The sequence below is a fragment of the Microbacterium sp. M1A1_1b genome (genome assembly GCF_053345565.1).
Genome location: NZ_JBKFAJ010000005.1, coordinates 57672 through 115342, shown reverse-complemented (window position 1 = coordinate 115342; position 57671 = coordinate 57672). Strand labels below are relative to the sequence as shown.

47 protein-coding genes and 1 tRNA gene (2 of these 48 cut by a window edge) are annotated in these 57671 nt (G+C 71.2%); 28 read left to right on the top strand and 20 right to left on the bottom strand.

All coding sequences use genetic code 11. The annotated features are described in order from the left end of the window. The 3 genes in view from ACLBWP_RS12895 to ACLBWP_RS12885 are tightly spaced (at most 3 nt apart) and all read right to left on the bottom strand, a layout consistent with a single transcriptional unit that may run on beyond the window. A protein-coding gene (locus tag ACLBWP_RS12895) for an ABC transporter ATP-binding protein (protein WP_447655464.1) crosses the window boundary here: on the bottom strand, nucleotides 1-1510 show its 5' portion. It extends 641 nt beyond the left edge of the window; 1510 of the gene's 2151 nt are visible here — the first part of the coding sequence; its start codon is at nucleotides 1508-1510; its stop codon lies off the left edge, out of view. Beyond that, on the bottom strand, nucleotides 1503-2441 hold the full coding sequence (locus tag ACLBWP_RS12890) for an ABC transporter permease (RefSeq protein WP_243561336.1): 939 nt from the start codon (nucleotides 2439-2441) through the stop codon (nucleotides 1503-1505). Before ACLBWP_RS12890 ends, ACLBWP_RS12895 begins: the two co-directional genes overlap by 8 nt. A gap of 3 nt (nucleotides 2442-2444) precedes the next feature. Next, a complete protein-coding gene (locus tag ACLBWP_RS12885) occupies nucleotides 2445-3428 on the bottom strand; it encodes an ABC transporter permease (protein WP_447655463.1) in 984 nt (327 codons plus the stop codon). A gap of 259 nt (nucleotides 3429-3687) precedes the next feature. On the opposite strand from ACLBWP_RS12885, the gene ACLBWP_RS12880 reads away from it, so the two are divergent. Further along, nucleotides 3688-5403 (top strand): ABC transporter family substrate-binding protein, encoded by a 1716-nt coding sequence (locus ACLBWP_RS12880; RefSeq protein WP_447655462.1) that lies wholly within the window; start codon nucleotides 3688-3690, stop codon nucleotides 5401-5403. Nucleotides 5404-5531: 128 nt separating this feature from the next. Here ACLBWP_RS12880 and ACLBWP_RS12875 read toward each other — a convergent pair whose 3' ends face one another. Together ACLBWP_RS12875 and ACLBWP_RS12870 are read right to left on the bottom strand one after the other, a co-directional pair. Beyond that, entirely contained in the window at nucleotides 5532-6101 is a 570-nt protein-coding gene (locus ACLBWP_RS12875) for a PH domain-containing protein (RefSeq protein ID WP_447655461.1), read from the bottom strand. A gap of 239 nt (nucleotides 6102-6340) precedes the next feature. Beyond that, complete coding sequence (locus ACLBWP_RS12870; RefSeq protein ID WP_447655460.1) at nucleotides 6341-7090, bottom strand: CPBP family intramembrane glutamic endopeptidase; 750 nt, start codon at nucleotides 7088-7090, stop codon at nucleotides 6341-6343. 138 nt (nucleotides 7091-7228) lie between these two features. Between ACLBWP_RS12870 and typA the strand changes: the two genes are divergently transcribed. The 7 genes from typA (at nucleotide 7229) to ACLBWP_RS12835 (ending at nucleotide 15257) form a co-directional block, all read left to right on the top strand. Beyond that, nucleotides 7229-9151 carry a translational GTPase TypA gene (typA, locus tag ACLBWP_RS12865; protein ID WP_243561331.1) on the top strand — a complete coding sequence of 641 codons (1923 nt, stop codon included), beginning with the start codon at nucleotides 7229-7231 and terminating at the stop codon, nucleotides 9149-9151. 46 nt (nucleotides 9152-9197) lie between these two features. Beyond that, the gene (locus ACLBWP_RS12860) at nucleotides 9198-10388 is read left to right on the top strand and encodes an amidohydrolase (protein ID WP_447655459.1); all 1191 of its coding nucleotides are present in this window, start codon (nucleotides 9198-9200) and stop codon (nucleotides 10386-10388) included. A 115-nt stretch (nucleotides 10389-10503) separates the two neighbouring features. Continuing rightward, nucleotides 10504-11049, top strand: a complete 546-nt coding sequence (locus ACLBWP_RS12855) for a hypothetical protein (protein WP_243561329.1) — start codon at nucleotides 10504-10506, stop codon at nucleotides 11047-11049. A gap of 19 nt (nucleotides 11050-11068) precedes the next feature. Beyond that, nucleotides 11069-12313: a PIG-L family deacetylase gene (locus ACLBWP_RS12850; protein WP_447655458.1), complete on the top strand. Its 1245-nt coding sequence runs from the start codon at nucleotides 11069-11071 to the stop codon at nucleotides 12311-12313. A 37-nt stretch (nucleotides 12314-12350) separates the two neighbouring features. Further along, nucleotides 12351-12668, top strand: a complete 318-nt coding sequence (gene fdxA / locus ACLBWP_RS12845; protein WP_243561327.1) for a ferredoxin — start codon at nucleotides 12351-12353, stop codon at nucleotides 12666-12668. Between the two features lie 13 nt (nucleotides 12669-12681). Continuing rightward, nucleotides 12682-13800: a succinyldiaminopimelate transaminase gene (gene dapC / locus ACLBWP_RS12840; protein WP_447655457.1), complete on the top strand. Its 1119-nt coding sequence runs from the start codon at nucleotides 12682-12684 to the stop codon at nucleotides 13798-13800. 158 nt (nucleotides 13801-13958) lie between these two features. Continuing rightward, entirely contained in the window at nucleotides 13959-15257 is a 1299-nt protein-coding gene (locus ACLBWP_RS12835; RefSeq protein ID WP_243561448.1) for a citrate synthase, read from the top strand. Between the two features lie 149 nt (nucleotides 15258-15406). On the opposite strand, the gene dapD is transcribed toward ACLBWP_RS12835, so the two are convergent. Then, nucleotides 15407-16375 carry a 2,3,4,5-tetrahydropyridine-2,6-dicarboxylate N-succinyltransferase gene (gene dapD, locus ACLBWP_RS12830; RefSeq protein WP_447655456.1) on the bottom strand — a complete coding sequence of 323 codons (969 nt, stop codon included), beginning with the start codon at nucleotides 16373-16375 and terminating at the stop codon, nucleotides 15407-15409. A 120-nt stretch (nucleotides 16376-16495) separates the two neighbouring features. Between dapD and dapE the strand changes: the two genes are divergently transcribed. Next, nucleotides 16496-17578: a succinyl-diaminopimelate desuccinylase gene (gene dapE / locus ACLBWP_RS12825; RefSeq protein ID WP_447655455.1), complete on the top strand. Its 1083-nt coding sequence runs from the start codon at nucleotides 16496-16498 to the stop codon at nucleotides 17576-17578. After that, nucleotides 17563-18813 carry a hypothetical protein gene (locus ACLBWP_RS12820; protein ID WP_447655454.1) on the top strand — a complete coding sequence of 417 codons (1251 nt, stop codon included), beginning with the start codon at nucleotides 17563-17565 and terminating at the stop codon, nucleotides 18811-18813. The genes dapE and ACLBWP_RS12820 overlap by 16 nt, the downstream gene beginning before the upstream one ends. Here ACLBWP_RS12820 and ACLBWP_RS12815 read toward each other — a convergent pair. Then, nucleotides 18792-19970, bottom strand: a complete 1179-nt coding sequence (locus ACLBWP_RS12815) for an AI-2E family transporter (protein ID WP_447655453.1) — start codon at nucleotides 19968-19970, stop codon at nucleotides 18792-18794. The genes ACLBWP_RS12820 and ACLBWP_RS12815 overlap by 22 nt on opposite strands. A 127-nt stretch (nucleotides 19971-20097) precedes the next feature. Here ACLBWP_RS12815 and ACLBWP_RS12810 point away from each other — a divergent pair, with 127 nt between their 5' ends. Then, the gene (locus tag ACLBWP_RS12810; RefSeq protein WP_243561321.1) at nucleotides 20098-20268 is read left to right on the top strand and encodes a DUF3117 domain-containing protein; all 171 of its coding nucleotides are present in this window, start codon (nucleotides 20098-20100) and stop codon (nucleotides 20266-20268) included. A gap of 134 nt (nucleotides 20269-20402) precedes the next feature. Then, nucleotides 20403-21125: an AAA family ATPase gene (locus ACLBWP_RS12805; RefSeq protein ID WP_447655452.1), complete on the top strand. Its 723-nt coding sequence runs from the start codon at nucleotides 20403-20405 to the stop codon at nucleotides 21123-21125. An 18-nt stretch (nucleotides 21126-21143) separates the two neighbouring features. Here ACLBWP_RS12805 and ACLBWP_RS12800 read toward each other — a convergent pair whose 3' ends face one another. Continuing rightward, the gene (locus ACLBWP_RS12800) at nucleotides 21144-21776 is read right to left on the bottom strand and encodes an O-methyltransferase (protein ID WP_243561319.1); all 633 of its coding nucleotides are present in this window, start codon (nucleotides 21774-21776) and stop codon (nucleotides 21144-21146) included. Between the two features lie 60 nt (nucleotides 21777-21836). On the opposite strand from ACLBWP_RS12800, the gene ACLBWP_RS12795 reads away from it, so the two are divergent. After that, entirely contained in the window at nucleotides 21837-22208 is a 372-nt protein-coding gene (locus ACLBWP_RS12795; protein WP_243561318.1) for a twin-arginine translocase TatA/TatE family subunit, read from the top strand. Between the two features lie 96 nt (nucleotides 22209-22304). Here the strand turns inward: ACLBWP_RS12795 and ACLBWP_RS12790 are convergent, their stop codons facing one another. Genes ACLBWP_RS12790 through ACLBWP_RS12780 form a run of 3 tightly spaced genes read right to left on the bottom strand, consistent with a single transcriptional unit; the run spans nucleotide 22305 to nucleotide 25303 of the window. Further along, the gene (locus ACLBWP_RS12790; protein ID WP_447655451.1) at nucleotides 22305-23468 is read right to left on the bottom strand and encodes an Mrp/NBP35 family ATP-binding protein; all 1164 of its coding nucleotides are present in this window, start codon (nucleotides 23466-23468) and stop codon (nucleotides 22305-22307) included. Next, nucleotides 23461-24003: a DUF1003 domain-containing protein gene (locus ACLBWP_RS12785; protein ID WP_447655450.1), complete on the bottom strand. Its 543-nt coding sequence runs from the start codon at nucleotides 24001-24003 to the stop codon at nucleotides 23461-23463. The genes ACLBWP_RS12790 and ACLBWP_RS12785 overlap by 8 nt, the downstream gene beginning before the upstream one ends. Then, nucleotides 23987-25303 carry a magnesium transporter MgtE N-terminal domain-containing protein gene (locus ACLBWP_RS12780; protein ID WP_243561315.1) on the bottom strand — a complete coding sequence of 439 codons (1317 nt, stop codon included), beginning with the start codon at nucleotides 25301-25303 and terminating at the stop codon, nucleotides 23987-23989. Before ACLBWP_RS12780 ends, ACLBWP_RS12785 begins: the two co-directional genes overlap by 17 nt. 80 nt (nucleotides 25304-25383) lie before the next feature. Between ACLBWP_RS12780 and ACLBWP_RS12775 the strand changes: the two genes are divergently transcribed. Beyond that, nucleotides 25384-26424: a general stress protein gene (locus ACLBWP_RS12775; protein WP_447655449.1), complete on the top strand. Its 1041-nt coding sequence runs from the start codon at nucleotides 25384-25386 to the stop codon at nucleotides 26422-26424. 144 nt (nucleotides 26425-26568) lie between these two features. Here the strand turns inward: ACLBWP_RS12775 and ACLBWP_RS12770 are convergent, their stop codons facing one another. Both ACLBWP_RS12770 and ACLBWP_RS12765 read right to left on the bottom strand, forming a co-directional pair. Further along, entirely contained in the window at nucleotides 26569-27060 is a 492-nt protein-coding gene (locus ACLBWP_RS12770) for a GNAT family N-acetyltransferase (RefSeq protein ID WP_308221868.1), read from the bottom strand. A 9-nt stretch (nucleotides 27061-27069) separates the two neighbouring features. Further along, nucleotides 27070-28554 (bottom strand): aminopeptidase P family protein, encoded by a 1485-nt coding sequence (locus ACLBWP_RS12765; protein ID WP_447655448.1) that lies wholly within the window; start codon nucleotides 28552-28554, stop codon nucleotides 27070-27072. Nucleotides 28555-28622: 68 nt separating this feature from the next. Between ACLBWP_RS12765 and ACLBWP_RS12760 the strand changes: the two genes are divergently transcribed. Continuing rightward, the gene (locus ACLBWP_RS12760; protein ID WP_243561312.1) at nucleotides 28623-29495 is read left to right on the top strand and encodes a PHP domain-containing protein; all 873 of its coding nucleotides are present in this window, start codon (nucleotides 28623-28625) and stop codon (nucleotides 29493-29495) included. A 185-nt stretch (nucleotides 29496-29680) separates the two neighbouring features. Here ACLBWP_RS12760 and ACLBWP_RS12755 read toward each other — a convergent pair whose 3' ends face one another. Further along, a complete protein-coding gene (locus tag ACLBWP_RS12755; RefSeq protein ID WP_243561311.1) occupies nucleotides 29681-31153 on the bottom strand; it encodes a DEAD/DEAH box helicase in 1473 nt (490 codons plus the stop codon). Nucleotides 31154-31236: 83 nt separating this feature from the next. On the opposite strand from ACLBWP_RS12755, the gene ACLBWP_RS12750 reads away from it, so the two are divergent. Beyond that, entirely contained in the window at nucleotides 31237-31953 is a 717-nt protein-coding gene (locus tag ACLBWP_RS12750) for a ferritin-like fold-containing protein (RefSeq protein WP_243561310.1), read from the top strand. Between the two features lie 73 nt (nucleotides 31954-32026). Here ACLBWP_RS12750 and ACLBWP_RS12745 read toward each other — a convergent pair whose 3' ends face one another. Both ACLBWP_RS12745 and ACLBWP_RS12740 read right to left on the bottom strand, forming a co-directional pair. Next, nucleotides 32027-32332, bottom strand: coding sequence for a hypothetical protein (locus tag ACLBWP_RS12745; RefSeq protein ID WP_243561309.1), 306 nt, complete (start codon nucleotides 32330-32332; stop codon nucleotides 32027-32029). A gap of 7 nt (nucleotides 32333-32339) precedes the next feature. Continuing rightward, nucleotides 32340-32561, bottom strand: a complete 222-nt coding sequence (locus ACLBWP_RS12740) for a DUF3107 domain-containing protein (RefSeq protein WP_243561308.1) — start codon at nucleotides 32559-32561, stop codon at nucleotides 32340-32342. 102 nt (nucleotides 32562-32663) lie between these two features. Here ACLBWP_RS12740 and ACLBWP_RS12735 point away from each other — a divergent pair, with 102 nt between their 5' ends. Then, nucleotides 32664-35819 (top strand): PD-(D/E)XK nuclease family protein, encoded by a 3156-nt coding sequence (locus ACLBWP_RS12735; protein WP_447655447.1) that lies wholly within the window; start codon nucleotides 32664-32666, stop codon nucleotides 35817-35819. Continuing rightward, nucleotides 35816-39064, top strand: coding sequence for an ATP-dependent DNA helicase (locus ACLBWP_RS12730; RefSeq protein ID WP_447655446.1), 3249 nt, complete (start codon nucleotides 35816-35818; stop codon nucleotides 39062-39064). The genes ACLBWP_RS12735 and ACLBWP_RS12730 overlap by 4 nt, the downstream gene beginning before the upstream one ends. A gap of 105 nt (nucleotides 39065-39169) precedes the next feature. Here the strand turns inward: ACLBWP_RS12730 and ACLBWP_RS12725 are convergent, their stop codons facing one another. Next, the gene (locus ACLBWP_RS12725) at nucleotides 39170-40168 is read right to left on the bottom strand and encodes a phosphotransferase (RefSeq protein WP_243561305.1); all 999 of its coding nucleotides are present in this window, start codon (nucleotides 40166-40168) and stop codon (nucleotides 39170-39172) included. Nucleotides 40169-40299: 131 nt separating this feature from the next. Between ACLBWP_RS12725 and nudC the strand changes: the two genes are divergently transcribed. Beyond that, the gene (gene nudC / locus ACLBWP_RS12720; RefSeq protein WP_243561304.1) at nucleotides 40300-41235 is read left to right on the top strand and encodes an NAD(+) diphosphatase; all 936 of its coding nucleotides are present in this window, start codon (nucleotides 40300-40302) and stop codon (nucleotides 41233-41235) included. 14 nt (nucleotides 41236-41249) lie between these two features. Then, nucleotides 41250-43007, top strand: coding sequence for an ATP-dependent helicase (locus ACLBWP_RS12715; RefSeq protein WP_447655631.1), 1758 nt, complete (start codon nucleotides 41250-41252; stop codon nucleotides 43005-43007). Here ACLBWP_RS12715 and ACLBWP_RS12710 read toward each other — a convergent pair. After that, complete coding sequence (locus ACLBWP_RS12710; protein ID WP_447655445.1) at nucleotides 42898-43755, bottom strand: TOMM precursor leader peptide-binding protein; 858 nt, start codon at nucleotides 43753-43755, stop codon at nucleotides 42898-42900. The genes ACLBWP_RS12715 and ACLBWP_RS12710 overlap by 110 nt on opposite strands. Nucleotides 43756-43865: 110 nt before the next feature. Next, nucleotides 43866-45263, bottom strand: a complete 1398-nt coding sequence (locus tag ACLBWP_RS12705) for a zinc-dependent metalloprotease (protein ID WP_447655444.1) — start codon at nucleotides 45261-45263, stop codon at nucleotides 43866-43868. A 126-nt stretch (nucleotides 45264-45389) separates the two neighbouring features. Between ACLBWP_RS12705 and ACLBWP_RS12700 the strand changes: the two genes are divergently transcribed. The 4 genes from ACLBWP_RS12700 (at nucleotide 45390) to ACLBWP_RS12685 (ending at nucleotide 51510) form a co-directional block, all read left to right on the top strand. Further along, nucleotides 45390-46499 carry a YlbL family protein gene (locus ACLBWP_RS12700; protein WP_447655443.1) on the top strand — a complete coding sequence of 370 codons (1110 nt, stop codon included), beginning with the start codon at nucleotides 45390-45392 and terminating at the stop codon, nucleotides 46497-46499. A 195-nt stretch (nucleotides 46500-46694) separates the two neighbouring features. After that, nucleotides 46695-49742, top strand: coding sequence for a UPF0182 family membrane protein (locus ACLBWP_RS12695; RefSeq protein WP_374202496.1), 3048 nt, complete (start codon nucleotides 46695-46697; stop codon nucleotides 49740-49742). Between the two features lie 61 nt (nucleotides 49743-49803). Beyond that, nucleotides 49804-49880 (top strand) — tRNA-Met (locus ACLBWP_RS12690). Between the two features lie 793 nt (nucleotides 49881-50673). Continuing rightward, entirely contained in the window at nucleotides 50674-51510 is an 837-nt protein-coding gene (locus ACLBWP_RS12685) for a carbon-nitrogen hydrolase family protein (RefSeq protein WP_447655442.1), read from the top strand. A gap of 8 nt (nucleotides 51511-51518) precedes the next feature. Here ACLBWP_RS12685 and ACLBWP_RS12680 read toward each other — a convergent pair whose 3' ends face one another. Beyond that, complete coding sequence (locus ACLBWP_RS12680; RefSeq protein WP_447655441.1) at nucleotides 51519-52742, bottom strand: aminotransferase class I/II-fold pyridoxal phosphate-dependent enzyme; 1224 nt, start codon at nucleotides 52740-52742, stop codon at nucleotides 51519-51521. A 180-nt stretch (nucleotides 52743-52922) separates the two neighbouring features. Here ACLBWP_RS12680 and ACLBWP_RS12675 point away from each other — a divergent pair, with 180 nt between their 5' ends. The 4 genes from ACLBWP_RS12675 to ACLBWP_RS12660 form a co-directional block, all read left to right on the top strand. Next, a complete protein-coding gene (locus ACLBWP_RS12675) occupies nucleotides 52923-55007 on the top strand; it encodes a trypsin-like peptidase domain-containing protein (RefSeq protein WP_447655440.1) in 2085 nt (694 codons plus the stop codon). 155 nt (nucleotides 55008-55162) lie between these two features. Then, nucleotides 55163-56206, top strand: a complete 1044-nt coding sequence (locus ACLBWP_RS12670; protein ID WP_243561296.1) for a glycosyltransferase family 2 protein — start codon at nucleotides 55163-55165, stop codon at nucleotides 56204-56206. Nucleotides 56207-56211: 5 nt separating this feature from the next. After that, the gene (locus ACLBWP_RS12665) at nucleotides 56212-57045 is read left to right on the top strand and encodes a CDP-alcohol phosphatidyltransferase family protein (protein ID WP_243561295.1); all 834 of its coding nucleotides are present in this window, start codon (nucleotides 56212-56214) and stop codon (nucleotides 57043-57045) included. 56 nt (nucleotides 57046-57101) lie between these two features. Continuing rightward, nucleotides 57102-57671, top strand: the 5' portion of a protein-coding gene (locus tag ACLBWP_RS12660; RefSeq protein WP_374202498.1) for a glycosyltransferase family 2 protein. The gene runs 279 nt beyond the window's last position; 570 of the gene's 849 nt are visible here — the first part of the coding sequence; it begins with the start codon at nucleotides 57102-57104; its stop codon lies beyond the right edge, outside the window.

Below are 57671 nucleotides of genomic sequence, written 5' to 3'. Positions count from 1 at the left end.
GGATCTCGTCCTTCGCCACGCCCTGCACGGTGAGCGGTTCGCCGATCACGGACCCGATGTCCAGGCGTGGGTCGAGCGATGCCATCGGGTCCTGGAAGACCACCTGGATGTCGCTGCGGAGCGCCAGCCGGTCGCGCTTGCTGAGCGACGCCGTGTCGACGCCGTTCACCGCGATGGTGCCCTGCTGGGCGCCGGCGAGTTCGAGGATCTCCATGATGGTGGTCGTCTTGCCGCAGCCGGACTCGCCGACCAGGCCGAGGACCCGGCCGCGCTTGAGCTCGAGCGAGATCCCGTCCACCGCGTGCACCTCGCCGATCCGGCGTCGGAACACCGAGCCCTTGGTCAGGGGGAACGTCTTCACGACCCCCTCGAGTCGCAGGACGACGTCGTCGCCGTGATCGGTCGCGGCTTCCTCGATCTCCTCCGGTCGGGGGAAGATCTCGGACCGTTCGAGGGTGCCGGCCGCGATCTCGTCGCGGCGGATGCACGCGGCGGTGTGGTCGACGAGCGTGGCAGGAGCGGAGACCATCGCGCCCGTCGCGACGTCGGCGGTGCTGCCGGCGCCCGCGTTCGTGATGGTCGGTGCCTGGAGCGCCGGCTCACCGTCGCGGCAGGCGTCGATCGCCGCTGGGCACCGGTCGGCGAACGGGCAGCCGGTCGGCCGCTGGGTGAGCAGCGGTGGCCGACCCTCGAGCGGGACCAGGCGCTCGGTCCGCGGCGCCGTCATGTTCGGCATCGACCGGAGCAGACCGATCGTGTACGGCATGACGGGTTCGCGGAACAGGGTCTGCACCGGGGCGTTCTCGACGATGCGTCCCGCGTACATGACGGCGACACGGTCGACGTTGCCGGCGACCACGCCCAGGTCGTGGGTGATGAGCACCACGGCTGCGCCGGTCATCTCCTTCGCCGTCTGCAGGACGTCCAGGATCTGCGCCTGGATCGTCACGTCGAGTGCCGTCGTCGGTTCGTCGGCGATGATGAGCTTCGGGTCGTTCGCGATGGCGATCGCGATCATCGCGCGCTGCCGCATGCCGCCGGAGAACTCGTGGGGGAAGGCGTCGAGGCGCCGGGCGGGGTTCGGGATGCCGACGACCCGCAGGAGTTCCTCGGCGCGGGTCCGGGCGGCGTGCGTGCTGAGCGAACGGTCGTGCAGCCGGAGCCCCTCGACGATCTGCTGCCCGATCGTGTACACGGGCGTCAGGGCCGACAACGGGTCCTGGAAGACCATCGCGATGTCCCGGCCACGCAGGCGGGACATCTCACGGTCGTTCATGCCCACGAGTTCCTGGCCGGCGTACGTGATGCTGCCACTGACCTTGGCGGACGACGGGAGCAGTCCCATCACCGCCATCGAGGACACCGACTTGCCGGACCCGGACTCACCGACGATCCCGAGGAACTCGCCCTCGTGGACCTGGTAGTCGACGCCACGGACGGCGTACACGGGCCGGGAGTTCGCGTTGAACGTGACCGAGAGGTCCGAGACGGAGAGCAGGGGGTCAGTCACGGTTGGCTCCGGAGGTCGGGTCGATGGCGTCGCGCAGGGCGTCGCCGAGCAGGCTCGTGGACAGAACGGTGGCGACGAGGGTCGCGGCGGGCAGCACGAACAACCACGGGCGGGTGACCGCGGACTGGCTGCCCGCGGCGAGCAGGGTGCCGAGGGACACGTCCGGCACCTGGATGCCGAAGCCGAAGAAGCTCAGCGTGCTCTCCGCCAGGATCATCGCCCCGACGCCGAGCGTGGCGTCGATGATGAGCAGCGACGCGACGTTCGGCAGGATGTGGCGGCGGATGATCGTGCGCGACGGGACGCCCATGAAGCGCGCGGCCTTGACGTAGTCGCGCTCACGCAGGGACATCGTCTGCCCGCGGATCACGCGCGCCATGATCATCCAGTTGAAGATGGCCAGACCGATGATCAGGGCCACCCACGTCAGGTTCTTGAACACCGGGCTGAGCAGCACCAGGGCGTAGAACGACGGGATCACGAGCAGCAGGTCGATCGCCCAGACGATCGCGCGGTCGGCGAAGCCGCCGAAGTACCCGGCGATCGCGCCGATGATCCCGGCGATGAGCGTCGACCCGGGGCCCGCGATCAGGCCGATCAGCAGGGACTTCTGCAGGCCCACGAGCGTCTGCGCGTAGATGTCCTGGCCGATGTCGTTGGTGCCGAACCAGTGCGATGCGCTCGGGCCCATGCCGAAGGCCAACCCGTCGGAGTCGACGGAGTTCCAGTGGTAGAGCAGCGGGCCGACGAAGGCCCACAGGATGATGAGCAGCAGCGCGGTCGCACCGATGCGCGCGCGCCAGGTGCCGAGGACCTTCTTCCAGAAGGGGGTGCGGCGACTGGTGGCGTCGACGACGTGGGCGGGGACGCCGGCGTTGCCGTCGCCCGGGTCGCCGGCCGTCGTCGTGGTCGTGGGGTTCAGTACGGACACGGGTCACACCCTCACTCGCGGGTCGAGCGCCGCGTACAGGAGATCGGCCAGCGTCCCGGCGATGAGCACCAGGATCGCCGTGAACAGGATCGTCCCGGCCGCTGCGTTGACGTCGTTGTTGGTGATGCTCGTCACGAAGTACTCACCCATGCCGTGCCAGCTGAACACGAGCTCGGTGACGCTGGCGCCGGTCAGGATCAGCCCGAACGAGTACGCGAAGAACGTCGACATCGGGATGAGCGCGACCCGGACGCCGTGCCGCATGATCGCTGAGCCGCGCGTGCGGCCCTTGGACCGGGCGGTGCGGATGAAGTCGTTCGACAGGACGTCGAGCATCGCGGAGCGCTGGTAGCGCGAGTAGCTGGCGACGGCACCGATGGTCAGCGAGATCGTCGGCAGCAGCAGGTGCACCAGCCGGTCACCGAGGTTCGCGAAGAACCCACCGCCGTAGCCCGGCGTGTACTCACCCGTGAACCGGATGACCTGCGTCCCGACGGCGCCGTTGAGCCCCGTCGCCAGGATCATCAGCACGACCGCGATGACGAACACCGGCGTCGCGAGCACCGCGAAGGACAGGTACGTGGACACCTGGTCCGACGTCTTGTACTGCCGCACGGCGTTCCAGACGCCGAGCAGCACGCCGAGCACGGCCCCGAGCAGCGCACCGATCACCAGCAACCGCAGGCTCGTGCCCGAGCGGGAGATGATGTCCGCCGTCACCGCGGTGCTGCGGGTGCTGATGCCGAGCGACCCGTGCGTGACGAGGTCCACCCACCAGTTCCAGGTGCGCACCAGCACGGGGACGTTGGGGTCCACGCCGAGCTTGGCGAGTGCCGCGTCGATCGTGCCCTGCGGGACCGGTGGGTTCTTGCCGTAGAACCGGGCAGCGGGGTTGAGCGTCGTGCTGGCGAGGATGTATCCGAGCGTCGTCGCGACGATCGTCAGGATCACGTAGTTGACGATCCGTTTCGCGATGAATGCGAGCATTGGCGGTTCCCAGGGGTCGATTGACCGTCCGGCCGGACGGCGTTGTCGGTGGGGACAGCGTAGTCGCCTGACGGCGCCACGCTGGTCGACGGGCGCAACGCTAGACAACCACTGTTACGGGCTTGTTTCGATTCGGTACGGCTGGCCCCCGCAGCGGTCGGCATGTGGCTAGGGTCGACTCCCAACAGCCACGGCGGCGGGGGTCGCCGTGTTCGGCGCGATGTGCGCGACACAACGAAAGGGAATCCTCGCCATGCGAATGAGGATGAAGGCAACGGCCGTTCTGGCCCTCGCGGCGGCGTCGGCCGTCGTGCTCGCCGGGTGCTCCGGCGGCGGTGGAACGGCGGGCAACGACAGCTCGTCGGTCGCCTCGTCGTCGCTGAAGTCGACCGGGTGGACCACCGCGGACCGCAGCTCGATCAAGGACGGCGGGACCATCACCCTGCCGATCGACTCGGCCCCGGCGAACTGGCAGCTCTCGAACCTGGACTCGGGGACGGTGGACGACAACACGATCGCCGGCACGTACCTCCCCGGTTTCATCCAGTTCAAGGAGAACGGCGAGTGGGAGCCGAACAAGGACTACGTCGACTCGATCAAGCTGACCAAGGACTCGCCGCAGACGGTCGAGATCAAGATCAACCCCAAGGCGGTCTGGTCTGACGGCACCCCGATCACCGAGAAGGACGTCGAGGCCAACTGGAAGGCGCTCAACGGCACCAACCCGGCGTTCGCACCGCTCGCCACGAACGTCTGGGAAGACGTGGACTCGGTCAAGCAGGGCTCGAGCGCGCAGGACGTCATCGTGACCTTCTCGAAGGTGAACGCCGACTGGCCGTCCGTCTTCACGGCGATCTACCCCTACTGGGCCGTGGACACCCCCGACCACTTCAACAAGGCATGGGCGAAGGCGCCGTACGCCGCCGACGGCAAGACCTACGTCTCGGCCGGCCCGTACATCCTGAAGTCCTACGACACCACCGGCGGTGTCGTGACCTTCGAGAAGAACCCGAAGTGGTGGGGTGACGCACCCAAGCTCGACACGATCATCTTCAAGACGGTCTCGCGCGACGGTGTCTCCCAGGCCTACGCCAACAAGGAGCTCGACGCCTTCAACCTGAACGGCAGCGCGGACAACTACAAGACCGCGAACTCGCGTTCGGACTCGAAGATCGAGCGCTCGCTCGGCACCACGCAGCGCCAGATCACGCTCAACGGCACCGCTGACGTGTTCAAGGACGCCACGGTGCGCCAGGCGTTCGCCCAGTCGATCAACCGTGCGGTCCTCGCCCAGGCGATCCTGTCCCCGGTCAAGAGCCCCGGCGGCGTCCTGAACAGCCTGGTGTACCTGCCCGGCCAGAAGGGCTACACCGACCACGTCTCGAGCGTGTACGGCTACAGCGCGGCCAAGGCGAAGGCCAAGGTCGAGTCGGCCGGCTGGAAGATCGGCTCGGACGGCTACGCGACCAAGGGCGGCAAGACGCTCGCGGTCCGGTTCGTGATCCCGTCGGACAACCCCAACTCGGCCAACGTCGCGCAGCTCGTGCAGCAGCAGACGAAGGCCGCCGGGTTCAAGGTGACCATCGACACCGTCCCGACCGACGACTTCTTCACGAAGTACATCACCACCGACGGCCGTGACTTCGACGCCACGTACTTCGCCTGGCAGGGCACGCCGTTCCCGGTGTCCTCGCTCAAGTCGATCTACTACCCCGCCGACGCCGGCCAGAACTACACCGGTGTGACGGACTCGTCGCTCGGCGCCGCGTGGGACAAGGCGAACGCCGAGCTCGACGCGACCAAGCGGATCGCCGACGCCAACGCGATCGACAAGAAGATCGTCAAGGTCGCCGGCACCATCCCGCTGTTCGCCGAGCCGTACGCCTGGGGTGTGCGCAAGGACCTGGTGAACTACGGTCCCGCGCAGTTCCAGCAGTCCTCGGTCAAGTGGCAGGACGTGGGCTACAAGAAGTAACCACGCGCACCGAACCAGGAGCGGGGCACGTCACCACGGGTGACGTGCCCCGCTCCGCGTGGAACGGAGCACCGGAGTCGGCGCGGCGGCGTCGACTCCGGGGGCGGCGCGGGGGCGTCGACGCCTGGTCAGAGGCGGGCAGCGGCGAGCGACGCCGCGACCCCGAGCACGATCATCGCCAGGATCGACCACCCGTGCACCCGGTGCACGATCGGCAGCGCGGTGACCGTCGCCGGGGGTGGGCCGTCCTGGGCCACCGCAACGGGGACCCGGGCGAGCACCTCGGCGGCCGCGCGCTCGACGGTGGCCGGCACCGAGCCCGATGGCCGCTCGAGCCGCAGCCGCGCCGTCGGTCGTGGTGCGATCCAGGTACGCCGGTCGGGTTCGTTCGACTGGACCTCGAGCCCGTACTTCGTCCGGACGCCCGTGACCCGGGGCCAGGCGTACGTCGACGTGCGTCGCACGTCGACGACCACCAGGGCCTCGGGGGTGAGCTCGATGCGGGGCCGCCACAGCACTGCCCAGGCGACGAACGCGACGAACAGGCTGGGGACGGGGACCAGCCAGGCCGGGGTGTCGCCGCGGACGACGAACCCGACGACCAGCAGGAAGACCGCCGCTGCCCACAGCACCGTCGCGAGCACCCGCATGCCGGGGGCGACGATCCGGACGGTGTCGGGGGCCGGGCGCTCGTTCATCCTGCAATCGTAGGAGGAGCAGACGAGTGCCTCCCCGGGGACGCCGGCTGAGCGGACGTGAAACGCCTTGCGCGTACCAGCTGGCGACCCGATTCCCCGGGGAGACAAGTCCGTGGAGGACTGTTCGTACGCACGATGGTCCCCGCCCCCAGTCCGGGTGTCAATACCCCGGGTCGAGATTCTCACCGCTGCGACACGCCGACGATGCGTGTTCCGACGGCGTCCACGAGTGCCGGCGTCTACGAGAACAGCTGGGGGAACGCGTGTGCCACCCACGGGTAGCCCACGAACACCGCGGCGTCGAGCAGGCAGTGCGTGACGATCAGCGGCATCAGGCGGCCCCACCGCGTGTAGATCCAGCCGAACACGATGCCCATGACGGCGTTCCCGACGAACGCGCCGAACCCCTGGTACAGGTGGTAGCTGCCACGCAGCACCGCGGTGGACAGGATGACCTGCCACCGCCCCCAGCCGATCTCGCCCAGACGCCGGTACAGGTAGCCGATGACGATGACCTCTTCCTGCAGTCCGGACCGGATCGCGCTCAGCAACAGGACGGGCACGGTCCACCAGTACGAGCCGAGCGCCGCCGGGTCCACGTCGACGGTGAACCCGAGCGCACGTCCAGTGAAGTACAGCGCCAGTCCGGGGATCCCGATGCCGAGCGCGATGAGCACGGGCAGGCCCAGGTCGGTCTTCACGCGGAACCGGTCGATGCCGAGCGCGGACAGGTGCGGGCGGCTCGTGCGCCACAGCAAGGAGCAGACCAGCGCGACCGGGGCCAGGTCGACCGCGATGCCGACGAGCTGCCGCGCCAGGTCGACGTACTGCACGGTGGTGGTCGAGGAGTTGAGCGCCGTGGACTGCTGCCCCAGGGGAGTCGTCTGCGACAGGTCGTCGATGATCTGCAGCACCGAGTACAGCGCGCTGCCGCCGAGCGAGAGCATCAGCACGATCGTGATCTCGATCCACGTTCGCCGACGGCTCATCTGCAGTACTCCTGTCGGTTGCGGAACTTCCGGTAGACTGGCGTGTCGGGCGTTCTGCCCACGGGTGCGGTGCCGGTCGACCACAGGGTCGATCACCAGCTGGCCCGACACTCTCCCAGCAATTGAAGGATGTCCTGTATGGCGCTCGCCACCCGGTCCGACCTGCGCAACGTCGCCATCGTGGCACACGTCGACCACGGCAAGACCACCCTCGTCGACGCGATGCTCACGCAGACCAACTCGTTCGACGCCCACTTCGAGGGCGAAGACCGCATGATGGACTCGAACGACCTCGAGCGCGAGAAGGGCATCACGATCCTCGCGAAGAACACGTCGGTGCTCTACAACGGCAAGCACGCGGCCGAGTTCGGCGCGGGCGGCCCCATCACGATCAACGTCATCGACACCCCGGGTCACGCCGACTTCGGTGGTGAGGTCGAGCGCGGCCTGTCCATGGTCGACGGTGTCGTGCTGCTCGTCGACGCGTCCGAGGGCCCGCTGCCCCAGACGCGCTTCGTGCTGCGCAAGGCGCTCGCCGCCAAGCTCCCGGTGATCCTGCTCGTCAACAAGACGGACCGCCCCGACTCCCGCATCGACGACGTCGTGTCCGAGTCGCAGGACCTGCTGCTCGGTCTGGCCTCGGACCTGTCGGACGAGGTCGACGACCTCGACCTCGACGCGATCCTCGACGTCCCCGTCGTGTACGCCTCCGGGCGCAACGGCGCTGCGTCGCGCAACAAGCCGGCCGACGGCACGCTGCCCGACAACGACGACCTCGAGCCGCTGTTCCAGGCGATCCTGCAGCACGTCCCGGCTCCGAAGTACGACGACGAGCACCCGCTGCAGGCGCACGTCACGAACCTCGACGCGTCGCCGTTCCTCGGCCGCCTGGCGCTGCTGCGCATCTTCCACGGCACCATGAAGAAGGGCCAGACGGTCGCGTGGGTCAAGCACGACGGCACCGTCGTCAACGCCCGCATCACCGAGCTCCTGATCACCAAGGCGCTCGACCGCTACCCGGCCGAGTCAGCGGGCCCCGGTGACATCGTCGCCGTCGCCGGGTTCGACACGATCACCATCGGTGAGACCCTGACCGACCCGGAAGACGTCCGGCCGCTGCCGACCATCACGGTCGACGACCCCGCGATCTCGATGACGATCGGCACGAACACCAGCCCGCTCGTCGGCAAGGTCAAGGGCCACAAGCTCACCGCCCGCATGGTCAAGGACCGACTCGACCGCGAACTGGTCGGCAACGTCTCGCTCAAGGTCGTCGACATCGGCCGCCCCGACGCGTGGGAAGTCCAGGGTCGTGGCGAGCTCGCACTCGCCATCCTGGTCGAGCAGATGCGTCGTGAGGGCTTCGAGCTCACCGTGGGCAAGCCCCAGGTGGTCACCCGTCGCGACGAGAACGGCAAGCTCCAGGAGCCGTTCGAGCACATGACCATCGACGTGCCCGAAGAGTACCTCGGCGCCGTCACGCAGCTCATGGCCGCCCGCAAGGGCCGCATGGAGAACATGACCAACCACGGCACCGGCTGGGTGCGCATGGAGTTCATCGTCCCGGCCCGCGGCCTGATCGGGTTCCGGACCGCGTTCCTGACCGAGACCCGCGGCACCGGCATCGCCAACGGCATCTCGCACGGCTACGGCGACTGGGCCGGCCCGATCCAGACCCGCATCAACGGGTCGATCGTCTCCGACCGCTCGGGTGTCGTGACGCCGTTCGCGATCACGAACCTGCAGGAGCGCATGACGTTCTTCACCGCCCCCACCGAAGAGGTCTACGAGGGCATGGTCGTCGGCGAGAACTCGCGTGCCGACGACATGGACGTCAACATCACGAAGGAGAAGAAGCTGACCAACATGCGTCAGTCGACCTCGGACACCTTCGAGTCGATGACGCCGCCCCGTCAGCTCTCGCTGGAAGAGTGCCTGGAGTTCGCCCGCGAGGACGAGTGCGTCGAGGTCACCCCGGGTGCCATCCGCATCCGCAAGGTCGAGCTCGAAGCAGGCGCCCGCCAGCGCTCGTACGCGCGCCTGAAGCGCCAGGACGCGTAGCAGTCGCGAGTTCGCCCACAGGAGGTCGAGGGATACGGTGGATGCCGTGACCCTCGACCTCCTCTCGCTGTACCAGGACCTGCACGCCCACCCGGAGCTCGGCTTCCAGGAGCACCGGACGGCGGGGATCATCGCCGACCGGCTCGCCGAGCTCGGGATCGACAGCACGACCGGCATCGGTGGCACCGGCGTGGTCGGGGTCCTGACCAACGGCGACGGCCCGGTCGTGTGGCTCCGCGCCGACATGGACGGCCTGCCGGTCGAGGAACAGACGGGCCTGTCCTACGCCAGCACGCACCACGGCACCGACGACACCGGTGCCGAGGTCCCGACGATGCACGCCTGCGGCCACGACATCCACGTGACGTGGCTGCTCGGCGCGCTCGAGCGCCTGGTCGCAACGAAGACCGACTGGCACGGCACGGTCGTCGCCGTGTTCCAGCCCGCCGAAGAGGTCATCTCCGGCGCCCGCGCCATGATCGAGGACGGGCTGGTCGACCGCTTCCCGAAGCCCGACGTCGTCCTCGGGCAGCACTCGGCGCCCGCCCCCGTCGGCATGGTCGCCGTCGGGTCGGGCCCCGTGATGGCGTCGAGCGACCGCCTGACCGTCACGTTCAACGGTCGCGGCGCCCACGGTTCCGCGCCGCAGGCCTCGCTCGACCCGGTCGTCACCGCGGCCTCGGCCGTCGTGCGGCTGCAGACCGTCGTCGCGCGCGAGGTCGCTCCGAGCGACGCGGGCGTCGTGACCGTGGGCAGCTTCCACGCCGGCACCCGGGCCAACATCATCCCGGACAAGGCCGTCATCGAGATCTCGACCCGTGCCCGCAACGAGGACACCCGCAACCGGATCATCGCCTCGATCGAGCGCATCGTGCACGCCGAGAGCACCGCCGGTGGTCTCGACGCCCCGACGATCGAGCGCGCACCCGGTGCGGACGTCCTGGTCAACGACCCGGCGAACGCGTCGAAGGTGCTCGACGCGATCCGTCCCGTCGTGGCGAAGGCCGTCGACATGGAGTCCGGGCTCGCCATGGCATCCGAGGACGTCGGCCAGCTGGCCACCGCGGCCGGCGCGCCCATCGTCTACTGGTTCACGGGCATCACCGACCCCGAGTTGTTCCGGCGCGGTGCGGACATCCCGAGCAACCACTCGCCGTTCTACGCGCCGCAGGCCGACACGGCGATCCCGGTCGGCGTCGACGCGCTCGTCGCGGCGGTGGGCGCGTACCTGCGCTGACGCGCGCGGTGCGCACCACCGGACCGGCCTGGAGGCCCTGGTCGCCCCCGGCAGTGACGTGACACTCCCAGGGAACTCAGGCCGGGCCTCCCGGCTGGTCGGTTACGGTCGGCGCATGCGTTCCTCCCTCCGCACCCCGCTCGTTGCCGCCGTCGCTGCCGGCATCGCCCTGGCCGGCCTGACCGGTTGCTCCAGTGAGTCGGTCAAGCAGGCCACCGATCTCGGGTCGTCCGTCGCGTCGAGCGTCAGCGACGGCGTCAAGAACATCGACGGCAGCGCCATCGAGCAGGGCATGTCGAACATCGCGGGCGGCATCGACGGTGCGCTCGACACCGCGCTCAAGGGCGCCGACGTGACCAGCGACGGCAAGGTGCCGGACGGGTTCCCGACCGCGGCGGTCCCGCTGGTGGACGGCACGGTCCTGGGCGGCGGGACCGGCCCGAACGGCTCCGGGTGGGTCGTGCAGGTGCAGGCGTCGTCCGTCGACGACTTCGCCACGGCGGCGCAGCAGCTCACCGACGCCGGTTTCACCGAGTCGGCCAAGCGCGCGGACGCGTCCAGCGCGTTCGGGATCTTCCGGAGCGACGACCACCGCGTGGTGCTGACGTTCTCGAAGGGCGACGGCGGCGCCACGGCGACGTACATCGTGACCCCGCGCTAGGCGAAGTACCCTGGGCGTGATGTCCAAGGCCTCTGCGACGCGCCCCGAGCGCGTGCTCCTCGTCCACGCCCACCCCGACGACGAGACCCTGTCGTCCGGCGGGACGATCGCGACCCTGCTCGAGCTCGGCGCCCACGTCACGGTGCTGACAGCCACCCGCGGCGAGCGTGGTGAGATGCTCACGGCGTCGCTCGCGCCCCTGGCCGGCAACGCCCCCCGCGTGGCCGCGCACCGCGAGACCGAGATCCGCGCGGCGCTCGCGGCGCTCGGCGGTCCCGAGCACCTGTGGCTCGGGGGACCGGGCGCCCGTCCGACCGACCTGCCCGAACGGCGCTACACCGACTCCGGCATGCAGTGGGGCCCGGACGGTCGTGCGGTGGCCGCGGACGACGCACCAGCCGACTCGCTGACGGCTGCCGACATGGGCGAGGTCGTCGACGACGTCCGGGCCGCGATCCGGTCCACCATGGCCGACGCCGTCATCAGCTACGCCGACGACGGCGGGTACGGGCACCCCGACCACGTGCGGGTGCACCACGCTGCGCGCTACGCCGCCCGTGCCGAGGACGTGCCGTTCTCGATGATCGTCGACCCCGAGGGCGGCGACGTCGACCTGACCGTCGACGTCCTGCCCGTGCGGGCGAAGGTCCGTGCGGCGATCGAGCAGTACCGCTCGCAGGTCACCGTCGACCCGGTCGACCCCGCCGACCCGACCGCGCTGTCCTGGGTGATGCCGCACGGCGTCCGGCAGCACGCGCCCGCGGTCGAGGCCTTCCGCCACGACGCGCCCGCAGCGCCGCCCGCGCCGGAGACCTTCGCCGACATGACGCCGGCGGGCAAGGTGACCTCGGTCGTCGTCGCCGGGGTGCTCGGGGTGCTCGCCGGTGGCCTGGGCACGGTCACCCACCAGCAGACGCTCGGCGCGTTCCCGATCGGCATCGTGCTGACGACGCTCATCGTCATCGGCCTGACGGTCGGCGTGCGACTGCTCTACCGGTCCCGCGCGATGGTCGCCGCCATCGGGATCGGGGTCATCGTCGCGACCCAGGTGCTGGTGTCCGTGGGCGGCCAGAGCTCGCCGCTCGTCCTGGCGAACGCCGCCGGGTACATCTGGACCTTCGGACCGGCCGTGGTCGCGATGCTGGCGCTGGCCTGGCCGGACCTGTCCGGACTGCGGTCGGCGCGTGACGGTGCCCCCGGCTCGGTGGACGGCTCAGCGACAGGTGTCGCCGCGCGGTCAGGGTCCGCGGCGCCGCACGAGTAGACTTGCAAGCGCTCAGTTCGAAGGGAGCACCCCGACCGTGACCTACGTGATCGCCCAGCCCTGTGTCGACGTCAAGGACCGTGCGTGCATCGACGAATGCCCCGTCGACTGCATCTACGAAGGCGACCGGTCGCTGTACATCCACCCGGACGAGTGCGTCGACTGTGGCGCCTGTGAACCGGTCTGCCCGGTCGAGGCCATCTACTACGAGGACGACCTGCCGGACCAGTGGGCCGACTACTACAAGGCCAACGTCGAGTTCTTCGAGGAAGTCGGGTCCCCGGGCGGTGCCGCCAAGGTCGGCGTCATCCACAAGGACCACCCCGTCGTCCTGGCCGAGCCGCCGCGCGCCTGAGCCGGACCTGCTCGTGGCGCTCGACCTCCCCGACTTCCCCTGGGACCAGCTCGTCCCGTTCAAGCAGCGCGCTGCGGCGTACGAGGGCGGCATCGTCGACCTGAGCGTCGGTTCGCCCGTCGACCCCACGCCCGAACTCGTGCGCACCGCGCTGGCCCAGGCCACCGACGCGCACGCCTACCCACAGGTCGCCGGAACACCCGCGCTGCGGCAGGCCATCGCCGACTGGTACGGCCGCCGGCACGGGGTCAGCCTGACCGAAGCGCAGACCCTGCCCACGATCGGCTCCAAGGAGTTCATCGCGGGGTTGGCGCTCTGGCTCGGCATCGGCCGCGGCGACACGGTCGTGTTCCCGGCTGCGGCGTACCCCACGTACGAACTCGGGGCAGCGCTCGTCGGTGCCACGGCCCTGGCGTCGGACGACCCCGCCGCGTGGCCGGTCGGCACGAAGCTCGTGTGGCTGAACTCCCCGGGCAACCCCGACGGCCGCGTGCTGTCGATCGACGAGCTCCGGGCCGCCGTCACCCGTGCGCGCGAACTCGGTGCCGTCATCGTCGGCGACGAGTGCTACGCCGAGCTCGGGTGGGAGCCGCCGTACGACACCCGGCCCACGCCCACGATCCTCGACCCGCGCGTGGTGGGGGACTCCGTCGACGGGGTGCTCAGCGTGTACTCGTTGTCGAAGCAGTCGAACCTGGCCGGCTACCGCGCCGCGTTCGCTGCCGGCGACGCCGCCGTGCTCGCCGAGGTCCTGGCCGTCCGCAAGCACACCGGCATGATGCCGCCGCTCCCCGTGCAGCAGGCGATGGTCGTCGCGCTGGCCGACACCGCCCACGTGCAGCAGCAGAAGGCGAAGTACCGTGCCCGTCGCGGCATGCTCCGTCGGGCGCTCGAGGGTGCCGGCTTCCGCATCGACCACAGCGACGCCGGCCTGTACCTCTGGGCCACCCGGGGCGAACCCGCGCTCGACACCGTCGCCTGGCTGGCCGACCTGGGCATCCTCGTGGCGCCCGGCACCTTCTACGGCGCGGCCGGCGGGCAGCACGTGCGGGTCGCGCTCACGGCCACGGACGAGCGGATCGCGGCCGCGGCACAGCGACTGACGAGCGGTCGGCGGCTGGCGTCGGCCTGAGGACCCGGTCCGGCTGTGCATCCGCCAGTCACGAGTCCCACCACGTTCCAAGGCTCCCGATGTGCACGATCGACAGACAGCACGATTAGGCTGTGGGCGTGACTGACACTGCCAACGACGCTCAGAAGACGGCCACACCGCCAACGACGCCCGTCCCCGTGAGTCCCGCCGCCGAACAGGCGACCGAGACCGCGACGCTGACGTTCCCGGGCGGCCAGGCGGAGTTCCCGATCCTGCCGAGCGTCGACGGCGCGTCGACGGTGGACATCTCGACCTTCAAGAAGCAGACGGGGATGAACACCCTCGACTACGGCTTCGTCAACACGGGGTCCACCAAGAGCGCCATCACCTACATCGACGGCGACCAGGGCATCCTGCGCTACCGCGGGTACCCGATCGACCAGATCGCCTCGAACTGCACCTTCCTCGAAGTGGCGTGGCTGCTGATCTACGGCGAGCTGCCGACCCCGTCCGAGCTCGAGTCCTTCGATGCCCGCATCCGCCGCCACACCCTGCTGCACGAGGACCTGCGCCGGCTGTTCGACGCGCTGCCCCACTCGGCGCACCCGATGTCCGTGCTGTCCAGCGCCGTCAGCGCCCTGTCCACGTACTACGAGGACGACATGGACGTCGACGACCCCGAGAAGGTCGAGCTGCAGACCGTGCGGCTGCTCGCCAAGCTGCCGGTGATCGCCGCCTACGCGCACAAGAAGGCCATCGGTCAGGCGTTCCTGTACCCGGACAACTCGCTGTCGTTCGTCGACAACTTCCTGCGGCTGAACTTCGGCACCATGGCCGAGACCTACCAGCCGAACCCCGTGCTGTCCCGCGCGCTCGAGCGCCTGCTGATCCTGCACGAGGACCACGAGCAGAACGCCTCGACCGCCACGGTGCGCCTGGTCGGCTCGACCAAGGCGAACATGTTCGCGTCGATCTCCGCGGGCATCAACGCCTTGTACGGCCCGCTGCACGGCGGCGCGAACGAAGCCGTCCTCGAGATGCTCCAGCAGATCAAGGACTCCGGCGAGCCCGTGCAGCGCTTCGTCGAGCGGGTGAAGAACAAGGAGCGCGGCGTCAAGCTCATGGGCTTCGGGCACCGCGTCTACAAGAACTACGACCCGCGCGCCAAGCTCGTCAAGGAATCCGCCGACGAGGTCCTCGAGTCCCTCGGCGTGCAGGACGACCTGCTCGACATCGCGAAGGAACTCGAGCAGATCGCGCTGAGCGACCAGTACTTCATCGACCGCAAGCTGTACCCGAACGTCGACTTCTACACGGGCATCATCTACAAGGCGATGGGCTTCCCGCCGCGCATGTTCACCGTGCTGTTCGCGATCGGTCGGCTGCCGGGGTGGATCGCGCAGTGGCGTGAGCTCAACAACGACCCGCTCAACAAGATCGGTCGCCCGCAGCAGCTGTACGTCGGGGCTCCGGAGCGGGACCTCCCCGCGCGCTGACACACCGCACCCCACCACACACATCGCGCCCCGTCCCCACGGGGCGCGATGTGCGTCCTGGGGTGCGATCCGGTGGGAGGGCCGTGTACGCACGCACAGGAGGCCCGGTGCCGGTCTCGTGGACCGGCACCGGGCCTCCTGGCAGGCGGCTACGCGTGCAGGGCGGTGTTCAGCTGGATGCCGCCGCCGGTGCGCTGCAGGGCCTCGACCGCGCCGGTCAGGCTGTTGCGCCGGAACAGCACGTTCGGGGTGCCCGACAGCTCGACGGCCTTGACGGTCCTCGGGGTGCCGTCCGGGTTCGGAGCCGCACCGACGAGTACGACCTTGGTGCCGGCGGTCACGTACAGCCCGGCCTCGATCACCGAGTCGTCACCGAGCGAGATGCCCAGGCCCGCGTTCGCCCCGAGCAGCGCACGTTCGCCCAGCGAGACCCGGTGCGTGCCCCCGCCGGAGAGCGTGCCCATGATCGACGCACCGCCCCCGACGTCCGTGCCGACGCCGACGACCACGCCCTGCGAGACGCGGCCCTCGATCATCGCGTCACCGAGCGTGCCCGCGTTGAAGTTGACGAAGCCCTCGTGCATGACGGTGGTGCCGGGCGCCAGGTGCGCCCCGAGCCGGACCCGGTTGGCGTCGCCGATGCGGACGCGGTCCGGCACCACGTAGTCGAGCAGCCGCGGGAACTTGTCGATGGCGTGCACGGCGATCCCGGCGCGCTGCAGCGACGGCCGCAGGCGGGGCAGGTCGGCGGGCAGGACCGGGCCGGCGTTCGTCCACGCGACGATCGGCAGGTGCCCGAACACCCCGTCCAGGTTGACGGTGTTCGGCTGCACGTGCAGGTGGCTGAGCAGGTGCAGACGCAGGTAGGCGTCCGGGGTGCTCGCGGGGGCCGCGTCGAGGTCGATCTCGACGGTCACGGCCTCGACGCGCACGTTCCGGCGCTCGTCCGGGCCGATGTGCTCCTGCAGCGCGAGCGGGAACTCGGCGTCGGCGGGCAGCGCACCGAGGTGGGTCTCGGGGAACCAGGTGTCGAGCTCGGTGCCGTCGGCGGCGACGGTCGCCAGGCCGTGGCCCCAGGCGGAGGTCGGGCGGGTGGAGGCAGCGGTCGTGTCGGTCACCCGACCAGGGTACCGAGGGGGTGGCGGCAACCACCCGTCCCGCTGGACGGGTTCCGGTGGCGCGACCGGGGCCTGGCGTCCGGGCAGTCGGTCGCCAGCGGCGGCCGATACAGTGACGGCATGCCGGAGCAGCTCGACCTCACCGCCTCGTCCATCGACATCACCCGTGCCATCTGCGACATCGAGTCGGTGTCGGGCAACGAGCAGGCGCTCGCCGACGCCATCGAAGCGACGCTGGCACCGCTGCCGCACCTCGAGGTGATCCGCGACGGCGACGCGATCGTCGCGCGGACGGACCTGGGCCGCGACCGCCGTGTCGTGATCGCCGGGCACATCGACACCGTGCCGTTGAACCACAACCTGCCGACCGAGTTCCGCACCGCCGAGGACGGCACCGAGATCCTGTGGGGCCGCGGCACCGTCGACATGAAGGCGGGCTGCGCCGTGCAGCTCAAGCTGGCGTACGACCTGGCATCGCCGAGCGTCGACGTGACCTGGGTCTGGTACGACCACGAAGAGGTGTCGGACGCGCTGAACGGCCTCGGCCGTCTGGCACGCACCCGCCCCGAGTTGCTCGTCGGCGACTTCGCGATCCTGGGCGAACCCTCGGGCGCCCAGATCGAGGGCGGCTGCAACGGCAACCTGCGCGCCGAGATCCGCGCGTACGGCAAGCGCTCGCACAGCGCCCGCAGCTGGATCGGCGACAACGCGATCCACAAGGCGGCGCCGATCCTGGCCACCCTGGCCGCCTACGAGCCCCGCACGGTCGAGGTCGACGGGCTGGAGTACCGCGAGGGGCTGAACGCCGTCGGCATCACGGGCGGCATCGCGGGCAACATCATCCCGGACGAGGTCATGGTGCACGTGAACTACCGGTTCGCGCCGTCGCGCTCGGCCGACGAAGCCGTTGCCCACATCCGCGAGCTCTTCGACGGGTACCAGGTGGACATCGTCGACCTGGCTGCCGGCGCCCGCCCCGGGCTCGACGCCCCGCTGGCGCAGGACTTCGTCGCCGCCGTCGGCGGCCCGGAGCCCCGACCGAAGTACGGCTGGACCGACGTCGCGCGGTTCTCGGCACTCGGCGTCCCCGCCGTGAACTACGGCCCCGGTGAGCCGGTCTACGCGCACCACGACGACGAGCAGGTCCCCGTGGCGCAGATCACGGCGGTCGAGGACGGTCTGCGTCGGTGGCTGACGGCCTGACCACCGGCGCGGTCCCGACCCACCGTCCGCAGCCGCGGGCGGTGTGGTGGCGTGCGCGGTACCGGGTCGTGCCGTGGTGGGTCCGCATCACCGTCGTGTACGTGCTCGCCCGGCTGGTGACCGGTGCGCTGATGATGGGCTTCGCCGGCATCCAGGCTGCGAACTCGTTCACGCTGCAGCACCCGAGGTACCTGACGTACGCCTCGATCTGGGACGGCGCCTGGTACCGGGTGATCGCGTCGAGCGGGTACCCCTCGACGCTGCCGATCGACGCCGCCGGGCACGTGACCGAGAACGCGTGGGCGTTCATGCCCGCGTACCCGTTCCTGGTGCGCGGACTGATGCTCGTCACCGGTGGGTCGTTCGAGTTCGTCGCGGTCGGCGTCTCGCTGCTGACGGGCTGGGGCGCGGCCCTGGTGTTCCGTCGGCTGATGGGGCGGTTCCTGGACCCGGCACGCGCGACCTTCGCCACGGTGCTGTTCTGCGTCGCCCCGGTGTCCGCGATGTTCCAGGTCGCCTACGCCGAGGCGATGGGGCTCTTCCTGCTGCTCGTCGCGCTGCTGCTGCTGGTCGAGCGCCGGTTCTGGACGATGCTGCCCGTCGTGCTGCTGCTCGGGATGACCCGGCCGACCGGTCTGGCCTTCGCGCTGCTCATGCTGCTGTTCATCGGGGTCTGGGTGCTGCGCCCGGCATGGTTGCGCGAGGCCTCGGCTCCGACGCTCCGTCAGATCGTCCCGCCGGCCGTGGTCGCCGTCGTGTCGGGGCTGGTCGGCCTGGCGTGGCCCGCCGTCGCGTGGGCCGTCACCGGGGTCCCGCGGGCGTACACCGACACCGAGCTGGCGTGGCGGTCGTCGTACATCGGGTGGAAGGACCTGGTGCCGTTCGCACCGTGGGTGCAGGGGTTCGGGTGGTGGTTCCGACAGCCAGCGGGCTCCGTGCTGCTCGTCGTCGTGCTGGTCGGGTTCGCGGCCTTCGTGGCGATGCCCGCAGCCCGACGCCTGGGCCTCGAGCTGCGGCTGTGGTCGGTCGCGTACCTGGTCTACCTGCTGGCGGTGTTCTTCCCGCAGTCGAGCACGTGGCGGATCCTGCTGCCGATCGCCCCGCTGCTCGGGATCGTCGCGCTGCCGCGGTCACGCCTGTACCGCGTGGTCGTCGTGGTGCTGTGCGTCGTCCTGCAGTGGACCTGGCTGTACTACTGCTGGTACATCGACGGCTACGACTGGACCCCACCGTGATCGGCGCCGTCCGGCGCTGACCCGTCGGATGGCTCGGTTGCGCTTGCGTCGGTGACCGTCTGCTCGCCGTCCGGCCGCCACGCTGCCGCCGCGGTGACCATCGCGTTCACGGTGGCGATGAACGGCACGGCGAAGAACGCGCCGACGACACCCGCGATCGTGGTGCCCGCGGTGACGCCGAGCACGACGCCGAGCGGGTGGACCTTCACCGCGCTGCCGGTCAGGAACGGGTGCAGGACGTGGCTCTCGAGCTGCTGCACGACCACGACGACGCCGAGCATGAACAGCGCCGCGACCCAGCCGTTGAACACCAGGGCGATGATCACGGCGACCGAACCGGCGACGATCGCGCCGACGACGGGGACGAACGCGCCGAGGAAGACGATGACGCCGATCGGGATCGCCAGGGGGACCTGCAGGACGAGGGCACCGATCACGACCCCCAGGGCGTCCGTGACGGCGACGACGAGCTGCACGCGGATGAAGCTGGTCAGGGTGTGCCACCCGGCGTCGCCCGCGGCGTGCAGGCGGGGTCGTGCCCGGCGCGGGAAGATCCGGACGACCCACTCCCAGATCCGCCGGCCGTCGATCAGCACGAAGATGGTGGTGAAGACCACGATGAACAGGCCCTCGAGCACGTGCACTGCGCCGCTGCCGGCCTCTTGGAACCCGGACGCGATGGACGACGCGTGGGACTGCAGGTAGGACGAGCCCGTCGACACCCAGTGGTTGACGTCCTTGACGGTGATGCCGAACGGTTCGCTGTCCAGCAGCGCCTGCAGCGACAGCACGGTCTTGTGCAGCCGGTGCTCCAGCGACGGCAGCTCGTACCGGATCTGCGCGGTGACGACGAGGGCCAGCGTGCCGATCACGAGCACGACGACGACCAAACTCGACAGCACCGCGAGCCACTTCGGCCACCGGTGCCGCTGCAGGAACGCGGACATCGGGGCGAGCAGCGCACAGAGCAGCAGTGCGATGAGGAACGGCACGACGATGTCCTGCAGCAGCACGACCAGGGCGACGACGACGGCCAGCGCGGCGACGACGATCAGGATGCGCCACGAGAAGGCCGCGCCGATGCGCAGACCGACGGGGACGGCGTCGACGGCGGAGTCCTGCGGGCTCGGACGGCGCTTGGAGGGAATGATCGGCACGCACACAGCGTAGGAATCCGAGCCGCGAGAACGTCCTGATCAGGGCCCCGCAACCTGGGCGGTTTCGCAGTTGCCCCCTCCGTACGGGATAATGGCGATGCATGTACTGCGCGAAAGGGGACATCTGATGGCAGCAATGAAGCCGAGGACCGGTGACGGGCCGATGGAGGCTGTCAAGGAGGGTCGACTCATCGTCGTGCGGGTTCCGCTCGAAGGTGGAGGCCGCCTGGTGGTCTCGGTCAACGACGCCGAGGCCAGGGAACTCCACGACGCACTTGCCGAGGTCGTCTCGGCTTAGTACGTCGAAGCACCACCAACACGCACCACGAGCAGGGCCCGGGACACCACGTCCCGGGCCCTGTGTCGTTCGTGCCGTCGTCTGTGCGCGCTGGCGTGCGGCGCGCTGTCGTCCGTCGTCGGCAGGATGGGACCGTGCCCCGCTCCCGCCGCCCCGTCCGCCGTGTCGAGGAGTACGCCGCCGACCCGATGCCGCGCGACACCTGGCCGGCGACGCTCGCGCCGGTGCGGCAGCTGCTCGAGCAGGGTCTCGACCTGGACACGGTGACCGTGCTGGTCGGGGAGAACGGCGCCGGCAAGTCGACCCTGGTCGAGGCGATCGCCTTGGCGTTCGGCATGGGTCCCGAGGGTGGGTCGACGGGCTCCGGGCACAGCACGCGACCGAGCGAGTCCGGGCTGTGGGAGCACCTCGCGCTGCACCGCGAGCCGGGCGCACCCAAGACCGGCTTCTTCCTGCGCGCCGAGACCATGCACGGCTTCTTCACGTTCCTCGAGCAGCACCCCGGCAGGCGTCCCGAGCCCGTCTTCCACGAGCGCAGCCACGGGGAGTCCTTCCTGGACTTCGTGATCGACCGTTCGGAGTGGCCGGGACTGTGGGTGCTGGACGAGCCCGAGTCGGCGCTGTCGTTCCAGGGCTGTCTGACGTTGATCGGCCTGCTGCAGGCCATCGTCGACGACGGCCTGGGGCAGGTGCTGCTGTCGACCCACTCGCCCGTGCTGGCGGCGTTCCCGGGGGCGACCATCCACGAGGTCGGCGAGTGGGGGCTGCGCCGGAGCACCTGGGCCGACCTCGACCTGGTGCGGCACCAGCGGGCGTTCCTGACGGCCCCCGGACAGTACCTGCGGCACCTCGGGTGACCGAGCCGGCCCAGCGTCCTACGCGGTGACCTTCGTCATCTGCAGCAGCCCGTCACCAGCGGGGGACAGGGCGCTGATGACGGCGCCCGACGTGGACACCTCGGTCAGCAGCAGCCGGAAGTCGGTGGTCGCCCGGTCGCGCTTGACCGGATCGGCGACCCGCCCACGCCACAGCGCGTGCGGCACCAGGACGGTCCCGCCCAGCCGCGCCAGGCGCAGTCCGTGCTCGACGTACTCGATGACGTGTTCGGGGTCGGCGTCGACGAGCACGACGTCGTACGAGGCCTCGTTCATGCGGGGGAGCACCTGGTTCGCCCGGCCGGGGATCAGCCGCACGCGGGCCGGAGCGGTGCCGGCGGCGATGAAGGCGTCACGGGCGTACTGCTGGTGGTCCACCTCGACGTCGATCGTGGTGAGCGTGGCGTTCGGGGCACCGCCGAGCAGGTACAGCCCGGAGACCCCCAGGCCGGTACCGATCTCGATGACGGCGGTGGCGCGCGACGCGGCAGCGATGACACCGATCTGCGCACCGATCGCCGGGGAGATGGCTTCGACGCCGAGCTCCAGCGAGTGCTCGCGCGCTCGGGAGATCACCTCGGACTCGGAGACGATGTCCTCCGCGAACTTCCAGTTCGACTCTTTCTCTGACACGCACACTCCTCGGTCGACAACTCTAGGTGAGCGCGCGGCCTGAGGCGTTACGCTCGGTGCGTGTCCATCGACTTCAACAAGATCCTGATCATCGGGATCATCGCGGTGCTGCTGCTCGGACCGCAGCGCCTGCCGATGTACGCACAGAAGCTGGCGGAGTTCGTCAAGGCGGTCCGCCGGTTCGCGGACACCGCCAAGGACCGCATGCGCGACGAGATGGGTCCCGACTTCGACGAGGTCGACTGGCAGAAGCTCGACCCTCGGCAGTACGACCCAAGGCGCATCATCCGCGATGCGCTCATCGACTCGGCGACCGGGGCCGGCGCGGCCGAGGCGACGCCGCAGGTGTCGGCGACCAAGGTCCGGGCTCCGGCACCGATCGTGCCGCTGGCCGCGGGCGAAGCCGCGCCCTTCGACGGCGAGTCCACCTGACTCCCGACTGCGTGACGGGTTGACGTCCGTCGCGTGACCACCTGACTGACAGGAGGCCCGGTGCCAGCTGGCACCGGGCCTCCTGTCCGTCGTCGCTCAGGTGAGCGAGAGTCCGAGCTTGCGTCCCGCCAGCCCGCGCCCCATGGTGGCGATCCGGTCGGCGATCGCGACCAGCGCCCGTGCCGCGGGATCGGTGGGGTCGCCGACCACGATCGGCACGCCGGCGTCGCCGCCCTGCCGGAGCGGCACGGACAGCGGCACCGTGCCGAGCACCGGGACGGGCGTGTCCTGGCCGCGCGACAGGCGCCGGGCGGTCTCGTCGCCACCGCCCTCGCCGAACAGGTGCAGCACGGAGCCGTCGGGCTGCACGAGCCCGGACATCGTCTCGACGACGCCGATGACCCGCTGGCCGGTCTGCCGCGCGACGATGCCGCTGCGTTCGGCCACGTCGGCCGCCGCTGCCTGGGGTGTGGTGACGACCAGGACCTCGGCGTGGGGGAGCAGCTGCCCGACCGAGATCGCCACGTCTCCGGTGCCCGGCGGCATGTCGAGCAGCAGCACGTCGAGGTCGCCGAACCACACGTCGGACAGGAACTGGTTCACGGTGCGGTGCAGCATCGGCCCGCGCCAGGACACGGCGGTCGAGACGTCGTCGACGAACATGCCGATCGACACGACCTTCACGTCGTGCGCCACGGGCGGCAGGATCATCTGGTCGACCCGGGTGGGACGGGGCGCGACGCCGTGCTCGTCGGTCAGGCCCATCAGCCCGGGGACACTGAAGCCGTGCACGTCGACGTCGACGATCCCGACCCGCAGGCCCTTCTGCGCCATGGCGACGGCCAGGTTCACGGTGACGGTCGACTTGCCGACGCCGCCCTTGCCGCTCGTCACCGCGATGACCCGGGTGAGCGAGTCCGGGGTGAACTGCACGCCCTGGGGTCGCCCGGCACGCAGGCGGTCGGTCAGCGCCTTGCGGACCGACGGGTCCATCACCGACACGTCGACGTCGACGTCCGTGACCCCGGCCACCGATCCGGCGGCGGCCCGCACGTCGCGTTCGATCGTGTCGGCAGCCGGACACCCGACGATCGTGAGCTGCAGGTCGACGCGGACCGCGCCTCCGGTCACGTCCACGCCGCGGATCATGTCGAGCTCGGTGACGGGCCGGCGGATCTCCGGGTCGATGACGCGGTCGAGCGCAGCGAGGACGGCCGCACCGAGCTGTTCGGCGTCCGGCCCGGGGGCGGCGTCAGCCACGGACGTCCGCTCGACGCTTCGGCTCCCCGTCGTCGATCGCGTCGCGGCGGTCGAGTTCCTCGAGCAGCGAGCGGAGTTCGGCGCGGATGAAGTCCTTCGATGCCATGTCGCGCATCGCCAGGCGCAGCGCCACGACCTCGCGCGCCAGGTACTCGGTGTCGGCCAGGTTGCGCTCGGCACGCTGGCGGTCCTGTTCGAACTGCACCCGGTCGCGGTCGTCCTGCCGGTTCTGCGCGAGCAGGATCAGCGGTGCCGCGTACGAGGCCTGCAGCGACAGCACGAGGGTCAGGGCGGTGAAGCCGATCGCCGCGGAGTCGAACTGCACCGCCTTGGGCAGCAGCGTGTTCCACCCCATCCAGACCGCACAGAAGAGCGTCAGGCCGATCAGGAACCAGGGCGTTCCCATCGCGCGTGCAATTCCTTCGGTGGCCCGACCGAAGGCGTCGCCGCTGCCCTTGCGCCGGCGCGTCGGCAGGACGCTCGTCCGCATGCCCTTGGGCGAGTCGAGTCGGGTGTTCTCATCCGTTCGTGCCACGGGTGGGCCTCCTTCCCGTCGTCACGGGGGTCCTGCGAGCGCGGGTGCGGGGTCGTGCTGCGTCGTCGTCCCCGCGACTTCGCCAGTCGTCGGGCAGGACGTGGTCGAGCACGTCGTCGATCGTCACCACCCCGACCAGTCGGTGGGCGTCGTCGACCACGGGGACGGACACCAGGTTGTACGTCGCCATCACCCGCGTGACCTCGGCAGCACTGGCGTCGACCCGGACCGGTTCGGTCTGCTGGTCGATGAGCGTGCCCAGGCGTTCGTTCGGCGGGTAGCGGAGCATGCGCTGGAAGTGCACGAGCCCGAGGAACCGGCCGGTCGGCGGCTCGTACGGGGGCAGCGTGACGCACACGCTCGCGCCGAGGGCCGGGGCGAGCTCGTGCCGACGGATCAGGGCGAGGCCCTCGGCCACCGTGGCGTCGGCCGAGACGATCACCGGCTCGGTGGTCATGAGGCCACCGGCGGTGTCGGGCTCGTACTCCAGCAGCATCCGGACGTCCTGCGCCTCTTCCGGCTCCATGAGCTGCAGCAGTGCCTCGCTGCGCTCGTCGGAGAGCTCGGCCAGCAGGTCGGCGGCGTCGTCGGGCTGCATCTGGTCGAGCACGTCGGCCGCGCGGGCGTCTTCGAGCGAGGACAGGATCTCGACCCGCTCGGTGTCGGGCATCTCCTCGAGCACGTCGGCCAGTCGGTCGTCGGGCAGCTCTTCGGCGACCTCGAGACGGCGTTCCACGGGCAGGTCGAGCAGCGTCGACGCCAGGTCGGCGGCCACCAGGTCGGAGTACGCGGCGATGACGTGCTCGGCGGACTGCGACTCACCGGGGAGCTCGTCCTCGGTCACCTCGTTCCACGTGGCGAACGTCGTCGGGCCCTTGCCGAACGGCGACGGCGTCGTCTTGGGCTTGCGGAGGAACAGCTGCGCGACCTCCCAGTCGCCCTGGCCGCGGTCCTCGATCGCGATGTCCTCGATCGTCGCCCGGATGCGCTCCCGCGTGATGAGGACCTTGCGTCCGAGCATCTCCGCGATCACCCGGACCTCGCCGCCACGCTGTTCGAAGCGTCGCATGTTGACCAGACCGGTCGTGATGACCTGACCTGCACCGATCGAGGTGATCCGGCCGATGCTGACGAAGATGCGCCGCTTGCCGGGGACCTCGACGATCAACCCCACGACGTGCGGGGGATCAGCCCGCCGGTAGACGACCAGGACGTCCCGGACCCGGCCGACACGATCGCCCGCGGGGTCGAAGACGGAGCACCCGGCCAGGCGGGCGACGAAGACCTTCGAGGCGCTCACGGTGTCAGCGTAGCCGGTCACCCGGTCGGTTCCCTGGCGGCTCTCGAACGATTGCAAGGGGAACGGTGGATGATGACTGTGTGAGCACTCAGAGCCCCTTCCGTGGTCGTACGGCCCAGGTCTTCCCGACGCTGCCCCGCGGCGACGTCCTCGGCACGTTCGACAGCTACACCGACGCGCAGGCCGTGGTCGCCAAGCTCGCCGAGTCCGACTTCCCGGTCAACAAGCTCTCGATCGTCGGCAACGACCTGAAGACCGTCGAGCGTGTCACCGGCAAGATGACGTACGGCCGTGCCGCGATCGCCGGCGCGCTGTCCGGTCTTTGGCTCGGCATCTTCTTCGGCATCGTCCTGACGCTGTTCTCGCCGACCGCCGGCGGGCTGATCATCGCTGCCGCCATCATCGGTGCGGCGTTCGGCATGCTGTACGGCATCGTCTCGTTCGCCATCACCAAGCGGCAGCGCGACTTCACGAGCGTGCACCAGGTGCTCGCCACGAACTACCAGATCATCGTCGACCCGCAGCTCGTCGGACAGGCCCAGCGCATCCTGGGGCAGTCGGGTGCGACGCCGCACGCCGCCTGGAACCCGGGGCAGCAGCAGGCACCGTTCCAGGGCCAGCAGCCGCAGCAGCAGCCGTGGCGTCCGGGCCCGGGGCCGTCCGGCAATACGCAGGGTTCGCCGTACGGTGACCACGCGACGCCGCACGCCCCGGGTGGGCAGCAGGGCCAGTACGGTCAGCAAGCCCCCGGTCAGTACGGCCAGCAGGGCCAGTACGGTCAGCAGGGTCAGCCCGGAGGCCAGGGCCACCCCGGCACGCCGGCTGCGGCCCCCGGGTCTGCCGCCGGTGGACAGCCCCGCTACGGCACGAACTCCGGACCGCGCTACGGCGAGGTCGCGCAGCCGGGCCAGCCGGCACCCGAACAGCGCGCTCCCCAGCCGCCGACGCAGTCCGGTCCGCCGGCGCCTCGTCCGGACGAGGCGCCGCGCTACGGCGAGCGGGTCTCCGGTGCGACGCCCCAGGCTCCGACGTCCTCCGACGCTGCCGGGTCGACCGAGGGGACGCGCGACGAGCAGCGTCCCGACGAGCAGCGTCCCGACGACCGGAACGGGTCGCGCTGACCCGCGGGCCTCGCGCCTCGCGCCTCGCGCTGAGCGGTCACGACACTCCGCTCATGTTCGCCGAACGGTCACAGATCGTCGCTGAAGGCACCGCCCAGCGACGATTCGTGACCGTTCGGTGACGTGCTCGACGCCGACCGCGCGCTACAGCACCTTGGAGTAGCAGGCGGACAGCGGAGCCCCGACGTAGGGGCCGAAGTTCGCGATGCGGGTGAAGCCCTCGCGTTCGTAGAACCGGATCGCGCGGGTCTGCGCCGGCCCGGTCTCGAGCACGAGCGCCGGTGAGCCCAGGTCGAGCGCTGCCTCTTCCAGCCGCCGCAGGATCTGGGTCGCGACCCCGGCACCGCGGGACTCGCGCCGGACGTACATCCGCTTGATCTCGGTGATGCCGTCCTCGACCAGACGCAGTCCGCCGCAGCCGAGCGGGGTGCCGTCCTGGTCGCGCGCGACGAAGAACACCGCGATCGAGTCGGCCGTGGGCTTGTCACCGGGTTCGGTGTCCCCGCCGTACGTGCTGTCGATCTCGATCCGCTGGGCAGCACGCAGGCGCATCGCATCCGGCGAGTCGAAGTGCTCGACGTCGATGACGATGGTCCGCGGGTCGGTGTGCTGCGGGGAAGCGTCGGGTGTGCTCACCCGCTCAGGCTAGCGCCCGGTGCGGGCGATCCACCCCTCCACTTCCGAGGGGGTCCGGGGGATGCCGACGGACAGGTTCTCGGCGCCGTCGGCGGTCACCAGGATGTCGTCCTCGATGCGGACGCCGATGCCGCGGAACTCCTCGGGCACGGTCAGGTCGTCCTGCTGGAAGTACAGGCCGGGCTCGATCGTGAACACCATGCCGGCCTCGACGACCCCGTCGATGTAGAGCTCACGCCGGGCCTTGGCGCAGTCGTGCACGTCGAGCCCGAGGTGGTGGCTCGTGCCGTGCACCATGTAGCGGCGGTGGAACTGGTTGTCGGGCTGCAGGGACTCGTCCGCCGAGACCGGCAGGAAGCCCCACTCGGCCGTCTTGCGGGCGATGACCTGCATCGCGGTGGCGTGCACCTGGCGGAACGTGATGCCCGGCTTGACGATGGCGAACGCGGCGTCGGCGGCTTCGAGCACGGCGTCGTAGACCATCCGCTGCACCGGGGTGAAGGTGCCGCTGACCGGCAGCGTGCGGGTGATGTCGGCCGTGTAGAACGAGTCGACCTCGACCCCGGCGTCGATGAGGATCAGGTCGCCCGGCTGGACGGCGCCGTCGTTCCGGGTCCAGTGCAGGATGCACGCGTGGTGACCGGACGCCGCGATGGTGTCGTAGCCGACCGTGTTGCCGTCGGCGCGGGCGCGACGGTTGAACGTGCCCTCGACGATGCGCTCACCGCGGGGGTGCGCCAGGACCGCGTCGAAGTCGGCGATCACGTCGGCGAAGCCGTTGCCGGTGGCGTCGACGGCCTTGCGGAGCTCGTTGACCTCGTACGGGTCCTTCACGAGCCGCAGCTCGGACAGGTCCCGTGCCAGGACGTCGTCCGACGCGGGGGCGTCATCGGTCTCGCTGACACCGCCGACCGGCGTCCCGAGACGGCCGTCGAGCGCCCGGGTCAGGTCGCTGTCGGCGTCGCGCACGACCAGCACCGAGGCATCGACGGCGTCGAGCACGGCGTCGAGCTCGCCCAGGTCGGCCGTGGCCATGCCGAGGTCAGCCGCCACCTCGTCGAGCGAGGGACGCGGCCCCACCCAGAACTCGCCGATCTCGGGGTTCGCGTAGAACTCCTCGGAGTCACGACCGGCCGTGGCACGGAAGTACAGGGTGGCGTCGTGCCCGGAGCCGTTCGGGGTCATGACGAGGACGGAGCCGACGACCGTGTCGGCGCCCCAGCCAGTCAGGTGCGCGAACGCGGAGTGCGGTCGGAACGGGTAGTCGCAGTCGTTCGAGCGGACCTTGGCGGTGCCTGCGGGGACGACCAGCGTGCGACCGGTGTGCCGTGCCGAGATCGCCGCGCGGCGATCGGCAGCGAACGGTGCCTGTTCGCGGAGTGCGGGGACCGGACGGTCACGCTCGGCCCACTGGGACCCGATGAAGTCCTTGAAGGTCGAGGAGCCGGGGGTGGTGGAACGGTTGCTCGTCGCGCGAGGAGTCGTGTCGGCCATGCCCCCATCATCGCACCGCACCGGACGTGCGGCCTGTGTGGTCCCACACCTATGGATACGATTGGGCGGTGCCCGACCCGTTCATCGACCTGCACACGCACTCGAGTGTCTCCGACGGCACCGAGCCGCCCGTCGCGCTCGTGCGTGCAGCGGCCGCCGCCGGACTCGACGGCGTGGCCCTGACCGACCACGACACGACCTCGGGGTGGTCGGATGCGATCGCCGTGGCGCACGAGCTCCCGATCACCCTGGTGCCCGGGCTCGAACTGAGCACGCGGGTGGGCTACCGGAGCGTGCACGTGCTCGGCTACCTGGTCGACCCCGACGACCCGGGCCTGACCGCCGAGACCGAGCGCATCCGCGACGGACGACTGGCCCGGGCCCGGCGCATGGTCGACCGCATCGGCGCGGACCACCCGATCACGTGGGACGACGTCCAGGCCCAGGCCAGCCCCGGTGCGACGATCGGACGCCCGCACATCGCCGACGCGCTGGTCGCCCTCGGGCTGGAGTCCGACCGCAGCGCGGCGTTCCGCGGCATCTTGCACCCGGCCTCGGGGTACTACGAACCGCACGAGGCCCCGACGCCACTGCGGGGTGTCGAACTCATCCGTGCGGCGGGTGGCGTGCCCGTGATCGCCCACCCGGCTGCGAGCGCGCGTGGCATCGTCATCGACGAACCCGCACTCCGCGAACTCGTCGACGCGGGCCTCGGCGGGCTCGAGGTCGACCACCGCGAGAACACGGCGCACGGCAAGCGCACCCTGCTGGAGTGGGCGGACCGCTACGGCCTGTTCGTGACGGGTTCCAGCGACTACCACGGCACCGGCAAACCGAACCGGCTCGGCGAACACCGCACGGCCCGACGCTCGTTCGACACGATCGTCGCGCAGGCCACCGGGGCGACCCCCGTCGTCGGCCCGGGCTCCCGCCTGGCCTGACGCCCGCGTCGTCGTCGCGGAAGCGACAGATCGGGCCCCGCGCGTGCGTCGTTCTCGCGAAAGCGACAGCTCGCCGCCGGATGTCGGGCGGGTTCTGTCGCTTTCGCGGATGAGAGGACGGCGTGGCGGGGACGACGAAGGCCCGTCGCGTCAGCGACGGGCCTTCGTTCGACTGCCTGGAGGCGCTACTCGCCGTCCGACGTCTGCTGCGGTGCCGAGGCGGTCGCCTCGCCCCCCGTGCCGGCTCCGCGCCGGCGGCGACGGCGACGGCGCTTGGGTGCCGAGTCGTCGGCGTCCGTGCTCTCGGCACCGGCGCTCTCGACCCGGGGTGCGGATTCCGCAACCGGCGCTGCGGGCTGCTCGGAGCCTCCGGTGCGGGTCCGACGACGCGGTGCGTCACCTGCGTCACGCGGCTGCCGCGGGGGACGCGAACTCGCGCGCTCGGGGGTGCCGGCCGACGCGGCGTGCGACGACGACCCGGGCAGGCGGCCCTTGGTGCCCTGGGGGATGTCGAGCTCCTCGAACAGGTGCGGCGAGGACGAGTAGGTCTCGACGGGCTCGGGGATGCCGAAGTCGAGCGCCTTGTCGATCAGCGTCCACTTGTGCATGTCGTCCCAGTCGACGAACGTGACCGCGATGCCGGTCTTGCCCGCACGACCGGTGCGGCCGGCGCGGTGCAGGTAGGTGTCCGGGTCGTCCGGGATCGTGTGGTTGATGACGTGCGTGACGTCGTCCACGTCGATGCCGCGGGCGGCGACGTCGGTCGCGATCAGCACGTCGCGCTTGCCGGCCTTGAACGCCGCCATCGCACGCTCGCGCTGCTCTTGGTTCAGGTCACCGTGCACCGCCGCGGCGTTGAACCCGCGGTCCTTGAGCTCCTCGACCAGCTTGGCCGCGGCGCGCTTGGTGCGGGTGAAGACCACGGTCTTGCCGCGACCCTCGGCCTGCAGGATGCGGGCGATGACCTCGTCCTTGTCGAGCGAGTGCGCGCGGTAGACCAGGTGCTTGATGTTGGCCTGCATGAGGCCTTCGTCCGGGTCCGTCGCACGGATGTGGACCGGACGCGTCATGAAGCGCCGGGCGAGTGCGACGATCGGCGCGGGCATCGTGGCCGAGAACAGCATCGTGTGCCGCACGTCGGGCACGGCCTGGAAGATCCGCTCGATGTCCGACAGGAACCCGAGGTCGAGCATGCGGTCGGCTTCGTCGAGCACGACTTCCTGCACGTGCGACAGGTCGAGCAGGCGCTGGCGCTGCAGGTCGATCAGGCGTCCGGGGGTGCCGACGACGATCTGCGCACCCGCCTTGAGCTGCTCGATCTGGCCCTCGTACGCCTTGCCGCCGTAGATCGAGACGATCGTGGTCGGGCGGTTCGAGGTCGCGACCTCGAGGTCCTCGGTCACCTGGACCGCGAGTTCACGGGTCGGGACGACCACGAGGGCCTTCACGCCGTGGGCGGGGTCGGCGCCGAGCCGCTGGATGAGGGGCAGGCCGAACCCGAAGGTCTTGCCGGTACCGGTCTTCGCCTGGCCGATGATGTCCTGGCCGGTGAGTGCGAGCGGGATCGTCTGTTCCTGGATCGGGAAGGGCTCGATGATGCCCTTGCCGGCGAGCGCATCGACGATGTCCTGCTCGATGTTGAGGTCTGAGAAAGTCAAGAAGGTCACCCTGTCCTATCGGGGAGTCCCGGTCAGTCTACCGGGGTGCGGGGCCGTGCCCGTCGCGGCCCTATGCTGGGGGCGTGGTGTCGTGGTGGAACCGGAAGCGCGCGGCGCAGCTCGCAGCCCAGTGGCTCGCGTCGCGGAACCCGAAGAACGCCGCCCAGACGGAGCGTCTGCAGCTCGACGACGTCAGTCCCGAACTCGACGTGTACCTCGGGCAGGCCGCGTACCTGCAGCTGTCCCTGTACGAGACGATGGGGCGTGCCGGAGCCTCGGCGCCGACGCTGTCCGGACGGCTCGTCACGGGCGTGCTCGCGACGACCGCACTCGAACGGCACCGGTCCATCGTGGCCGAGATCGAGCGCACGGGCGACGACCCGGCCGACCTGATGGCGCCGCACCGCGAGGCGATCGACCGCTTCGTCGAGCGCACGAGTGGTGCCGACTGGTACGAGTCGATGCTGACCGGCTACGTCACTGCCGGCATCCTGAACGACCTGTTCGCCAACCTGCTGCGGTCGCTGCCGGCCGACGTGCAGCAACGACTGAAGACCGTGTTCGACCCGCGTGAAGAAGCCGCGGTGGTCGAGGAACTCAGCGCCCGGATCGAAGAAGAGCCGCTGGTGTCGTCGCGCCTGGCGATGTGGGGTCGGCGGCTGGTCGGCGACACGCTGCTGGTCGCGCGGTCCGCGCTGGCGTCGCACGCCCGTCAGGACCAGTCGCGGCTGGAACCCGTGTGGACCGAGTTGATCGCGGCGCACACCCGGCGCATGGACGCCCTCGGGCTGACCGCCTGAGCGACCGTCCCCGATCGATCGATCGATCAACCGCTCGGATCGACCGCTCGACCGGGAGGCCGTGGTTGCCCGGTCAGGCCGGGCGACCGCCGCGGGACCTGACGGTCTCGAACCAGTCCTCGTCCTGCGCCGTGCGGCGTCGGCCGAGCAACCACTCGACCGCGAGCGGGACGGCGAAGGCACCGACCAGGGCGACGACCCAGATCCAGGTGCCGTCGTACCGCCAGCCCGCCCAGGTCAGTGCTTCCCACAGCACGGCTGCGGTCACGCCGCCCACCGCTGGCGCGAGCAGCTGCCCGCGGGTCGACCGCCACGGCAGCACCACGTGGGCGACCGCCCCGCAGATGATGCCGCCGAGGACGGCGAACAGGAGTTCCACGGCGGTGTTACGCGACGAAGCCGATGCGACGCGCTTCTTCGGCGCCGAACTCGACGTACGCCAGGGCGGCGGCCGCGACGACGTACTTGCGGCCCTTCTCGTCCTGCAGGGACAGGTGGGTCTGCGAGGTGAGTGCCTCGGAGACGGCCTGCTCGATCTCGTCGGCGGTCTGCTTCGTCTCGAAGGCGAGCTCGCGCGGGCTGTTGATGATGCCGATCTTGATGTCCACGTGCTCACCATATCCGAGCGGGTCCGCGGGGTCGTGTGGCGTTCGCCGCGGGCGCACGGAGGGGCGCTGAGCGATGTCGGCCGCGCTCGGTACGGTGACCACGTGCCACAGACCACGCTGACGCCCGCTCCCGCGCCGACGGGCGTGACGCGAGCCCTGCGGGCCGACCCGGCGCAACAGTCCGTGCTCGACCTGCCGGACGGGGTGCACGCGGCGGTGATCGGCGCACCGGGGACCGGCAAGACGTCGACGCTCGCGCGGCTCGTCGCTGCCCGGCTCCGTCGTGCCGATGCGCTCAGCCCCGACGGACACGCGTCCGTCCTGGCGCTGACGTCGGCGCGCGCCGCTGCCACGGCGCTGCGCGACCAGCTCTCCGTGTCCGCACCGCGCGTGACCCCGGGCGCGCTCGCCCGCACGGTGAACTCGCTGGCGTTCCAGATCGTCGCCCACGCGGCCGCCGAACAGGGGCAGCCCGCACCGACGCTGCTGACCGGCGGCGAGCAGGACCGCATCCTCGCCGACCTGCTCGCGGGCCACGAGACCGACGGCGCCGGCCCCGCGTGGCCCGACCCCATCACGGCGGTCGTCCGTGAGCGCGCCGGGTTCCGCACCGCGCTGCGCGACGTCATGATGCGCAGCGTCGCCGCCGGGGTCGAACCCGACGACATGCGTGAACTCGCCGACGACCACGGCCGACCCGAGTGGCGGGCGGTCGGCGACCTGGTGGACGAGTACCGCGCCGCGCTCACGGCCTTCCGCACGACCAGCCTCGACGCCGCCGAGCTCGTCGCCTTCGCCACGGCTGCAGTGCTGCGCGGTCAGGTCCCCCCGTCGGTCGCGGCACTCCGGCTCGTGGTCGTCGACGACACGCAAGAGCTGGTCGAGGGCGAGATCGCCCTGCTCGGTGCCCTGGCCCGGTCGGGCGCGCAGGTCGTGGCGTTCGGCGACCCGGACATCGCGGCGTCGGCGTTCCGCGGCGCCGAACCCGACGTGCTCGGGCGGCTCGGCGTCCGGCTCGGGGTGGACCGTGTGCAGGAGATCGTCCTCGGTACCGTGCACCGGCACCCGGCGGCGATCCGCGCACTCGTGTCCGCGGTGATCGCACGTGTCGGCGCCGCGGCTGCCGGTCGGCAGCGCACCGCGGTCGCCGTCGACACCGACGGCCGCCCGGACGCGGTGCTGCACCTCGAAGCGGGCAGCCGATCGGCACTCGTCGTCGCCGTGGCCCGTCGGCTGCGTGAACACCACCTGCTCGACGGGGTCCCGTGGCACCGGATGGTGGTCGTCACCCGCAGCGGCGCGGCCATCCCCGAGCTGGTCCGTGCGCTCTCGGTGGCCGAGGTCCCCGCCACCGCCGGAGCCGCCCCGACCCGGCCCCGCGACGACTCCGCCGCACGGGCACTCATCGACGCCGCGGCCGTGGCGCTGGCCGTGGTGCCGCTCGACGCCGCGCTCGCGACCGCGTTCGCCACCGGGCCGCTCGGCGGGCTCGACACCCTGGCGATGCGCCGACTGCGGCTCGCCCTGCGGCGCGAGGAACTGGCCGGCGACGGCACCCGGACGGCCGACGAACTGCTGGTCGACGCGCTCGGCGCCCCGGAACGGCTGGCCACGGTCGACGCCGCCTTCGCCCGGCGTGCGACCCGGCTGGCACGCAGCCTGGTGCAGGCACGCACGGATGCCGAGTCCGGCGCCAGCATCGAGGAGATCCTCTGGGGGCTGTGGGAACGCAGCGGGCTGGCGGGAGTCTGGGGCGGACAGTCCGCGGCCGGTGGGGTCGGCGCGGGCGAGGCCGACCGGCACCTCGACGCCGTGGTCGGGCTGTTCACCGCGGCCAAGCGCTTCGTCGAGCGCACGCCCGACGCTCCGGCACGGGTGTTCGTCGACGACCTGCTCGGCGCCGACCTGCCCGAGGACAGCATCGGCCCGGACCGCACTGCCGGGCGTGTCCGGGTGCTCACACCCTCGGCGACGATCGGTCTCGAGACCGACGTGGTGGTCGTGCTCGGGCTGCAGGACGGCGTGTGGCCGAACACCCGCGTGCGCGGCAGCCTGCTGGACCCGGACGGTCTGGTCCGCGCGGCACAGGGCATCGACCACGTCCCGGTCGACGACCGCGCCGCCGTGGTCGCCGACGAACTCCGGCTGTTCGCCCGGGCCGTCTCGCGCGCCACGACGCAGGTGGTCATCGGCACGATCGCCAACGACGACGAATCGCCGTCGCCCTTCGTCCGGTTGGTGCCGGTGCCTCCCGACCGGCAGCCCTCGGCGCACCCCCTGTCGCTGCGCGGACTCGCCGGGTCGCTCCGTCGGCGGGTGGTGACCACCGGTGACCACGAGGCCGCATCCGCGCTGGCACGGCTGGCCCAGGCCGAGGTGCCCGGGGCCTCGCCGGACGACTGGTACGGCACGGTCGAACCCACCACGGACGACCCGCTGGTCGACCTCGACGGCGCGCCGGTCGACGACCCTGTCACCGGTGAACCGACCCCGCCGACCGTGGCCGTGTCACCGTCGCGCATCGGCACCTTCGAGGAGTGCCCCGTGCACTGGTTCGTGCAGACCTTCGGCGGTGGTGCGCCGAGCCCCGCGATGGGCATCGGCACGATCGTGCACGAGGCGATGGAGCACGCGACCGCGATCGACGTCGAGTCCCTGTGGGCCAGTGTCGAAGCGCGGTGGGGCGAACTCACCTTCGAGTCACCGTGGATCGCCGACCGCGAACGCGCCCGCACCCGCCGGATGATCGAGGGGCTGAGCGACTACCTGCGGACCTTCGCCAGCGCCGGTCGCCAGCTGCTCGGCGCCGAGACCTCGTTCGCGCTCGTCACCGGACCGGCGCGCATCCGCGGCAGCATCGACCGGATCGAGGTCGACCCCGAGGGCCGGGTCAGTGTCGTCGACCTGAAGACGGGGCGCTGGATGCCGAGTGAGAAGAACGACATGCCCGAGCACCCGCAGCTCGGCGCGTACCAGCTCGCGGTCGAGGACGGCGCGGTCGAGGGTGTCCCCGCCGGCGCACCCATGACCGACGCCCGGCTCGTCTTCGTCCAGAACCCGCGGAGCGGGCAGGCCTACTCCGAGCGCACGCAGCACGCGTTCGACGCCCGGGCGCGTGAGGCCTACCGCGAGCGCCTGCACACCGTCGCCCGCGGCATGGCCGGACGGACCTTCGTGGCGAACGTCGACGACCACTGCGAGAAGGCGCGTACGGGTGTGGAGTGCCGCATCCACGTCGTGGGAGAGGTGACCTGGTGACCGACGAGCTCCTGACCCAGACGGACGTCGTCGCCGGCGCACCACCCCGGTACGGTGCCGACGCGATCGCCGACGCCCTCGGCCGGCCCCGTCCCACCGAGCAGCAGCGCGCCGTGATCGAGTCACCGCTCGCTCCGGCCCTGGTCGTCGCCGGTGCGGGCAGCGGCAAGACCGAGACGATGGCGTCGCGCGTGGTCTGGTTGCTCGCCAACGGAGCCGTCCGCCCCGACCAGGTGCTCGGACTGACCTTCACCCGCAAGGCCGCCGGTGAGCTCTCGATCCGCATCAACGACCGGATCGGCGCACTCGAGGACGCCGGCCTGATCACCCCCGGCGACGCCTTCGAAGCGCCGACCGTGTCGACCTACAACGCCTTCGCCAACAGTGTCTTCCGCGAGAACGCCCTGCTCGTCGGGCGCGACGGGGAGTCCCAGGTGCTGACCGAGCCGTCCGCCTGGCAGCTCGCCCGACGGGTCGTGGTGGCCGCGCGCGACGACCGGCTGGCCGGACTCGACCGCAACGTCGACACCATCACCGCCGCGGTCGTCGCGCTCGCCGGGGCCGCGTCCGAGCACCTGGTCGAACCGGCCCGGCTGCGGCGGTTCGCGATCGAGTTCTCCGGCCTGCTCGAACTGCCCGGCAACCGCGGCAGGCCCTACGCCGCGATCACCCAGGCGGTGGCAGCGATCGGGGCGCTCGAACCCCTCACCGACCTGGTCGAGGAGTTCCGTCGGCAGAAGGTCGACCGCGGCTTCGTCGAGTTCTCGGACCAGATCGCCCTGGCACTCGCCGCGGCCGATGCGGCACCGCGTGTGGTCGACGAGCTGCGGGCACGGTTCCGCGTGGTGCTGCTCGACGAGTACCAGGACACCTCGGTCGTGCAGACCCGGTTCCTCGCCCGGCTGTTCCGCGCACACCCCGTCATGGCGGTGGGGGACCCGCACCAGTCGATCTACGGGTTCCGGGGTGCCAGCGCCGCGAACCTCGCCCGCTTCCCCCGCGACTTCGGCGGCGGAACACGGGCCGACCCCGACCGCGCACCGCGCACGTTCGCGCTGTCGACGAGCTGGCGCAACCCGGTCGACGTGCTCGCCGGCGCCAACGCGGTCGTCGCGCCGCTCTCCGCAGCCAGCGAGGTCGACGTCGAGCGGCTCACCCCACGACCGGGCGCCGCCGCGGGTGTCGTGGACGCCGTGTTCACCGAGACCCTGCCCGACGAAGCCGCCGCCGTCGCCGCGTGGTTCGCCGACCACCGCCGGCGCAACCCGAGTGGCTCGATGGCGCTGCTGCTGCGTGCCCGCAAGGACCTGGCGGCGTTCACCGGGGCGTTCACACACCTCGGGGTCCCGTTCCACGTGCTCGGCACTGGCGGGCTGCTGCAGCGCCCGGAGATCGTCGACCTGGTGGCGTGCCTGCGCGTGCTGCACGACCCGGCCGCGGGCAACGACCTGATCCGGCTGCTCGCCGGCGCGCGGTGGCGGGTCGGCGCGGCGGACATCGCCGCACTGCACGGCCTGGCGTCGTGGTTGTTCAAGCGGGACCACACGCAGCAGCGCCTGGACGACGAAGTCACCGCGGCGTTCCGGGCATCGGTCGCGGTCGGCGAGCACGGGTCCGTCGTCGATGCGCTCGACTTCGTCGCCGTCGCGCCGGACGACCACGGCGCGCTCGAGGGCATCACGCCCGCGGGCCGCGACCGGATGCGACGCCTCGGGCAGCAGCTGGCCGCACTCCGCGCCCGCGCAGCCGGTGACCTGGTCGACTTCGTGACGCTCGTGGTGCAGGAGATGCACCTGGACATCGAGGTCGCCGCGCACGAGCAGGGCAGCGCCGCGTACCTCGACGCCTTCGTCGACGAGCTCGCGGGCTTCGTGTCCACCGACGACCGGGCCGACCTGGGCGCCTTCCTCGGGTGGATCGACGCAGCAGCCCGCCGCGACGACATGGGTCCGCGTTCCGAGGAACCCGAGGCCGGCACGGTGCAGGTGCTGACGATCCACGGGTCGAAGGGGCTCGAGTGGGACGCGGTCGCCGTCCCCCGGATGGTCGAGGGCGCGCTGCCCGCCCGGCCGCAGGAAGGCTCGACGGGATGGCTCGGGTTCGGTCGCCTGCCGTACGAGTTCCGCGGCGACGCCGACGAGCTGCCACGGCTCGACTGGCGTGGTCACGACTCCCAGAAGGACGTCACGCTCGCGATCGAGGCGTACAAGGACGAGGTCAAGGCCCGCAACGAGGACGAGGAACGCCGCCTGACCTACGTCGCACTGACACGGTCGCGGCACGAGCTGCTGGTGAGTGGGTCGTTCTGGGCCGGCGGCGTGAAGCCGATGCAGCCGAGTCGCTACCTGGCAGACCTGGTCGACGCCGGCGTGGTCGACGGCGCGCGGGTGCCCGAGACGACCGAGCACGAGACCAACCCGCTCGGCGACGCCGGCGCGACCCAGAGCTGGCCGCACGTGCCGTACGGCGAGCGGGCCCCGCGTGTGCTGGCCGCCGCCGAGCGCGTCCGCAACGCCAACCCGGGTGCTGCCGGACGGTTCGCGGCCGACATCGACCTGTTGCTGGCCGAACGCCGGGCCGCCCGTTCGGCGAAGCACCGGGTCGTCGTGCCGCACCGCGTGCCCGCGTCCGGGTTCAAGGACTACCTGACCGAACCGGACAAGGTCGCCGAACGGCTCCGTCGCCCCATGCCGGAGCGGCCCTACCGCGCGACCCGGCTCGGCACGCTGTTCCACCAGTGGGTCGAGCAACGCGGCCGGTCCGGGGGATCGCTCGAGACGCTCGACGCGTGGGACGGCGAACTCGACCTCGACGTCGACGACGGTCCGGCAGCCACGCCGGACGCCGCGGTGAGCGACGACGACGCCCGCCGGCTCAGCGAGTTCCAGGCGACGTTCGCCCGGTCACGCTGGGCCGAGCTCACGCCGGTCGAGGTCGAGCGTGAGATCCACATCCCGTTCCTCGGGCACAGCGTCGTGTGCAAGCTCGACGCCGTCTACGCGATCGACGGCCGGCTCGAGGTCGTCGACTGGAAGACCGGCAAGGCACCCACCGGAGCCCGGGACCTGGAACGCCGCCAGTTGCAGCTCGCGCTCTACCGGGTGGCCTACGCCGAGTTCACCGGACGCCCGGTGCAGGACGTCGACGCGGTGTTCTACTTCGTGGCCGACGACCTCGAGGTGCGGCCCACGAGTCTGCTCGACCGTGCCGGTCTCGAACAGGCCTGGACGGCGGCCGTCGGCTGACCCACCGGGTGGCACGGAGGTGGCGGACCGGCACCGGGCCTCCAGTCGGGACGACCGGACGACCGGACGACCGGACGACCGGAACGCCGGACGACCGGACCGGCGTCAGCCGTGCTTGCGCTCGGTCGTCGACAGCAGCTGCTCGACCTCGCCGATCTCCATCGTGTCGGGCGAGACCGACTGCAGCGGCGCCGCCGACGGCGCGTGCACCGCGTCGACCAGCCGGTGCATCATCGCGACGGCGTCGTCGACGACCTCGGTGCTCTTGCCCTGCACGCCGTGCAGCAGCCACTGCGCCGTCTCGAGCTCGTGGTACACCCGAGCGCGCTGGGCGAGCTGCCGGTCACGGCCGCCGCCGTTCGCCTCGTAGGCGCTGAGGACGGTGGGGAAGGCCTCGCGCGGCCCGGCGAGCACCCAGGCCAGGTCCTTGGCCGGGTCGCCCAGACGGAGCTCGCCCCAGCCCAGGACGCCGGTGACGTCGTCGCCCTGCACGAGCAGCGCCTCGGTGCCGACGGAACCGTGCACCACGGTCGGCGTGAACTGCCAGAGCTGTTGGTCGCGTGCGGCACCCTCCCAGCGCTCCTGCAATGCGGCGGGCACGAGCTTGGTCGCGACCGCGCGGTCCATGACGGACACGGCGGAACGCAGCACCTCGAACGGCGTGAGCGAGGGCAGACCGGCGTCGGTGACGAAGCTGGTGGGCAGCTGGTGGACCGCGGCCAGTGCGCGGCCCACGCTGGTGGCGAGCTCCGGACGCTCGCCGAGCGTCCGCAGGGTCGGGTGCGTCCCCGGCACGTAGCTGGTGACGATGGCACGGGTCGAGCCGATGGGCGCCTGACCGCGGTACTCGGCGACGGCGAACGGGAGGCGCGACCGGATCCCGGCGCTCAGCGCACGGATCGCGACCAGGTCGGCCGACTGCCGTGCTTCCGCCCGCTGGTTGCGCGGACGCCGGATGGCCGAGTGGACGCCGTCGGCGTGTCGGACCACGGCGGACTCGTAGTCGCCCGCGGCGATCGAACCGAGGGTGCGCGTGCCCGTGACGACGAGTCCGGGCACGGCCGTCGTCGCCAACGCCGCTAGAGTGAACTGGGATCCCGCCATGTCCTCAGGGTAGGTCCGCCGAGGACCCAGACCGTGCGCGCCACACCGTGCGCACCAGGCCGTGGCCACATCCAGCCGTGGCCACTCCCACCGGCCCGGTCCCGACACGACACCGACCCGAGGAGTCCCACGTGACCGTGGAGTTCGCCGCTCGCCTCCCGCTCGCCCGCAACGAACTCGACCGCGACGCCGAGTTCCGCACCACCCCCGACGTCGGGCGTGTCCTGCGCGACGATGCCGCCACCCGGTTCCTGCCGGTGCACGGCGCCGCGATGCTGCGGAACGCCGACGGCACCCTGCGGTTCGTGGCCGCGGACGACGTGCCCGAGTCCGCGCCGCTGGTGTACCTCGGTCGCTCGCTGGCCGACGCTGCCGATGCGCCCGCCGGCACCCGCTTCGCCGCCGCCCTGGTCGACGCCGACACCGCACGTCGGATCGAGCCGGACGACGCCGCGTGGGAGAACCTGCGCATGTTCGGCACCGAGCTCTCCGCACGCGACCAGGGCCTGGCGGTCGAGGCCGTCGCGATGGCGAACTGGCACGCGGTGCACGGGTTCTCGCCGCGCACGGGGTCGGACACCGAGGTCGTGACGGGCGGTTGGGTCCGCCGCGACGACCAGGGCCACGAGCTGTTCCCGCGCACCGACGCCGCCGTGATCGTCGGCGTGGTGGACCGCGACGACCGGATCCTGCTCGGCTCGAACGCCGCGTGGGACCAGGACCGCTACTCGCTGCTCGCCGGGTTCGTCGAGCCGGGGGAGTCACTCGAGGACGCCGTCCGCCGCGAGGTGTTCGAGGAGTCCGGCGTGCACGTCGAAGAGCCCGAGTACCTCGGCTCGCAGCCGTGGCCGTTCCCCGCATCGCTGATGGTCGGGTTCCGCGCCCGTGCACTGGACGGCGACCCGTCGACGGTGCGCCCGGACGGTGTCGAGATCCTCGACGTGCAGTGGTTCTCACGCGACGACATCCGCGACCGCGCCGGTGACACGCTGCAGCTGCCGGGCCGGACGTCGATCGCGCGGGCGATCATCGAGGAGTGGTACGGCGGCCCGCTGGACCTGCCGTGACCCCGGTGACCCCGGTGCCCCCGTCGACCCCGGCGCCCCCCGGTCGGCCACCGGCCCAGCCGCCGTCGCCCGAGGCGCTGCTCGCCGCCCTCGACGCCGAGCAGCGGACCGTCGCGACGACCCTGCTCGGTCCGGTCGCCGTGCTGGCCGGTGCCGGCACCGGCAAGACCCGGGCGATCACGCACCGCATCGCGTACGGGGTCGCGACGGGCACCTACTCGCCCGGACACGTCCTGGCGTTGACGTTCACCACGCGAGCGGCTGGTGAGCTCCGCAGCCGTCTCCGCGCGCTCGGAGCCGGTGCGGTGCAGGCCCGGACGTTCCACGCCGCGGCGATGAGTCAGCTCAGCTACTTCTGGCCGGACACCGTCGGCGGGCACGCGCCCCGGATCGTGGAGTCCAAGGCGCGGATCATCGCGCACGCGGCGGACACCGTCGGCATGCGGGTCGACAAGCCCGTGCTGCGCGACCTGGCTGCCGAGGTCGAGTGGCGGAAGGTGCAGCGACTCACCCTCGACGAGTACGAGGCCGCTGCTGCCGACCGGGTGATGCCACGGGACACCTCACCGGCACGGGTCATCGACCTGATGCGCGCCTACGAGCGGCTGAAGGACGACCGCCGGCAGATCGACTTCGAGGACGTGCTGCTCGCGACGCTCGGCATGGTCGAGTCCGAGCCGCGCGTGGCGAGCTACGTCCGGCAGCAGTACCGGTTCTTCGTCGTCGACGAGTACCAGGACGTCTCACCCGTCCAGCACGACCTGTTGCGGGCCTGGCTCGGCGACCGGCAGGACCTGTGCGTCGTCGGGGACGCCAGCCAGACCATCTACTCGTTCGCCGGGGCGTCCAGCCGGTACCTGCTCGGCTTCGGGTCGGAGTTCCCCCGCGGGTCCGTGCTGCGTCTTGAACGGAACTACCGGTCGACACCCCAGGTCGTGCACGCCGCCAACGCCCTGATGCGCGGACAGCCGGGTGCGCTCGACCTGGCGGCGCAGTCCACCGAGCCCGGGCCGGAACCCGTCGTGGTGCCGTGCGCGCACGACGGCGACGAGGCGCAGACCATCGCCCGGCACATCACCGAGCTGGTCGGCGCGGGCGCGGCGTACGGCGACTGTGCCGTGCTGTTCCGGGTCGGGGCGCAGTCCGCGGCGCTCGAGGCCGCGCTCGGTCGGAACGGGATCCCGTACCGGGTGCAGGGCGGGACCCGGTTCTTCGACCGGCCCGAGGTCAAGCTCGCGGTGCACCACATGCGGGGCGAGGCGATCCGGCAGACCGACGACGAACTCACCCGCCGCGTCGGGCTCGTGCTGCAGGTCAGTGGTTGGACCCCGACTGCGCCCGAGGGCACCGGAGCGGTGCGCGAGCAGTGGGAGGCCCTGCAGGCGATCATGGGCCTGGCCGAGGACGCACCCGCCGGCACGACGATGCAGGAGTTCACGCAGGACCTGGTCGACCGCGCCGCGACCCACCACGAGCCCGACCTGGATGCCGTGACGCTGGCGACGCTGCACTCGTCGAAGGGCCTGGAGTGGCCGAACGTGGTGATCACCGGGGCGTCCGAGGGACTGCTGCCGATCTCGCACGCCACCACCGATGACGAGGTCGACGAGGAACGACGGCTGTTCTACGTCGGACTGACCCGTGCACGGCGCACCGTGACGATCACGTGGTCACGACAGGGGTCCATGCGCGGTGGTGCCCGGGGCCCGAGCCGGTTCCTGGCAGCGCTCGACACGCGCAGCGCGGGTGCGGTGCCGTCGGGCGACGCGTGACGGACAGGTCGTCCCGCTCGAAGACGAGCTGGTCGACCCCCGCGGGTGTCGTCGTCCGGGGGAGTCGTTCGACGACGAGCCGGGTGACGGCCGCCGCGACGGCGGCCGTGCGGTAGGGCGAGAGCGGTGCGGCGGGTCGCCCCCAGACCTGCGCGGCGATGGCCGGCCACGCGGGGTCGTCGTCGACGTGGGCGTACTCGAGACACTGCAGGCAGGGCCCGGCACCGGGGACCAGGAACGGCCCGACCCGGACCCGCCCGTCGCTCACGACGACGGGCAGGTGCGGGACCCCGCGGCGGCTCCAGGTCGCGCGCACCGCGGGATCGACGACGTGGTCGGCGACGAGCACGGCAGCGCGGGGTTCCGGATCGGGCAGCCGGACGGGACCACCGCGTGGCGAGGTGGTGCGGACCACGGTGACGCCTTCGCCGGTCAGGTACGCGTCGACGGCGTCGGCCACCGATCCGGACCCGTGGACCTCGATCCGGGTGAGCGGTTCGGGGAGCATGTCGAGCACCGCGGGCGACGCGGCGCCGAGCACGCGCGCCGCGACCTCGGGACGACACCCGACGCTCGTGGCGACACCGGCCATGGCGTCGCGGCCCGTCTCGGTCCGCAGCGCCAGCAGGAAGCGTTCCTCGGCCGTGGTCGGGACCGTGACCACGGCCCGCGGCGGATCGACGCCGAGCTGCACCGTGGACGGGTCGCGCCAGACGAGCTCGAGTGTCGGATCGATGCGGATGCCCATGGCTCCACCGTGCCGGAGGCGACCGGCGGCCGGGGGAGCCTCGGGGCGATCTGTGGAGAACTCGCGGGACCGCCGCCCTGGGGACGGACCGCCGCGGGCCTCCGGGACGATCAGCGCGGAGCGCTGTCCGAGCCGGCCTCGGGCTCGTCGCCCTCGATGCCACCGGACTCGTCCTCGTGCGGGCGCGTCCCCGTGGCGTCGTTGAGCAGGTCCTCGAGCGCCTTGTCGAACTCGTCGTCGGCCGGGGTCTGCCCCGGGTTCCGCAGCCGGGCGACCAGGGCCTCGGGCGCGTCGATGTCGTCGCTGCCGGGGACCAGGTCGAACGCGGCCCACAGCCCGTCGCGCTGCTCGGCACCGAGCTCGTCGGTCACGCGCTGCCACATCGCCGCGGCCTCGCGCAGTCGGCGCGGGCGGAGTTCGAGACCGACCAGCGTGGCGAAGGCGGACTCGGCCGGGCCGCCGGCCGCACGGCGGCGACGCACGGTCTCGGCGATCGCACCGGAGCGGGGCAGGCGGGCGGTCGCCGCTGCCGTGACGGTGTCGACCCAGCCCTCGACCAGCGCGAGCATCGTCTCGAGCCGGGCGAGTGCAGCGTCCTGCTCGGGAGTGCGGGGCGGGATCAGTGCGCCGGACGCCAGTGCGTCACGCAGCTGCTCCTGGTCGGTCGGGTCGATGTCGGCGGCCAGTTCCTCGATCCGGTCGAACGGGATGTGGATGCCGCGGGCGTACTCGGTGATCGAGGAGATGATGTGCAACCGGAGCCAGCGCGCCGACCGGAACAGCCGGGCGTGGGCGAGCTCGCGCACCGCCAGGTAGATGCGGACCTCGTCGTCGGGGACGTCGAGGCCCTCGGCGAACTCCGCCACGTTCTGCGGCAGCAGTGCGGCGACCTGTTCGTCGAGCAGCGGGACGCCCACGTCGCCGCCGGACACCACTTCCTTCGCGAGCTGCCCGACGACCTGGCCGAGCTGGATCGCGAACAGCGCACCGCCGACGCCGCGCATCGCCTTGGAGACGTCGCCGAGCATGGCCTTGAGCTCTTCGGGTGCGCGCTGGTCGATCGCCTCGGTCAGGGCGTCCGCGATGCTGGCGGCCACCGGCTCGGCGATCTGCGTCCACACCGGGGCGGTCGCCTTCGCCCACTGTTCGCGCGTGTACAGGCTGGGGGTCGCGGTGAGCTCGGCGACGGTGGTGACCTCGTCGAGCCACAGCGCGGCCACCTGGAACGCCTGGTCACTGGCCTGGCTGGTGGCCGGGTCGACCCCGTGCGAGCCGTCCTTGGCGATGTCGACGGCGCGCTCGGCGGTCACCGAGAAGTCGATGCCGTCGCCACCGTTCTGCGCGGCCTGCTGGAGCTGGCTCATCAGGTTCGCGACGAAGGCCGGGTCGTTGGGCAGTCCGGCGGCACCGGCCAGCTGCGAGGGGTCGATCTGCCCCTCGCCGGCGAGGAGCTTGCGGAGCATCTCCTGGAAGTCGTCGTCCGGCCCCGGCTGCGGTTCATCAGGCATGCCGACTACGCTAATCCCCGCTCGTGGGGCCGCACCTGGGACGGCCCCGTGGGAACGCCCATCCGGCTGCGCCGAGGGCGAACAACCGGGCCGCGCGGCCCGGTCCCGTTCCTCGGAAGGACCCCGTTGACCCGCTTCGCCCCCGAGCCCCGTCGTCGCTCCCGCTCCCGCACCGTCGGGTGGGTCCTGGTCGTCGGTGCCGTCGTGCTCGCGATCGTGGCGAGCGTCCTGCCGAGCCCCTACGTCATCGAGCTGCCCGGACCGGTCTTCAACACGATCGGCACGCAGCAGCAGGGCACGGGCAAGGACGCGAAGCAGGTCGAGCTGATCCAGATCGACGGCCGCAAGACCTACCCGACCTCGGGCGCGCTCGACATGCTGACCGTCAGCGTCGAGGGCACCGCCACGCAGCGGCCGGCCTGGACGAGCGTCATCCGGGCGCTGTTCACCAAGTCGCAGGCGGTGGTCCCCGCGTCGGCGATCTACCCGCCCGGCACGACCACCGAGCAGGTGAACCAGCAGGACGCGGCGGACATGACGAACTCGCAGCAGTCGGCCGTCGCCGCCGCGATGATCCAGCAGGGCATCCGCGTCCCGACGAAGCTCGAGGTCGGCACCGTCGGCCAGGGGACCGCCGCACAGGGCACGATCCGCAAGGGCGACGTCATCACCGCGTTCGACGGCACCTCGCTCACCACCGATGCCGACGCCACCACGTTGCGTGACCTGGTCGCGAAGCACGGCACGACCTCGCCCGCCACGGTGACGATCACCCGCGACGGCACCTCGCGCGACGTGCAGGTGACCCCCCGCGAACAGAGCGGCACGCCGCTGCTCGGTGTCGGGGTGGTCGAGCGGTACGACTTCCCGTTCGACGTGTCCATCAAGCTGCAGGACGTCGGCGGGCCGTCCGCGGGCATGATGTTCGCGCTCGGGATCATCGACGAGATCACGCCGGGCGAGCTCAACGGCGGCAAGCACGTCGCGGGCACCGGCACCATCACCGCGGACGGCCAGGTCGGCCCGATCGGCGGCATCCGCCAGAAGCTCTACGGGGCGAAGGCCGCCGGTGCGACCGTGTTCCTGGCACCAGCGTCCAACTGCGACGAGGTCGTCGGGCACGTCCCCGACGGGCTCGACGTCTACGCCGTGAAGACCCTGGACCAGGCGGTCACCGACCTGCAGACGGTCGCGAGCGGGAAGAGCACGGCCGGTCTGGCGACCTGCGGTTCCTGACCACCGCCTGCACGGCGGGGACCGCGTGACGCGCGTCGCGTGGCGGAGTCTGGCGCGCCTCCCGTCCGGCCTGGAGGCCCGGGGCACGTTCCTGAGTTCGGGTACAGGTTGGCTGTCGGCCGCGTCCCATAGGATCGTGGGACTGACGGCCCGGTGCGCCGGGCCGGCCGGTCCGACACGTCTGGAGCACATCACGTGACGACACCCTCGTCCACCACGTCCACCGCGGGACGGCGTTCGCCGCGCGTCCCCATCGTGGTCACGATCATCGTGCTCGCGGCACTGGTGATCGCCTTCTTCATCTTCGCCAGCCTGTACACGGACTACCAGTGGTTCGCGCAGCTCGGGTTCCAGCAGGTCCTCACGACCAGGTGGTTCGCAGGATCGGCGATGTTCCTCGCCGGCTTCCTCGGCATGGCGATCCCGGTGTACGTCAGCATCCTGCTGGCGTTCCGGTTGCGGCCGGTCTACGCCAAGCTCGGCTCGCAGCTCGATCGGTACCAGCAGGTCATCGAGCCGCTCCGCCGCGTCGTGATGATCGGCATCCCGGTCGTCCTGGGCATCTTCGCGGGACTCGCGACGGCGCCGCGCTGGAGCATGGTGCTCGAGTACTTCAACCGGACCCCGTTCGGCAAGACGGACCCGCAGTTCGGGCTCGACATCGGCTTCTACGTCTTCGAACTGCCGTTCTGGCGTTCGGTCGTGGCGTACGCGTCGGCCGTGGTGCTCATCGCCGGGCTCGCCGCCGTTGCCGCCAGTTACCTGTACGGCGCCATGCGGTTCGGCGGGCGCGAGGTCCGCATCTCCCGTGCCGCGCGCGTGCAGCTCGCCGTGACCGCCGCCGTGTACATCGCCCTGCAGGCCGTCAGCCTGTGGCTCGACCAGTACGCCGCCCTGACCAAGAGCAACTCGCTCATCACGGGTGCGCAGTACACCGAGGTGAACGCGACCATCCCGGGTCGCGAGATCATGGCGGGCATCGCGGCGATCGTCGCGATCCTGTTCATCGTGACCGCGGTGATCGGCCGCTGGCGCATCTCGATCGTCGGCACCGGGCTGCTGCTCGTGTCGGCCATCGTCATCGGCGGCATCTACCCGTGGATCGTGCAGCGCCTGCAGGTCGCACCGTCCGAGCGGTCGTTCGAGTCGGCGTACATCCAGCGCAACATCGACGCCACCCGCGACGCGTACGACGTCGCCGGGGTCAAGGAGTCGAACTACGACGCCACCACCGAGACCGCCTCCGGGGCTCTGGCGCAGGACGCCCAGACGACCACGAACATCCGCCTGATCGACCCGAAGATCGTCTCCGACACCTTCAGCCAGCTGCAGCAGTCGCGGCAGTACTACCAGTTCCCCAAGGAACTCGACGTCGACCGGTACGACATCAAGGGCCAGACCGAGGACACCGTCATCGCGGTGCGCGACATCGACCTCGACGGACTGAGCAGCGCGGCCAACACGCAGTACAACCGCACGTTCGTGTACACGCACGGCTACGGCGTCTCGGCGGCGTACGGCAACCAGCGTGCCAGCGACGGCAAGCCCGTCTTCCTCGAGTCCGGCATCCCCTCGACCGGTGCGCTCGGCGACTACCAGCAGCGCGTGTACTTCGGCGAGACCTCACCGCCGTACTCGATCGTCGGCGCGCCGAAGGGCACGAAGAACGTCGAGCTCGACTACCCGTCGGGGTCGGACAGCTCGAACGCGGCGAACGGCGGCAACGCGACCACGACCTACCAGGGCGACGGCGGGCCGAGCATCGGCAACTTCTTCAACCGGTTGGTCTACGCGGCCAAGTTCCAGTCCGAGCAGATCCTGCTGTCGAACGCGGTGAACCCGGACTCGCAGATCCTGTACGACCGCGACCCGCTCACCCGTGTGCAGAAGGTCGCGCCGTACCTGACGCTCGACAGCGACGCGTACCCGGCGATCGTCGACCACCGTCTGCAGTGGATCGTCGACGGCTACACGACCTCTGACGCGTACCCGTACTCGCAGAGCCAGAGCCTGTCGGACAGCATCAACGGCACCGAGAACTCGACGTTCCGCACCGACCAGGTGAACTACATCCGCAACTCGGTGAAGGCCACGGTCGACGCCTACACGGGCAAGGTGACGCTCTACAGCTGGGACACCAAGGACCCCATGCTGAAGACGTGGCAGAAGATCTTCCCGACGTCGATCAAGCCGGTCTCCGAGATGAGCGCCGAACTCCTGGACCACGTCCGGTACCCGACCGACCTGTTCAAGGTGCAGCGGTCGATCCTCGGCACGTACCACGTCACCAACGCGAACTCGTTCTACTCCGGTGACGACGCCTGGACCACCCCGTCCGACCCCACCGCGAGCTCGAACGACAGCGACGCGGCGTCCACCACCACGACCACGACGACGAACGCACTGGGGACCCAGACGACGGCGGCACGGGCTGACCAACAGGACCCGTACTACCTGACGATGAAGGTCCCAGGGCAGGGGACCGCGTACACGCTCTACACGACGTACATCCCGCAGCAGACGGGCTCGAACGCGCGGAACGTGCTGACGGGGTACCTCGCCGTGGACTCGGACGCCGGCGGTGCCGGCAAGGGCAAACGCTCGTCCGGGTACGGCAAGCTCACGCTGTTGACCATCCCGAAGACGGACAACATCCCGGGCCCGCTCCAGGTGCAGAACCTGTTCAACTCGGACACCACGGTGTCGCAGGAGCTGAACATCCTGAAGCGCGGCAACAGCACGGTGAAGCAGGGCAACCTGCTGACGCTGCCCGTGGGCGGTGGGTTCCTCTACGTGCAGCCCGTCTACGTCCAGTCGACGTCGAGCGGCTCGTACCCCCTGCTGCAGAAGGTCCTGGTGGCCTTCGGCGACAAGATCGCGTTCGAGGACACCCTCGACGAGGCGCTCAACCAGCTGTTCGGCGGCGACTCGGGTGCATCGGCCGGCGACTCGGGTGCCGCGGGCTCGGGGTCCTCGTCGGGTTCGGACTCGGGCTCGAGTGGCTCCGGGTCGACCGACTCCGGCTCCACCGGTTCGGGTTCGACGGGCTCGGGGTCGACTGGCTCCGGCACGCAGAGCCCGGCACTGCGTCAGGCTCTGGCCGACGCCAGTGCTGCCCTGCAGGACCGCCAGCAGGCCTACGCCGACAACGACCTGGTCGCAGCGGCCGAGGCGGACAAGCGGCTGCAAGAGGCGATCAACGCCGCGGTCGATGCCGAGGACAGCACCGGTTCGGGCAACTGACCCTCGGGCGGGGCGCTCGATTTGGCGCCCCGCTCGAACCCGTGTAGTGTTACAGACGTGCCGCGGGGTGGAGCAGTTCGGTAGCTCGCTGGGCTCATAACCCAGAGGTCGTAGGTTCAAATCCTGCCCCCGCAACCAACGCGTCACAGAAGCCCCGGTCCATTCGGACCGGGGCTTCTTCGTGTGCCCGGGTGTCTGACCGCCCCGGCACGTCGTCGCTCGGGTCTCGGGTCTCGGGTCCCGCTGCCGCTCGTCCCGTCGACTGGCGCGGATCCGCCCGCCCGCCGTGCCCGCCGTGCCCTGCGCCCCGCGCCCGCCGTTCCCTGCGCCCCGCGTCCTCGAGCGGGCGAAATGCCGTGGTTCGCGTCGACGGGGACTGTGCGGTTCCGCCCGTTCGCGCGCCACGTCCCGCATTGCTCCGCCGTGCTCCGAGTTCCCACGCGAGCGGGCGAAACACCGGCGTGCGGAAGGCGGGGGACCGTGCGGTTCCGCCCGCTCGAGGACGTGGGCGGGGGCGGCGGGGGTCCGGCCGGGGTGGTGTCGCGACGTGCCCCGACGTGAGCGGGCGGAATGTCGGCGTGTGGGCGGCGGGGGACCGTGCGGTTCTGCCCGTTCGCGGACGTGGGCGGGCGGCGGGGGTGGTGTCGCGACGTGCCCCGACGTGAGCGGGCGGAATGTCGGCGTGCGGATGGCGGGGACCGTGCGGTTCTACCCGCTCGGGGACGTGGGGCGGTGGGCAGGGGCGGGCGGTGGGCACGGGCGGGCGGCGGGTCGTCCAGCCCCCTGCCCCGAGACGAGCACGTGAGCGGGCGGAATGCCCGCGTGCGTCCATCCGGAACCGGGGCATTTCGCCCGTTCGCGCAGGGCAGGGCAGGGCGGGGCAGGGTGCGGCGGGCGGTCCCGCGTGACGGGGCCTCGGTAGGGTCGGGGCATGGCGACACTCACGATGGCGGCGGCCCAGTTCGCCCCCGTGGACGACCCGGACGCGAACCTCGACACCGTCCGCGCGGCCGCACGGGACGCAGCGGCGCGCGGTGCGCAGCTGCTCGTCACGCCCGAGTACACCTCGTACTTCACAGCGGACATCGACGACCGCTTCGTCGCGGCAGCGCAGCCGCTCGACGGGCCTTTCGTCACGGGGCTCCGCCAGGTCGCCCGCGAGCACGGTCTGGCACTCGTGGTCGGCATCGCGGAGACCACGGGCCGGACGGACCGGTTCCGGAACACCCTCGTGGCGATCGACCGGACCGGCGAGCTGCGCTGCACGTACCGGAAGGTGCACCTCTACGACGCGTTCGGCTCGCGCGAGTCCGACCGCATCGAGCCCGGCGATCCCGAACAGCTGCCCGTGTTCGACCTGGACGGCGTCCGGATCGGCCTCGAGACCTGCTACGACCTGCGCTTCCCCGAGGTCACCCGTCGTCTGGTCGAGCCCGACTCCGGCGCAGCCGACCTCGTGGTGCTCCCCGCAGAGTGGGTGCGTGGTCCGGGCAAGGAACACCACTGGCGCACGCTGCTGACCGCCCGCGCGATCGAGAACACCACCTGGGTGCTCGGGGTGGGACAGGCGCCGCCCGTCGGGATCGGTGGGTCCGTCCTGCTCGATCCGTCCGGGGTGGCGACGGCTGCGCTGGGAGGCGAACCGGGCCTCCTGGTCGGTGTGGTCGACACCGACGTGACGGACCGGGTCCGGCGCGTCAACCCGTCGCTGTCACTCCGTCGGTACGACGTGACGGTCCGGTCAGGCCGGACGACCCGCCCGACGTGACGGTCCGGTCAGGCCGGACGACCCGCCCGACGTGACGGGTCGCTGAGGCCTGCCAACCGAGCGGCGGCGTCCTCGAGCACGCTGCGACGCTTGCAGAACGCGAACCGCACGAGCGACCGGTACCCGGCGGCGCGCTCGGGGCGGACGAACGCCGACACCGGGACGCCGACGACACCGGCCAGCGCGGGCAGTTCCTGGCAGAACGCTCGAGCGTCCGCGAAGCCGAGCGGCGCGACGTCGGCGATGACGAAGTAGCCGCCGTCCGGGCGCATCACCTCGAGACCGGCGGCACCCAACCCCGCGGCGAGCAACTCGTGCTTGCCGCGCAGGTCGTCCGCGATCCCTGCGAACACGGCGTCCGGCAGCCGCAGTCCGGCGGCGACCGCGGGTTGGAACGGCGCACCGTTGACGTAGGTCAGGAACTGCTTGACCGAGGTGATCGCGTCGACGAGCGCCGGGGGAGCGGTCAGCCAGCCGATCTTCCACCCGGTGGTGCTGAACGTCTTGCCCGCGCTCGACACCGTCACGGTGCGATCGCGGGCTCCGGGCAGCGTCGCGATCGGCACGTGCGGCACCGAGAACGTCAGGTGTTCGTAGACCTCGTCGGTGAGGATGACCGCATCGTGGCGTTCGGCGAGTTCGACGACGGTGCGCAGGACCTCGGTGGGCAGGACCCGTCCGGTCGGGTTGTGCGGTGTGTTCACCAGGACGACGCGCGTGCGGTCGGAGAACGCCGCCCGCAGGGTCGCCTCGTCCGGCAGGAAGTCCGGGGCGGTCAACGGCACGGTCACGTGGTGTCCTCCTGCCAGACCGATCAGTGCTCCGTACGCGTCGTAGAACGGTTCCAAGGTGATCACCTCGTCGCCGGGCTCGACGAGCGCCAGGAGCGTCGCGGCCAGGGCCTCGGTGGCGCCGGCGGTGACCAGGACCTCGCGCTCCGGATCGACCTGCAGCCCGTACCACCGCTGCTGGTGCTCCGCGATCGCCCGACGCAGGTCGGGGGTCCCGCGGCCCGGCGGGTACTGGTTGACGCCGTCGCGGATCGCGCGAACCGCGGCCTCGAGCACCTCGGCGGGGCCGTCCTCGTCCGGGAAGCCCTGTCCGAGGTTGATCGCGCCGGTGCTCGCCGCCAGGGCGCTCATCTCGGCGAAGACGGTCGGCGCCGGGACGCCGTCGGGACCCAGCAGCATCGCTCCCGCCGCTGCGCGCACCCATGGTCCGGACTGCCGCATGTGGTTCCCTCCGACGAGTCGTCACGCTGGACGCACCCAACCTAGTGCGTGGCCGGACGCGGGCCGGGAGTGCGTCCACAGGTGACGCATAAGATCGCCATAGGGCTCTCGCAGCACCGCCAGGACCATCGCCCAGGTGCGTCCGACAGACTGCAGGAGCTTGAAAGGAGCACGTTCAGCATGACCGACACCACGCCCCACGGGCACGGCGACGACCACCGTCCGGACGACACGACCCCCGAGGCCGCCTCCGACGATGTCGCGCAGCAGGCGGGCGACGCTGGAGCGTCGACGCCGAGCGACTCCCACACCGCGTCCGGCCACCGCGCCGACGCCGACCAGACCAACGACGACCACACCGACGTGATCGAGCCCGTGTCGTCGTACCCGACCGAGCAGTTCGGGAACGACCAGCGCACGGACCAGTACACGGCGCCGTACCCGACGACCGATCAGGAGGCTCGCCCCCGCTACGGCGAGTACGCCCAGCCCGCCTCGTCCCCGGCGCCGACGTCGGCGTACGACCAGCAGTCCGGTTCCGGACAGCAGGCCGGCTCCGGCCAAGACCAGACCGGCCAGTACCCGACGAGCCAGTACGGCTCCGCTCAGGACCAGGCCGCCCAGTACCCGACGAGCCAGCACGGCTCGGCCCAGGGGCCGTACGGTCAGGACGGGAACTCCCAGTACGGCCAGGGGCAGACCAGCCAGTACGGCCAGCAGGGTCAGTACGGGCAGCAGAGCCAGTACGGGTCCGGCCAGTACGGCTCGGCCCAGGACAGCCAGTACGGGCAGCAGAGCCAGTACGGATCAGGGCAGTACGGGCAGCAGAGCCAGTACGGCCAGCAGAGCCAGTACGGCCAGGGCCAGGCCCACCAGGGCAGCCAGTACGGGCAGTCCGCTCCGGCACCCACGTCGAGCGTCTTCGGCGACACCGAGGGCTCCGACCAGCGGGCCAACGGCTACTACTTCACCGGCGCGGCCGGCGGGGCAGCCGCCGGCGCAGCAGCGAACGGCTCGACGGCCACGGCGACGGCGACCAAGCCGAAATCCACCCGCAACAAGTACGTCCTGCCGCTCGTCGGCGGACTCATCGTCGGCGCGCTCGTCGGTGGTGCGGCCGGTGGCGGCTGGGTCGCGGCGACGTCGAACGGTGGCGGTACGACGACGAGCTCCTCGGGCTCGAGCGGCGGCGGCAACCTGACGGTCAACGACTACAACTCCGCCACGGTCGTCACCGCGGTCGCGGCGCAGGCCACGCCGTCGGTCGTCACGATCAACGTCTCCGCCTCGCAAGAGGCCGGCACCGGGTCGGGTGTCGTCATGAGCAAGGACGGCTACATCGTCACGAACACGCACGTCGTCACGCTCGACGGCGACAGCTCGAGCGGCACGATCCAGGTCACGACGTCCGACGGCAAGATCTACCCGGGCAAGCTCGTCGGCACGGACCCGACGGTCGACCTGGCGGTCATCAAGATCGACGCGACCGACATGAAGCCGATGACCTTCGCCGACTCGTCGAAGCTCAACGTCGGCGACACGGCCGTGGCGATCGGTGCACCGCTCGGGCTGTCGAACACCGTCACCGACGGCATCGTCTCGACGCTCAACCGCAGCATCCAGGTCACGTCGAGCGCGCCGAACTCGGGCGGCGACTCCAACGAGGGCCAGGGTAACAACGGCAGCGGTCCGTTCGACTTCTGGGGCAACGGCGACAACGGTTCGAGCTCCGGCACCAGTGCGACGGTGTCGCTGCCGGTCATCCAGACCGACGCGTCGATCAACCCGGGCAACTCCGGCGGTGCGCTGCTGGACTCCAAGGGCAAGCTGATCGGCATCAACGTCGCGATCGCCAGCGCGGGCAGCAGCTCCGAGTCGTCGGGCTCGCAGTCCGGCAGCATCGGCGTCGGGTTCTCGATCCCCGCCAACCTGGTCAAGCGTGTCGCGAACGAGATCATCGACAACGGTTCGGCCACGCACGGCCTGCTCGGGGCGACGGTCGGCGACGCCAACGAGGACGCCAAGGCCACGCAGATGGGTGCGCTCATCAAGTCCGTCTCGTCGGGCGGCGCGGCAGCGGGTGCCGGTCTGCAGAAGGGCGACGTGGTCACCAAGATCGGTGACGCGACCGTGTCGGACGCGACCGACCTGACCGCGCAGGTCCGGTACTTCGCTGGCGGCGCGAAGACCGAGATCACCTACATCCGCAACGGGCAGTCCCGCACGGCGGACGTGACCCTCGGGACGTACGACAGCAAGAGCTGACGCGGCCACGCACCAGACAGGAGGCCCTGTACCAGCTGGTACCGGGCCTCCTGTCCGTCCCGGGGTGCGCCGACGGCGCCCAGTGCGGCGGCAGGTCCGCGTCTCGCCCGCTTGATAGGCTGCGAGTCGCTCACCGCCAGGACCCCGAGGAACGCATGCAGACACACGGACAGCCCTTGCCGGGCGTGTCGTACGTCATGCCCGTGCTGAACGAGGTCACCGAGGTCCGTGCCGCCGTCGCCAGTCTGCTCGAGCAGGACTACGCCGGGCCGTTCGAGGTGGTGCTCGCGCTCGGGCCCTCGATCGACGGCACCAACGAGCTCGTCGCCGAGATGAGCGCGGCCGACCCGCGCATCCGTGCCGTCGAGAACGTCGTCGGGTCCACGCCCGCCGGGCTCAACGTCGCGATCCGGGCATCGACGCACCCCGTCGTGGTGCGGGTGGACGCCCACTCGGTCCTGCCGCCGGACTACACGCGCATCGCCGTCCGCACACTGCAGGAGTCCGGCGCCGACAACGTCGGCGGGATCATGCGCGCCGAGGGACGCAGCCCGTTCGAGAAGGCCGTCGCCCTGGCGTACGGCAGCCGCGTGGGTCTCGGTGGCACACCGCACCACGTCGGCGGCCAGGCGGGGCCGGCCGAGACCGCGTACCTCGGGGTGTTCCGTCGCGATCGGTTGTTCGCCGTCGGACTGTTCGACGAGGGGATCAAGCGCGGCCAGGACTGGGAGCTCAACCGGCGTCTGCGCTCGACCGGCGGCACGGTGTGGTTCACCCCCGAGCTGGTCGTGACGTACCGGCCCCGGCCCAGCCTGCGGCGTCTGGTCCGCCAGTTCGTCGCGACGGGGTTGTGGCGTGGTGAGCTCGCGCGCCGGTTCCCCGCGAACAACGGTCTGCGGTACTTCGTGCCGCCGGCGATGGTGGCGGGGCTCGGGCTGGGACTCGTCGCCGGGATCGTCGGTGTCGTCGGCGCGCTCGTCGGCAGCGGGGCCGCCTGGGCGATGCTCGGCTTCGTCGTCCCCGCCGTCTACCTGGTGTTCGTCGTCGTCGGTGGCCTGGTGGTCGCCCGACGCTCGGACCTGCCCACTCGCGCATGGCTGCTCGTCGTGCTGCCCTGCATCCACATCGGTTGGGGGGTCGGGTTCATCGTCGGGTTCCTGACACGGACCTCTGAGCTGACGACCCACACCGGACGGTGACGCCCTTGCCCGAGCCCCAGTACGAGTCGGCCCCAGACAGGCGCGGCTACTCCCACCCGTCGTCGATCGCCGAGCTGCGGGCGGTCGCCCAGCCCGACGAGGTCCGGTCGCGCGCGAACGCCGAGCACTGGACGGCGTCGCTGTACCTGCGCGACGTCTCGCCGTACCTGACGTGGGTGCTGCTGAAGACCCGGGTGAGCGCGAACCAGGTCACCGGCCTGATGATCCTGGTGGGGTGGTCGGTCGCCGCGGCGCTGCTGATCCCGGGGATCTGGGGTGCGGCCCTGGCACTCGTGCTGGGCCAGCTGCAGATGCTCGTCGACTGCTCGGACGGCGAGGTCGCCCGGTGGCGTGGCACGCGGTCGCCGGCCGGGGTGTTCCTGGACAAGGTCGGGCACTACACGACCGAGGGGCTGATCCCGATCGCGCTCGGCGTCCGTGCAGCGACGTGGCCGATCCACGGTGCGGACTGGATGTGGACCACGATCGGGTGTGCGCTCGGCCTGGTGATCGTGCTCAACAAGGCGCTCAACGACATGGTGCACGTGGCCCGGGCGAACTCGGGCCTCGAGAAGCTGGTCGACCGCCGCGATGCCTCGACGGCACCGTCCGGCCGTCGTCTGGCGTCGTTGCGGCGGGTTGCGCGCTTCCTGCCGTTCCACCGGCTGTACCACTCGGTCGAGCTGTCGATGCTGGCCTTCGTGTTCGCGGTGATCGGTCTGGTGGCCGGTCATCCGCTGGTCGACCGGGTCCTGGTCGGAGCGCTCCTGCCGCTGGCGGTCCTGGCGACGGCGGGGCACTTCGTGGCGATCATGGCGTCGAAGCGGGTGCGTGCGTGACGCCCGGTACGACGCGTCGGCACGCGGTGCCGCATCGTGACCACCCGCGGGTGGCCGTGGTGAGCCTGTCGCAGGGGACGCGTCCGGACGACCTGCGCCGGGGGCTCGAGAGCGTGCTCGCGCAACAGGGCGTCGAGCTCGACGTCGTGTGCGTCGGCAACGGCTGGGAACCGACCGGCCTGCCCGACGGCGTCCGGACCCTGGCGTTGCCCGAGAACGTGGGGATCCCCGCTGGTCGGAACGCCGGTGCCGACGTGGTCGACGGCGACTACGTGTTCTTCCTGGACGACGACGCGTCCGTGCCGTCCGAGACGTTCCTGCGGGACGCGATCGCACGCTTTGCCGCCGACCCGTCGCTCGGCTTGCTGCAGCCGCGGGTGGTCGACCCATCAGGCGCTGCCAACCCGTTGCGCTGGGTGCCGCGGATCCGCAAGGGCGACCCGGCCGAGTCGTCGGCGGTGTTCTCGGTGTGGGAGGGCGCCGTCGTCCTGCCGATGGACGTGTACCGCGCCGTGGGGGGCTGGGGAGCACCGTACTTCTACGCGCACGAGGGCATCGAGCTGGCCTGGCGCGTGTGGGACGCCGGACGTCGGGCCTGGTACGACGGCGACCTGGTCGCGCACCAC

What these genes read in the sequence shown, in the direction of transcription:
- ACLBWP_RS12885 (WP_447655463.1), bottom strand. Translation starts at nt 3,428, where the DNA reads ATGCTCGCATTCATCGCGAAACGGATCGTCAACTACGTGATCCTGACG.
- ACLBWP_RS12880 (WP_447655462.1), top strand. Translation starts at nt 3,688, where the DNA reads ATGAGGATGAAGGCAACGGCCGTTCTGGCCCTCGCGGCGGCGTCGGCC.
- ACLBWP_RS12875 (WP_447655461.1), bottom strand. Translation starts at nt 6,101, where the DNA reads ATGAACGAGCGCCCGGCCCCCGACACCGTCCGGATCGTCGCCCCCGGC.
- ACLBWP_RS12870 (WP_447655460.1), bottom strand. Translation starts at nt 7,090, where the DNA reads ATGAGCCGTCGGCGAACGTGGATCGAGATCACGATCGTGCTGATGCTC.
- typA (WP_243561331.1), top strand. Translation starts at nt 7,229, where the DNA reads ATGGCGCTCGCCACCCGGTCCGACCTGCGCAACGTCGCCATCGTGGCA.
- ACLBWP_RS12855 (WP_243561329.1), top strand. Translation starts at nt 10,504, where the DNA reads ATGCGTTCCTCCCTCCGCACCCCGCTCGTTGCCGCCGTCGCTGCCGGC.
- ACLBWP_RS12850 (WP_447655458.1), top strand. Translation starts at nt 11,069, where the DNA reads ATGTCCAAGGCCTCTGCGACGCGCCCCGAGCGCGTGCTCCTCGTCCAC.
- dapE (WP_447655455.1), top strand. Translation starts at nt 16,496, where the DNA reads ATGCCGGAGCAGCTCGACCTCACCGCCTCGTCCATCGACATCACCCGT.
- ACLBWP_RS12810 (WP_243561321.1), top strand. Translation starts at nt 20,098, where the DNA reads ATGGCAGCAATGAAGCCGAGGACCGGTGACGGGCCGATGGAGGCTGTC.
- ACLBWP_RS12765 (WP_447655448.1), bottom strand. Translation starts at nt 28,554, where the DNA reads ATGGCCGACACGACTCCTCGCGCGACGAGCAACCGTTCCACCACCCCC.
- ACLBWP_RS12725 (WP_243561305.1), bottom strand. Translation starts at nt 40,168, where the DNA reads ATGGCGGGATCCCAGTTCACTCTAGCGGCGTTGGCGACGACGGCCGTG.
- ACLBWP_RS12710 (WP_447655445.1), bottom strand. Translation starts at nt 43,755, where the DNA reads ATGGGCATCCGCATCGATCCGACACTCGAGCTCGTCTGGCGCGACCCG.
- ACLBWP_RS12705 (WP_447655444.1), bottom strand. Translation starts at nt 45,263, where the DNA reads ATGCCTGATGAACCGCAGCCGGGGCCGGACGACGACTTCCAGGAGATG.
- ACLBWP_RS12685 (WP_447655442.1), top strand. Translation starts at nt 50,674, where the DNA reads ATGGCGACACTCACGATGGCGGCGGCCCAGTTCGCCCCCGTGGACGAC.
- ACLBWP_RS12680 (WP_447655441.1), bottom strand. Translation starts at nt 52,742, where the DNA reads ATGCGGCAGTCCGGACCATGGGTGCGCGCAGCGGCGGGAGCGATGCTG.
- ACLBWP_RS12675 (WP_447655440.1), top strand. Translation starts at nt 52,923, where the DNA reads ATGACCGACACCACGCCCCACGGGCACGGCGACGACCACCGTCCGGAC.
- ACLBWP_RS12670 (WP_243561296.1), top strand. Translation starts at nt 55,163, where the DNA reads ATGCAGACACACGGACAGCCCTTGCCGGGCGTGTCGTACGTCATGCCC.